Source organism: Pseudomonas sp. B14(2017), from assembly GCF_002113255.1.
GTDB lineage: Bacteria > Pseudomonadota > Gammaproteobacteria > Pseudomonadales > Pseudomonadaceae > Aquipseudomonas > Aquipseudomonas putida_Z.
The window spans coordinates 1-57671 of the sequence record NZ_NEJY01000003.1; the positions used below are offsets into that span (position 1 = coordinate 1).

Annotated in this window: 48 protein-coding genes (1 of these 48 running past the window's edge); 34 read left to right on the forward strand and 14 right to left on the reverse strand. The window is 63.7% G+C overall.

Annotation, left to right across the window (positions count from 1 at the left end):
* The 3 genes from CAG34_RS03430 to CAG34_RS03440 form a co-directional block, all read right to left on the reverse strand.
* Positions 1 to 402, reverse strand: a 402-nt coding sequence (locus tag CAG34_RS03430) for an aldehyde dehydrogenase family protein (RefSeq protein WP_143516390.1), incomplete at its 3' end; no start/stop codon positions are given.
* Between the two features lie 31 nt (positions 403 to 433).
* A complete protein-coding gene (locus CAG34_RS03435; protein ID WP_085587988.1) occupies positions 434 to 1762 on the reverse strand; it encodes an MFS transporter in 1329 nt (442 codons plus the stop codon).
* Positions 1763 to 2062: 300 nt separating this feature from the next.
* Positions 2063 to 3295 (reverse strand): SRPBCC family protein, encoded by a 1233-nt coding sequence (locus CAG34_RS03440; protein WP_085587991.1) that lies wholly within the window; start codon positions 3293 to 3295, stop codon positions 2063 to 2065.
* 812 nt (positions 3296 to 4107) lie between these two features.
* Between CAG34_RS03440 and CAG34_RS03450 the strand changes: the two genes are divergently transcribed.
* From CAG34_RS03450 to bcsC, 9 genes are read left to right on the forward strand one after another with little or no spacing between them, the layout of a single operon-like run.
* Positions 4108 to 5598 carry a BcsE family c-di-GMP-binding protein gene (locus tag CAG34_RS03450; protein WP_085587995.1) on the forward strand — a complete coding sequence of 497 codons (1491 nt, stop codon included), beginning with the start codon at positions 4108 to 4110 and terminating at the stop codon, positions 5596 to 5598.
* Positions 5595 to 5780, forward strand: coding sequence for a cellulose biosynthesis protein BcsF (bcsF, locus tag CAG34_RS03455; protein ID WP_085587997.1), 186 nt, complete (start codon positions 5595 to 5597; stop codon positions 5778 to 5780). The genes CAG34_RS03450 and bcsF overlap by 4 nt, the downstream gene beginning before the upstream one ends.
* A complete protein-coding gene (gene bcsG / locus CAG34_RS03460; protein ID WP_085587999.1) occupies positions 5773 to 7392 on the forward strand; it encodes a cellulose biosynthesis protein BcsG in 1620 nt (539 codons plus the stop codon). Before bcsF ends, bcsG begins: the two co-directional genes overlap by 8 nt.
* A complete protein-coding gene (gene bcsR, locus CAG34_RS03465) occupies positions 7389 to 7607 on the forward strand; it encodes a cellulose biosynthesis protein BcsR (RefSeq protein WP_085588001.1) in 219 nt (72 codons plus the stop codon). The genes bcsG and bcsR overlap by 4 nt, the downstream gene beginning before the upstream one ends.
* On the forward strand, positions 7604 to 8311 hold the full coding sequence (gene bcsQ, locus CAG34_RS03470; RefSeq protein WP_085588003.1) for a cellulose biosynthesis protein BcsQ: 708 nt from the start codon (positions 7604 to 7606) through the stop codon (positions 8309 to 8311). The genes bcsR and bcsQ overlap by 4 nt, the downstream gene beginning before the upstream one ends.
* Complete coding sequence (gene bcsA / locus CAG34_RS03475; RefSeq protein WP_085588005.1) at positions 8308 to 10917, forward strand: UDP-forming cellulose synthase catalytic subunit; 2610 nt, start codon at positions 8308 to 8310, stop codon at positions 10915 to 10917. Before bcsQ ends, bcsA begins: the two co-directional genes overlap by 4 nt.
* Entirely contained in the window at positions 10917 to 13196 is a 2280-nt protein-coding gene (bcsB, locus tag CAG34_RS03480; protein ID WP_371858032.1) for a cellulose biosynthesis cyclic di-GMP-binding regulatory protein BcsB, read from the forward strand. Before bcsA ends, bcsB begins: the two co-directional genes overlap by 1 nt.
* Positions 13196 to 14311, forward strand: coding sequence for a cellulose synthase complex periplasmic endoglucanase BcsZ (gene bcsZ / locus CAG34_RS03485; RefSeq protein WP_085588009.1), 1116 nt, complete (start codon positions 13196 to 13198; stop codon positions 14309 to 14311). Before bcsB ends, bcsZ begins: the two co-directional genes overlap by 1 nt.
* The gene (gene bcsC / locus CAG34_RS03490; RefSeq protein ID WP_085588010.1) at positions 14299 to 17817 is read left to right on the forward strand and encodes a cellulose synthase complex outer membrane protein BcsC; all 3519 of its coding nucleotides are present in this window, start codon (positions 14299 to 14301) and stop codon (positions 17815 to 17817) included. Before bcsZ ends, bcsC begins: the two co-directional genes overlap by 13 nt.
* Positions 17818 to 17877: 60 nt before the next feature.
* Here the strand turns inward: bcsC and CAG34_RS03495 are convergent, their stop codons facing one another.
* Positions 17878 to 18795 (reverse strand): LysR family transcriptional regulator, encoded by a 918-nt coding sequence (locus tag CAG34_RS03495; RefSeq protein ID WP_085588012.1) that lies wholly within the window; start codon positions 18793 to 18795, stop codon positions 17878 to 17880.
* A 120-nt stretch (positions 18796 to 18915) separates the two neighbouring features.
* On the opposite strand from CAG34_RS03495, the gene CAG34_RS03500 reads away from it, so the two are divergent.
* From CAG34_RS03500 to dapA, 11 genes are all read left to right on the forward strand, one after another.
* The gene (locus tag CAG34_RS03500) at positions 18916 to 19674 is read left to right on the forward strand and encodes a 5-oxoprolinase subunit PxpA (RefSeq protein WP_085588015.1); all 759 of its coding nucleotides are present in this window, start codon (positions 18916 to 18918) and stop codon (positions 19672 to 19674) included.
* A gap of 90 nt (positions 19675 to 19764) precedes the next feature.
* On the forward strand, positions 19765 to 20652 hold the full coding sequence (locus CAG34_RS03505) for an allophanate hydrolase subunit 1 (RefSeq protein WP_084785213.1): 888 nt from the start codon (positions 19765 to 19767) through the stop codon (positions 20650 to 20652).
* Positions 20649 to 21620 carry a biotin-dependent carboxyltransferase family protein gene (locus CAG34_RS03510; RefSeq protein WP_075045569.1) on the forward strand — a complete coding sequence of 324 codons (972 nt, stop codon included), beginning with the start codon at positions 20649 to 20651 and terminating at the stop codon, positions 21618 to 21620. Before CAG34_RS03505 ends, CAG34_RS03510 begins: the two co-directional genes overlap by 4 nt.
* Positions 21621 to 21852: 232 nt before the next feature.
* Positions 21853 to 22725 (forward strand): type IVB secretion system protein IcmH/DotU, encoded by an 873-nt coding sequence (icmH, locus tag CAG34_RS03515; RefSeq protein ID WP_085588017.1) that lies wholly within the window; start codon positions 21853 to 21855, stop codon positions 22723 to 22725.
* 13 nt (positions 22726 to 22738) lie between these two features.
* Positions 22739 to 24817 (forward strand): type VI secretion system Vgr family protein, encoded by a 2079-nt coding sequence (locus CAG34_RS03520; RefSeq protein WP_085588019.1) that lies wholly within the window; start codon positions 22739 to 22741, stop codon positions 24815 to 24817.
* Positions 24817 to 25740 (forward strand): hypothetical protein, encoded by a 924-nt coding sequence (locus CAG34_RS03525; RefSeq protein ID WP_085588021.1) that lies wholly within the window; start codon positions 24817 to 24819, stop codon positions 25738 to 25740. The genes CAG34_RS03520 and CAG34_RS03525 overlap by 1 nt, the downstream gene beginning before the upstream one ends.
* Positions 25737 to 28955, forward strand: a complete 3219-nt coding sequence (locus tag CAG34_RS03530; protein ID WP_085588023.1) for a T6SS effector BTH_I2691 family protein — start codon at positions 25737 to 25739, stop codon at positions 28953 to 28955. Before CAG34_RS03525 ends, CAG34_RS03530 begins: the two co-directional genes overlap by 4 nt.
* Positions 28952 to 29764, forward strand: coding sequence for a DUF6708 domain-containing protein (locus CAG34_RS29370; protein ID WP_371858033.1), 813 nt, complete (start codon positions 28952 to 28954; stop codon positions 29762 to 29764). Before CAG34_RS03530 ends, CAG34_RS29370 begins: the two co-directional genes overlap by 4 nt.
* A complete protein-coding gene (locus CAG34_RS03540) occupies positions 29761 to 30018 on the forward strand; it encodes a PAAR domain-containing protein (protein WP_025339593.1) in 258 nt (85 codons plus the stop codon). Before CAG34_RS29370 ends, CAG34_RS03540 begins: the two co-directional genes overlap by 4 nt.
* Positions 30019 to 30121: 103 nt before the next feature.
* Entirely contained in the window at positions 30122 to 30274 is a 153-nt protein-coding gene (locus CAG34_RS28835; protein ID WP_158091089.1) for a hypothetical protein, read from the forward strand.
* Positions 30275 to 30395: 121 nt separating this feature from the next.
* Positions 30396 to 31262 carry a 4-hydroxy-tetrahydrodipicolinate synthase gene (gene dapA / locus CAG34_RS03545; RefSeq protein ID WP_085588025.1) on the forward strand — a complete coding sequence of 289 codons (867 nt, stop codon included), beginning with the start codon at positions 30396 to 30398 and terminating at the stop codon, positions 31260 to 31262.
* Positions 31263 to 31366: 104 nt separating this feature from the next.
* Here the strand turns inward: dapA and CAG34_RS03550 are convergent, their stop codons facing one another.
* Entirely contained in the window at positions 31367 to 33067 is a 1701-nt protein-coding gene (locus CAG34_RS03550) for an NAD(P)H dependent flavin oxidoreductase family protein (protein WP_143516392.1), read from the reverse strand.
* A gap of 78 nt (positions 33068 to 33145) precedes the next feature.
* Here CAG34_RS03550 and CAG34_RS03555 point away from each other — a divergent pair, with 78 nt between their 5' ends.
* Positions 33146 to 34693: a PLP-dependent aminotransferase family protein gene (locus CAG34_RS03555; protein WP_085588030.1), complete on the forward strand. Its 1548-nt coding sequence runs from the start codon at positions 33146 to 33148 to the stop codon at positions 34691 to 34693.
* Positions 34694 to 35015: 322 nt separating this feature from the next.
* Here the strand turns inward: CAG34_RS03555 and CAG34_RS03560 are convergent, their stop codons facing one another.
* Both CAG34_RS03560 and CAG34_RS03565 read right to left on the reverse strand, forming a co-directional pair.
* A complete protein-coding gene (locus CAG34_RS03560; RefSeq protein WP_085588032.1) occupies positions 35016 to 36260 on the reverse strand; it encodes a DUF1835 domain-containing protein in 1245 nt (414 codons plus the stop codon).
* Positions 36261 to 36448: 188 nt separating this feature from the next.
* Positions 36449 to 36847: a tetratricopeptide repeat protein gene (locus CAG34_RS03565; RefSeq protein WP_085588034.1), complete on the reverse strand. Its 399-nt coding sequence runs from the start codon at positions 36845 to 36847 to the stop codon at positions 36449 to 36451.
* A 253-nt stretch (positions 36848 to 37100) separates the two neighbouring features.
* On the opposite strand from CAG34_RS03565, the gene CAG34_RS03570 reads away from it, so the two are divergent.
* Positions 37101 to 38726 (forward strand): methyl-accepting chemotaxis protein, encoded by a 1626-nt coding sequence (locus CAG34_RS03570; RefSeq protein ID WP_085588036.1) that lies wholly within the window; start codon positions 37101 to 37103, stop codon positions 38724 to 38726.
* Between the two features lie 344 nt (positions 38727 to 39070).
* On the opposite strand, the gene CAG34_RS03580 is transcribed toward CAG34_RS03570, so the two are convergent.
* The 6 genes from CAG34_RS03580 to CAG34_RS03610 form a co-directional block, all read right to left on the reverse strand.
* On the reverse strand, positions 39071 to 39391 hold the full coding sequence (locus CAG34_RS03580; RefSeq protein ID WP_085588038.1) for a hypothetical protein: 321 nt from the start codon (positions 39389 to 39391) through the stop codon (positions 39071 to 39073).
* A gap of 136 nt (positions 39392 to 39527) precedes the next feature.
* Entirely contained in the window at positions 39528 to 39983 is a 456-nt protein-coding gene (locus CAG34_RS29115) for a hypothetical protein (RefSeq protein ID WP_256573525.1), read from the reverse strand.
* Between the two features lie 105 nt (positions 39984 to 40088).
* The gene (locus CAG34_RS03595; RefSeq protein ID WP_256573526.1) at positions 40089 to 41930 is read right to left on the reverse strand and encodes a potassium transporter Kup; all 1842 of its coding nucleotides are present in this window, start codon (positions 41928 to 41930) and stop codon (positions 40089 to 40091) included.
* Positions 41931 to 42234: 304 nt separating this feature from the next.
* Positions 42235 to 43461, reverse strand: coding sequence for an MFS transporter (locus CAG34_RS03600; protein WP_075045557.1), 1227 nt, complete (start codon positions 43459 to 43461; stop codon positions 42235 to 42237).
* Positions 43462 to 43801: 340 nt separating this feature from the next.
* Positions 43802 to 44677 (reverse strand): universal stress protein, encoded by an 876-nt coding sequence (locus CAG34_RS03605; protein WP_085588047.1) that lies wholly within the window; start codon positions 44675 to 44677, stop codon positions 43802 to 43804.
* 201 nt (positions 44678 to 44878) lie between these two features.
* Entirely contained in the window at positions 44879 to 45817 is a 939-nt protein-coding gene (locus CAG34_RS03610; RefSeq protein WP_085588050.1) for a LysR family transcriptional regulator, read from the reverse strand.
* A gap of 143 nt (positions 45818 to 45960) precedes the next feature.
* Here CAG34_RS03610 and CAG34_RS03615 point away from each other — a divergent pair, with 143 nt between their 5' ends.
* From CAG34_RS03615 to CAG34_RS03630, 4 genes are all read left to right on the forward strand, one after another.
* Entirely contained in the window at positions 45961 to 47103 is a 1143-nt protein-coding gene (locus tag CAG34_RS03615) for an iron-containing alcohol dehydrogenase (protein ID WP_085588052.1), read from the forward strand.
* 45 nt (positions 47104 to 47148) lie between these two features.
* On the forward strand, positions 47149 to 48492 hold the full coding sequence (locus CAG34_RS03620) for an MFS transporter (RefSeq protein WP_085588054.1): 1344 nt from the start codon (positions 47149 to 47151) through the stop codon (positions 48490 to 48492).
* Between the two features lie 306 nt (positions 48493 to 48798).
* On the forward strand, positions 48799 to 49584 hold the full coding sequence (locus tag CAG34_RS03625; RefSeq protein ID WP_085588056.1) for a 2-keto-4-pentenoate hydratase: 786 nt from the start codon (positions 48799 to 48801) through the stop codon (positions 49582 to 49584).
* 108 nt (positions 49585 to 49692) lie between these two features.
* Positions 49693 to 49926, forward strand: coding sequence for a hypothetical protein (locus tag CAG34_RS03630; protein WP_085588058.1), 234 nt, complete (start codon positions 49693 to 49695; stop codon positions 49924 to 49926).
* A gap of 289 nt (positions 49927 to 50215) precedes the next feature.
* Here CAG34_RS03630 and CAG34_RS03640 read toward each other — a convergent pair whose 3' ends face one another.
* Positions 50216 to 50593, reverse strand: coding sequence for a termination factor Rho (locus CAG34_RS03640; protein ID WP_085588063.1), 378 nt, complete (start codon positions 50591 to 50593; stop codon positions 50216 to 50218).
* Positions 50594 to 50882: 289 nt separating this feature from the next.
* Between CAG34_RS03640 and pstS the strand changes: the two genes are divergently transcribed.
* The 8 genes from pstS to CAG34_RS03680 all read left to right on the forward strand — a co-directional run.
* Positions 50883 to 51914 carry a phosphate ABC transporter substrate-binding protein PstS gene (pstS, locus tag CAG34_RS03645; RefSeq protein ID WP_085588065.1) on the forward strand — a complete coding sequence of 344 codons (1032 nt, stop codon included), beginning with the start codon at positions 50883 to 50885 and terminating at the stop codon, positions 51912 to 51914.
* A gap of 72 nt (positions 51915 to 51986) precedes the next feature.
* Complete coding sequence (pstC, locus tag CAG34_RS03650; protein WP_023661148.1) at positions 51987 to 52952, forward strand: phosphate ABC transporter permease subunit PstC; 966 nt, start codon at positions 51987 to 51989, stop codon at positions 52950 to 52952.
* On the forward strand, positions 52952 to 53845 hold the full coding sequence (gene pstA / locus CAG34_RS03655) for a phosphate ABC transporter permease PstA (RefSeq protein ID WP_024086822.1): 894 nt from the start codon (positions 52952 to 52954) through the stop codon (positions 53843 to 53845). Before pstC ends, pstA begins: the two co-directional genes overlap by 1 nt.
* Positions 53846 to 53920: 75 nt before the next feature.
* Positions 53921 to 54682 (forward strand): phosphate ABC transporter ATP-binding protein PstB, encoded by a 762-nt coding sequence (pstB, locus tag CAG34_RS03660; RefSeq protein ID WP_218191899.1) that lies wholly within the window; start codon positions 53921 to 53923, stop codon positions 54680 to 54682.
* A 93-nt stretch (positions 54683 to 54775) separates the two neighbouring features.
* Positions 54776 to 55474: a hypothetical protein gene (locus tag CAG34_RS03665; RefSeq protein ID WP_085588069.1), complete on the forward strand. Its 699-nt coding sequence runs from the start codon at positions 54776 to 54778 to the stop codon at positions 55472 to 55474.
* Positions 55474 to 56073, forward strand: coding sequence for a hypothetical protein (locus tag CAG34_RS03670; protein ID WP_025339573.1), 600 nt, complete (start codon positions 55474 to 55476; stop codon positions 56071 to 56073). The genes CAG34_RS03665 and CAG34_RS03670 overlap by 1 nt, the downstream gene beginning before the upstream one ends.
* Before the next feature lie 157 nt (positions 56074 to 56230).
* Positions 56231 to 56785: a helix-turn-helix domain-containing protein gene (locus tag CAG34_RS03675; protein WP_013972148.1), complete on the forward strand. Its 555-nt coding sequence runs from the start codon at positions 56231 to 56233 to the stop codon at positions 56783 to 56785.
* A gap of 27 nt (positions 56786 to 56812) precedes the next feature.
* Positions 56813 to 57671: the 5' portion of a glutamine synthetase family protein gene (locus tag CAG34_RS03680; RefSeq protein WP_061550788.1), read on the forward strand. The gene runs 488 nt beyond the window's last position; only the first 859 of its 1347 coding nucleotides appear in the window; its start codon is at positions 56813 to 56815; its stop codon lies beyond the right edge, outside the window.

Below are 57671 nucleotides of genomic sequence, written 5' to 3' on the forward strand. Positions count from 1 at the left end.
CTCGGCGTGCCAGCGGATGGTGTGGATGGTTTCCGGCACGTCGACGTTCTGGCACTCGCTGACCGGCTTGCCGCTGTCCAGCGCTTCCAGCACGGCCAGTTCGTGGGCGTTGTCTTCCAGCAGCTGGGCGAACTTCAGCAGCACGTGCTTGCGGTCGTTCGGCTGCATCTTCGACCAGGTGCCCTGCTCGAACACGCGCTTGGCGGCGGCCACGGCCACGTTCACGTCGTTGACGTCGCAGGCGGCGACTTCGGCCAGCTGCTTGCCGGTGGCCGGGTTGGTGGTGACGAAGGTGTTGCCCGAGATGGCATCGCGGAACTCACCGTCGATGAACGCTTGGGTACGCAGTTGCAGTTCGGCGGCGAGGGCCGCGTATTGTTGCTTGCTCAGCAAATCAGCCATTGTGTGTTCCCTTTGACAGTGTTGTTTCAGATCAGCCCAGCGATGCCGCCTGCTGCAAGTTCAGCGAGCGTGTTTCCGGTGCCAGGGCCCAGGACATGAACAGGCCGACGAACGAGACCAGTGCGGCGATGTACATGGTTTGCGCGATCCCCAGCGAATCCAGCGACAGGGGCACCAGGTAGGTGCCGACTGCCGCACCGATGCGTGACACGGAGGTACCGACGCCCACGGCGAAAGTACGGATTTCGGTCGGGAAGATTTCGTTGGGGTAGACCAGCACCAGTACCTGGGCGCCGCCGATGAACAGCGCGTAGGCGGCAAACAGCATGAGAATGACCAGGCCTGGGCTCGCATGGAAAATGCCCAGGCACAGCAGGGCCAGGCCTGAGAGCAGGAAGCTGCAGTTGAGCATGGTGCGACGGTCGATCAGGTTGATGATGCGCGTGGCTATCATGCAGCCGAAGACGAAGAACAGGGTGATCAGTGCCGAGCCCAGGGAGGCGATATCACCTTTCAGGTTGAGTGCGCCGAGTACCTTGGGGGCGAACGAGTACACCGCAAAGACCGGAATGATGGAGCATGTCCAGAAGCTGACGATGAACAGCATCCGCTTGCCGTAGCCCGAGTGCAGCAGGTTGGCGAAGGTCAGGCTGCGGGTGTTTTGCTCCTCGGGCAGGTTGTGCAGGCCGAAATCGCTGCCATACACCGCCTTGATCACGGCCTCGGCTTCGGCATCGCGGCCTTTGCTCAGCAGCCAGCGGGGTGATTCCGGGGTGCCCAGGCGCACCACGAACAGGAACACCCCCACCAGCGCGGAGCTGGCCAGCACCAACGGCCAGGCGTCGGTACCCAGGGTGCGCAGCAGCAATTCCCCGAACAGGTAGGCCGACGCAGCCCCGGCGAACCATAACAGGGTCAGCATGGCCAGGCGTGAGCCGCGGTACTTGCGCGGCATGAATTCGACGAGCATGGACGTGGCCACCGGGTACTCGATGCCTACGCCAATGCCGATCAGCAACCGTAGCAGGAACATGCCCATTGCCGTATCGACCCACAAGTGGGCGAGCGAGGCACCGATGAACAGCAGCGGACCGATGAAATACACCTTGCGCCGGCCCAGGTGGTTGGTAAGCCAGCCACCGAGAAACCCACCGAAGAACACGCCAATCAGGGACGCAGCGGCGATCAGGCCTTCCCAGAACGTACTCAACTGCAACGTCGCCGATATATGCGCCAGGGCGACGCCAATCACGCACAGCACATAACCGTCGGCAAAACCGCCACCGCCTGAACGGACAGTCAGCGACTTGTGAAACTTGTTGAGGGGTACATCTTCAACCGTGAGTACAGGACTTATCATTCTTGTCTCCTTTGAAATTCATGGCAGTTGCAATGTTCGGGGTGCCCGGGTTGCACGCGACAGATGTTGTGGTCTTGTTTCTGTCTTGCCCGGGGAAAAGGCTTGGCTCCCATACAGCGGGTCAAGTTGAAAAGTGGGGGCGAAGTGTGGGCAACGGCCGTTGCGCCATTACGGCGTCAAATTTCGTAGCCAACTTCTGAAATGGTTGGCGGCCAGTGCCGAGGGGATGCGCCAGGAAGCTACCGTCGATCCGGTAGACCGGCTGGGGCCGGCGGAGGGCAGCACCCTCCGCCGTGGGCGTCAGAGGATCCTGTTCGACGCCGCTTCGGTCAGCCGCCTGGTCATCAGGTCGCAGTACCAGTCGACGAACTGGCACACGCCACTTTCGATGATCGAAGAGAACGGGCCGGGGATGTAGGCGGGGGAGGTCACGCCCACCTGGGTACCTTCGACCAACCGCCGGTCCTGGTCGTTGGTCGCCATCCAGACCTTGGTCAACCGGTCAATGTCGTAGTCGACACCTTCCTGTGCGTCCTTCGGCACCAGCCATTTGGTGGTGACGACGGTTTCACCTGGGCCTACCGGCAGCACGCGGAAACTCAAGGCGTGGTCGCCGAGGAAGTGGTTCCAGGTAGAGGGGTAGTTGAAGTAGAGCAGGGCGCCAATATTCTCCACGCCACTGCGGTCCAGGCGCCGGGCCACGGCCGGCTTGCCGTCCATGGTGTAGCTGCTGGCACCTGGGTTGAGCGGGATGCGGGTCATGCGGAACTGGCCATTGGGGTCCATGACCAGGCGGCTGGCGAGGCCGGCTGCCTCGAGCGTATTGCAGTACTCGGCAAATACCGGGTCTTCTGCATTGCCGTCGCCGCGTACGGAGGCCAGCTCCGTATAGCTGCACAGCAGTTCGGGGTGGGTGCCGTCGCAGTGATAACACTCGCGGTTGTTTTCGAAGACCAGCTTCCAGTTGCCCTTTTCCACCAGGTGGGATTCGAACGCGACCTTGCAGTCTTCAAGGTAGTGAGGGCCAATGAACGGTGAAACGGCACTGCGGAACTTCTCGAAGTCTGGTGCCTGCCTGGCGACGCAAACATAGATGTAACTGTGCACGATCTCGCAGTGCACAGGAGCAAGCTCATGCTCGGACGGGTCGAAGTCGGTACCCATGTTGCCGGCATACAGCAACTTGCCGTCCAGTTCGAATGTCCATTTATGGTACGGGCATACCAGCTTGGCCACTTTGCCCTTGGCTTCGGTACAGACTTTGGAGCCCCGGTGGCGGCAGGCGTTATGGAAGGCACGTATTACACCGTCCTTGCCGCGCACTACGACAACCGGGTATTCACCGATTTGCAGCGTCAGGTATTCGCCCGGCTTTTCCATTTCGAAAGTGTGGCCGGCGAAGATCCATTCCTTGTACCAGATGTGCTCGAGGTCCTGCTGATAGAGCACCGGGTCCATATAGGCGGCGCCCGGCAAACCGTGTTGCGGCTTGCGTTGTTTGATCAAGTCTAATCCAGCGGTGTGATTGTGCATTTTTATATGTACTCCTTAAACAACAACGCTTTGCAACAAGCCTTATCCACGACGCGCACGAGCACGCCAGCGAATGAACTACCGGGGCGGTTGAACATGCGCTGAAAACGTTGAGTTTTATCGTTGCCTTTATTCAGTCTAGAGAGCAGGTCATGACAGCGAAATCAATTTTTAGTGGGGCGCTTTGATAACCAAATCTCATGGTGCCTGTGAGATCGAGCACCGCGTCGCCTGCTTCGCGGGCATGCCCGCTCCCACAGGTACGGCGCAGGCTTCGGGCTCGCGCTGTACCTGTAGGAGCGGCCGTGGCCGCGAACATCGGCGCAGCCGGTGCCATCCACCGCGTCGCCTGCTTCGCGGGTGAACCCGCTCCCACAGGTCCGGCGCAGGCTTCGGGCTCGCGCTGTACCTGTGGGAGCGGCCGTGGCCGCGAACACCGGCGCAGCCGGTGCCATCCACCGCGTCGCCTGCTTCGCGGGCATGCCCGCTCCCACAGGTACTCCGCAGGCTTCAGGCTCACGTTGTACCTGAGGCAGCCTTGTGATGCGAAGCGCCGCGCGGGCGGCGCTCGATCTCACAGGCACCAAACATTTCCAGACCTGCACCTGCTGCTAACAATTTTTTGCAATTCATTACATTTCTGCTTGATTTCATTTTGCCTCCCTGCTGTAGAATTGACGGGTTCGGTTGTTTGTCAGTAATTTTGTTGTTTTTTTGACGCTATTCATCGAGCCTCAGCGGCGCATGTGCCCGCAGCCATCTCTCATAGCCGTTTCAATCTACTTTTCAGAGCCAGTGTTTTGACGAATGGAATGCCGTGGTTGGCTATTTCCGGCTTAGGCGCCGAAAGCAGCCAGCTTCATGTACAAGGACTGTATTGGTTGGCCTGTGACAACGCAGAAGACGCCACCTTGCTATGCCGCCAGGTGGTCGGGGGGCTGCCCGAGCGCGTTCGCGCAGCCCTGGTCGCCGATGCGCAAGCCATCGGTGATGTGCTGGGGGCGCTCGATGCCGCGCAGGGCCCCGGCGAACTGGCGCTGTACGAAGCCGACCTGCAAGCCGCCCGGCACCTGGTCGATGACCTGCCGCGTATCGACGCCGCCGGGCGTGTGCTGGTGCTGCTGGCACCCGCCGACGTCTGGGGCGCCGGCAACGTCGAAAGCTGGTGCAACGCGCTGCGCCCGGTCCTGTTGGCCGAGGCCACGCTATTGCTGGTCATCAGCAGCGGCCAGAGTGCCGGGCTGGTAGAGCGCCTACGTGCGTTCAACCAGGGCGTCGATGGCCTGGCCCAGGTGTACCGCGGCAAAGGCGGGGTGCGCTACCTGCAGCATTTCTGGAGCAACCCGCTCGGCAAGACCGGTACGCGCGATGTGGAACTGGCGCGGCTTGAAGCAGGCTTCGCCGCCGCCGGGGCGCCGCAGGCCCCCAGCGACACCGGTGGCGACGAGCTGTTGTGCCTGGCTCAGCGCCCGGTACTGGAAGGTGCGCCAGCCTTCTCCGAGCACTGGCAGGTCTGCGAGAGCCTCGAGGAACTGGGTGCCAAAGCTGGCAGGGCGGTTTCCGCCACGGTCATCTTTGCCATGGACGGCGGGCAGCGCCTGGATAGCCTGGCGCGCCAGTTGCACCGCTTGCGCCAGTTGCGTGGCAGTGCCCTGAAGCTGGTGGTGCGCGAGATGGCACCAACCCTGCGCTACCAGGATGAACAACTGCTGCTGGCCTGCGGGGCCAGCCAGATCGTGCCGTTCGGTGCCAGCCTGTCGCGCTTCCTGACCATGGTCGAGAGCATCCAGGGTTACCTCTGGCGCCGGCGCTTGCCAAGCGATTTCGATGCCTTGCTCGCACGCCTGCGGCCGCTGGCCATCTGCGGGCTGGTGGCGCCGCGCGCGTTCGCCGAAGCGGTGCAGACCATGTGGCACGGGGTGCGCAACGGCGAAATCGCCCACCAGTTGCTGGTGTTGCGCCCGGCCCCTGGCCTGACCCCGCTGCAAGCCTGTTCGCGCACGGTGTTCCGCCGCGACGGCGACATCGCCTGCGTGGTGGGCGATGTGCTGTTCCTGTTCCTGTTCGCCTGCCGCTCCGAAGGCGTCGAGCAAGCCCTTGACCACATCTTCCAGTTGTCGTGGAAAGAGTTGTTCATCAGCCAGGAGGTGCTTGCCGGTGTCGACAGCCTGGCCACCCCGGCCTTCCTCGACGACAGCGTGCCACAGCCACCCCGGCTCGACGCGGCGGCGCAGCTGCCCGCCCAGGCAAGGCCGGCCCTGGCGCCGCGCCGGGTGGCCCTGGGCAAGCGGGGTACGGCATGAACTTCGTGCAACTGCTGCAAGTGGTTGGCATCACGGCGCTGGTCACCTTGGCGCTGGCCCTGCTGCTGTTGCGCCTGCGCGCCACGCTCCGCGGCTGGTTGCGCCGCCGCCTTCCACCTCGTTACCTGAAACCGCTGGGCATACGCCACCGCGCTGCACGCCAGGAACCCCGTAATGACTAATACATCCGCCACCCTCCCGGTACCGGCCCGCTGGCCTGGACTGGGAGGGTGGAACCTTTATTTCCTGGCCAAGTTCCTGCTGGTCGCCCTTGGCATGCTCGACTTCCAGGCGCTGCCGAACCTGCTGTTCGCTGCGTTTCTGCTGCTGCCGTTGCCAGGCAGGTGGCTGCGAATCGCGCGGCAGCTGGTGGCCGTACCGGTCGGCATCGCGTTGTTCTACCAGGACACCTGGCTGCCGCCCTTCAGCCGCCTGCTGGCGCAGCCGGGGGTGTTCGATTTCTCGTGGGACTACATGCTCGAACTGCTCGGACGCTTCATCAACTGGAACCTGCTGGGCGCGCTGGCGCTATTGCTGGTGGGTTACCTGTACCTGCGCCATTGGCTGCGGCTGAGTACCTTGAGCCTGCTGGGGCTGGCGTGGCTGGCGGTCGGCGGCCTGCCAGCGCTGGGGTTCAATGCGGGCCAGGCGCCTGGCGCCGCGGCTGCCAGCCCCACCGAGCAGGCGCAGGCCACCGCGGTTGCCGACAATGCCACGCTCGACAGCTGGCTCGAGCGGTTCTTCGCCAGTGAGCGTGAACGGGTGACAGCATTCCCGGCCATGAAGGCCGATGAGCAGCCGTTCGACCTGCTGGTGATCAACATCTGCTCGCTGGCCTGGGATGACCTTTCCGCTGTCGGGCTGCGTGACAACCCGCTGTTCTCGCGCCTGGACGTGATCTTCGACCAGTTCAACTCGGCCACGTCCTACAGCGGGCCGGCCGCCATCCGCGTGCTGCGTGCCAGCTGCGGGCAGTCGTCCCACGCCGGGCTGTATCAGTCGGCCCCGGAGCAGTGCCTGTTGTTCCAGAACCTGGCCAGGCTCGGCTTCCAGAGCAACACCTTGCTCAACCACAGCGGCCGCTTCGACAACTTCATCGGCGATATCACCCAGCAGCACATGCCTCAACCCGGCCTGCGCAACACCGACTTCCCGCGGGCACTGGTCGGCTTCGACGGCTCGCCGATCGCCAGCGACCTGGAGGTGTTGCGCCGCTGGTGGGGGCAGCGCAAAGGCGCGCCGGCCGAGCATGTGTCGCTGTTCTACAACAGCATCAGCCTGCATGACGGCAACCGTATCGTCACCGCCGACGGCGGTACCCGTGTGGCCGATTACGCCACCCGCGCCACCCGGCTGTTCGGTGAGCTTGGCAGCTTCCTCGATGAACTGGAGCGCAGCGGCCGCCGCGTGGTCGTGGCCATTGTCCCGGAACATGGCGCCGCGCTGCATGGCGACCGCATGCAGCTGTCGGGCATGCGTGAAATTCCCACTCCTTCGATTACCCATGTGCCGGTGGGCCTGAAGTTCATCGGCATGGGCCAGCCTGCCCGCAGCGAGCCGCTGCACGTCTCGGCACCCACCAGCTACCTGGCGCTGTCCGAGCTGATCTCGCGCGTGTATGCGGGCCTGGGCCAGCAGCAGGTGCTGGATGTGCCCAGCCTGCTGAGCGACCTGCCGACCACCGAACAGGTCGCGGAAACCGCAGGTGCACAAGTACTGAACTACCAGGGGCGCGCCTACATGCGCCTGCAAGGCCAGCCCGACTGGCAGCCTGTCCCGAAGGAGCGCCCATGATCACTGGCAAGGCAGACCCTGCCGACCGCAGCGACGATATCGCCCAGTTGCGCCAGCACCTGGACATGCCGAACCTGAACTACCAGGACATCTCGTTGCTGGTGGGTGTCCAGCAGGCCTTGCAGCGCTGGCCACTGCTGGGTGAAAGCTGCCGGAGCAGCGCCCAGGGCACCTTGTACACGGCGGCGCCGCGGCGCCAGGTGCTGTCGCCATGACCAGCCTGGCGTTGCACGGCGTTCGCGGTGGCCTGGGGCGCAGTGCCTTGCTGGCCGCGCTGGGGCATGCGTTGCAGGGCGTAGGTGAGCGGGTGCTGCTGGTCGACCTGTGCCCAAGCAACCTGCTCGGCCTGCACTTCAACCTGCCCCTCGACACGCGCGAGGGCTGGGCGCTTGCCGAGCGGGAAGGGCGGCCATACAGCGATGCCATGTACGAGGTGCTCGATGGCCTGTGCCTGATGCCGTTCGGCAATCTGCCTACCAGCACGCGGCCGCCGTTGCCCGATGCTGAAGCCTGGCGCGCGCGCCAGGCCGAGCTTGCCGAACACTTCGACTGGTTGCTGTTCGATCTGCCGCAACTGCCGGCCGATGCCGCTGGCCAAAGCGTCGAGACTGACGTGCGGGTATTGGTGGCCGAGGCCGAAATGGCCAGCCACCTGCTGCTCGGGCGCCGGCAGGTCGAGCACTACGACCTGTTGCTGGTCAACCGCTACGACCCCGCCAGCCGCTTGCAGAGCGACCTGCTGATGGTGTGGCGCGACCTGTTCCGTGATCGCCTGCCGATCCAGGTGGTGCACCGCGACGAGGCTTTCCTCGAGGCCCTGGCGTGCAAGGCACCGCTTGGCCACTACGCGCCGCAGAGCCTGGCTTGCCGGGACGTGCAGAGCTTGGCGGTGCGCTGCCTGACGAGGCGCCAGTCGTGACCCTGACCCCTCTGTCGGCCTACGCCTGGTTCCGCACACGTGGCGCGCGGCAGCCGGTCGCCTGGCTGTTTACCCTTGGCGTGTGGCTGGCCTTCCTGTTCCTGCGCCTGGAGTCACCTGCCTGGCAAGCCCTGTTGGCCGAGCGGCAGCGGCTGTACCCGCAACTGGCGGGCAAGCGCCCAAGCCTGGGCGACCCGCTGCGCCTGCTGATCCAGAGCCTGTGGCTGCTGGTCCGGCGCCAACCGCTGCCTCGCGAACCGGGGTTTGCCCGGCGTGCCTGGGGGGCACTGCGTGCGCAGCTGCGCGGTATGCGCCAGGTGCTGCGCCGTTACCATGGCCTGCTGATCGACCGCCTGCAGCAGCTGCCTGCGCGCTACCGCGCCAGCGCTTTCAAGCAGCAAGCCTCGGCACGCCTGCGCGGCTTGAGCGTGTTCGCCCGGTGGGTTTTCTACAGCGTGCTGACCCTGGGCGCCATCGGCCTGGCCGTGCTGTGCGTGACCGAACCGTTCGGCTACCTGGCGCAGCTGGTGTTCATCTGCCTGCTGCTGGGCATTGCCCTGCTGGTGCGGCACATGCCGGGCCGCTTCCCGACCCTGATGCTGATCGTGCTGTCGACGCTCATCTCCTGCCGCTACCTGTGGTGGCGCTACACCTCGACCCTGAACTGGAACGACACCACCGGCCTGGTGTGCGGGGTGATCCTGCTGGCGGCAGAAACCTATTCGTGGTTCGTGCTGATCCTGGGCTACATCCAGACCAGCTGGCCGTTGCAGCGCAAGCCGGCGAACCTGCCGGCAAACCCGGCGCACTGGCCGACCGTCGACCTGATGATCCCCACCTACAACGAAGACTTGTCGGTGGTGCGCACCACGGTGCTGGCCGCCCTGGGCCTGGACTGGCCGCGCGAGTGCCTGCGCATCTATATCCTCGACGACGGCCGGCGCGAGGCGTTCCGTGCGTTCGCCGACGAAGTGGGGGTGGGCTACATCGTGCGGCCGGACAACAAGCACGCCAAGGCCGGCAACCTCAACCATGCGCTGGGCGTGACCGACAGCGAGCTGATCGCCATTTTCGACTGCGACCACGTGCCGGTGCGCTCCTTCCTGCAAATGACAGTGGGCTGGTTCCTCAAGGACCCGAAGCTGGCGCTGGTGCAGACGCCACACCATTTCTTCTCGCCCGACCCGTTCGAGCGCAACCTGGGCTCGTTCCGCCGTCGCCCCAATGAAGGCGAGCTGTTCTACGGCCTGATCCAGGATGGCAATGACATGTGGAACGCGGCGTTCTTCTGCGGCTCGTGTGCCGTGCTGCGCCGTACCGCGCTGGAGAGCATCGGCGGTTTCGCCGTCGAAACCGTGACCGAAGATGCCCATACCGCCTTGCGCATGCACCGCCAGGGTTGGTCATCGGCCTACCTGAGCATTCCGCAGGCGGCCGGCCTGGCCACCGAGAGCCTGTCGGCGCACATCGGCCAGCGCATTCGCTGGGCCAGGGGCATGGTGCAGATTTTCCGTACCGACAACCCGCTGTTCGGCCGTGGGCTGAGCCTGTTCCAGCGGGTGTGCTATGCCAACGCCATGCTGCACTTCCTGGCCGGCCTGCCACGGCTGGTGTTCCTGACCGCGCCGCTGGCGTTCCTGTTGCTGCATGCCTACATCATCTACGCACCGGCGCTGATGATCCTGCTGTACGTGCTGCCGCACATGATCCACGCCAGCCTGACCAACTCGCGCATGCAGGGCAAGTACCGGCAGACCTTCTGGGGCGAGGTCTACGAGACCGTGCTGGCCTGGTACATCGCCCGCCCGACCACGGTCGCGCTGTTCGCGCCGAAGAAGGGCAAGTTCAACGTCACCGCCAAGGGCGGCCTGATGGAGCAGGAGCAGTTCGACTGGCGCATCGCCCAACCCTACCTGTGGCTGGCGGCGCTCAACGTGGCCGGCCTGGGCTTCGCCGTGTGGCGCCTGTTCACCGGCCCGGCGGCGGAAATCGGCACGGTGATCGTCAGCTCGCTGTGGGTGATCTACAACCTGCTGATCATCGGCGCCGCCGTCGCAGTGGCTGCCGAAGTGCGCCAGGTGCGCCGCGCCCACCGGGTGCAGATGCGCTTGCCGGCGGGGCTGGTGCTGGCCAGCGGTCACGCCTACCCCTGTACCCTGGTCGACTATTCCGACGGCGGTGTCGGCCTGCAATTGCACCGGGGCCTCGAGTTGCAAGCGGGGGAGCGGGTGCGCCTGCTGCTCAACCGCGGCCAGCGCGAGTTCGCCTTCCAGGCCTGTGTCACCCGTACCGTCGGGCAACACGTGGGCCTGGTGTTCCATGACCTCGGCCAGCAACAGCGTATCGACCTGGTCCACTGCACCTTTGCCCGCGCCGATGCCTGGCTTGGCTGGAGCGAGCAGCACGAGGTCGATCGCCCGCTGCGCAGCCTGGTCGATGTGCTGAAGCTGGGCGGTGTCGGTTACCTGCGGCTGGTCGAACACTTGCCGCCATGGGTGCGGGCGTGGCTGCGCCCACTGCACACGCTGGCGAACTGGCTGGCCAGCTACAGGCCCCGCACACCGCAGCCTGTCCCTTCCTTGAACCCTGTTGATCGAGACGCATGATGACTGGTTATCCCGCGCGTACCTGGGGCCTGGCGATGGCGCTGCTTGCTGCCTTGTCGCAAAGCGCCGCTGCCGCCTCTGTCGCCCCGCTTGCCGAGCCAGCCGTACCCACGGTACCGAACTGGGCGGTTGCGAAAACCTTCGAGCAGCTCGGGCATGCCTCCGACAGCCTGCTGCTGGGGGTGCGCAACAGCGAGCATATCGAATTCGGCCTGCGGCGCGACCGCCTGGCCACCGACGCCAGCCTGCAGCTGGACTACACGCCATCGCCCGCACTGTTGCCGAACCTGTCGCACCTGCGCGTGTATCTGAATGACGAACTGATGGGCGTGGTGCCGGTGGAAAAGGACCAGCTTGGCCAGCGCGTGCGCCGTCAGCTGCCGCTGGACCCGAAGCTGCTCAGCGATTTCAACCGGGTACGCCTGGAGTTCGTCGGGCATTACACCGACATCTGCGAAGACCCTGCGCACAGCGGCCTGTGGCTGAACCTGAACCGCAAGAGCCAGGTGCAGCTGCACGAACAGGCCCTGGCCCTGGACAACGACCTGGCGTACTTCCCGCTGCCGTTCTTTGATGTGCGCGACACCGGCAAGGTAACGCTGCCGGTGGTGTTCAGCGGCGTGCCGAGCCTGGGCGAGCAGCGTGCGGCGGCGATCCTGGCGTCCTACTTCGGCAGCCAGGCCGGTTGGCGCAAGGCGACTTTCCCGGTGCTGTACGACAGCCTGCCGGCCCGTGGCGACAAACCCACGCCGAGTATCGTGTTTGCCAGCAACGACCGTCGCCCGGCCTTCCTTGCCGACCTGCAGCAATTCCCGCCGGTCGACGGCCCGGTACTGCAGATGATCGACCACCCGGACGACCGCTTCAGCAAGGTGCTGCTGGTACTGGGCCGCAACGACGATGACCTGGTCAAGGCCGCCTCGGCGCTGGCGGTTGGCAACAACCTGTTCCGCGGTGCCCGGGTGAAGGTCGAGCAGATGACGGCACTGCAGCCGCGCCAGCCTTACGATGCGCCGAACTGGACACGCACCGACCGCCCGGTACGCTTCGCCGAGCTGCTCGATTACCCCGAGCAGCTGCAGGTCAGTGGCCTGCAACCGCGGCCGGTGACGCTTGAGCTGAACCTGCCGCCGGACTTGTTCGTCTGGCGCAACCAGGGCATTCCGCTGCGTACGCTGTACCGCTACACGGCCCCGGCAGTGAGCGACGAATCGCGCCTGAGCATCAGCGTCAACGACCAGTACATCACCAGCATGCCGCTGGTGGGCAATGACCGACGCGGCGGTACGCTCGAGGAAATGCGCCTGGCGGTGCTGTCCGGTGACAACAGCGCATTGACCGAGAAGTCGCTGGTACCGGCGTTGAAGATCGGCGACCGCAACCGCCTGCGCTTCGATTTCAGCTTTGCCAGCACCCTGGGCAGCGCCCAGCGCGACCGCTGCCAGACCTCGTTGCCGGTGGATGTGCGCGCGGCGATCGACGACAACTCGACCATCGACCTGTCCGGTTACCACCACTACATCGCCATGCCCGACCTGCGTGCATTCGCCCGCAGCGGCTTCCCGTTCAGCCGCATGGCCGACCTTTCCGAAACGCTGGTCGTCATGCCGGCCAAGCCCACGGCGATGCAGGTGGGCACCTTGCTCGATGCGGTCGGCGGGTTGGCCGGGCAGATCGGCTACCCGGCGCTTGGCCTGCGGCTGGTCGATGACTGGAAGCAGGCCGCAGCGGCCGATGCCGACTTGCTGCTGCTCGGCAGCCTGCCTGAGGCCCTGGTGGATGCGCCCAACCTTGGCCTGCTGCTCAGTGCTCAGCGGGACTGGCTGCTGCAGGGCCGTAGCACAGGGCTGCCGGGCAGCCAGCGCTTCGATACCGCACCGGTGGCCGCGAGCAGCCGAGTGGCAGTCAGCGCGCAGGCGCCGATTGCGGCCATCACCGGGCTGAAGTCGCCATTCCACGAGCAGCGCAGTGTCGTCGCCCTGCTGGCCAACAGCGATAGCGACCAAGCGTTGCTGCGCGACGTGCTCGGCGATGTGGGCAAGCTCGATGCGGTGGCCGGCTCGGTGACGCTGGTGCGCAGCAGCGGCGTCACCAGCCAGTTCGTCGGCGAGCACTACTTTGTTGGCGCGCTGCCGTGGTGGCTGCTGCTGTGGTTCCACCTGTCCGAACACCCGGTGCTGCTGGCGGCGATCGCGGCCATTTGCGTGGTGCTGTTTGCCTTCCTGTTGTGGCGGGCACTGCGCTGGGCAGGCAAGCGCCGCCTGGGTGAGGCGGGGTGATGATGCGTCAGTTGCTGGTGGGGCTGGTCGCCTTGGGCCTGCCCGTCGTCACGAGTGCCGCACCGGCTTGCAAATGGCCGGCCTGGGACCGCTTCAAGGCCGAACTGGTGAGTGTCGACGGTCGGGTCATCGACCCGAGCGACGAGCGCCTGATCACCACCTCGGAAGGGCAGAGCTATGCGCTGTTCTTCGCCCTGGTGGGCAATGACCGGCAAGCCTTCGCGCAGTTGCTGCGCTGGACCGGCAACAACCTGGCGGAGGGCGACCTGGCCCGGCATCTGCCCGCCTGGCTGTGGGGCCGTAACGGCCAGCAGCAGTGGCAGGTGCTGGATGCCAACAACGCCAGCGATGCCGACCTGTGGATTGCCTACAGCCTGCTGGAAGCCGGGCGGCTGTGGGACGAGCCGGCCTATACGCAGTTGGGCCAGCGCCTGCTGTGGCGTATCGCCGCGCAGACCGTGCGCAAGCTGCCGGGCCTGGGGGTGATGCTGCTGCCGGGGGACTACGGCTTCGAGGATGCTCGTGGCGCCCGCTTGAACCCCAGCTATTTGCCGCTGCAGTTGTTCGATCGCTTCAGCCTGGTCGACCCGTTGTGGGGCGAGCTGGCGGCCAACACGCGGCGTTTGTGGCTGGCTTCGTCGCCAAAGGGCTTTGCCCCGGACTGGCTGCTGTGGACGCCAGCCGGTGAACTGGCAGCGGACCCGCAACATGGCAGTGAGGGTGACTACGATGCCATCCGCGTCTACCTGTGGGTTGGCATGCTGGCCAAGGACGCGGCAGGGCGTGCCGAGCTGGTGGCCCACTACGCCCCGATGGCGGCATTGACCGCGCGCCAGGGGCTGCCGCCAGAGCATGTGGATGCGCACAGCGGTGTTGCCAGTGGCCATGGCCCGGCGGGTTTCTCTGCGGCGCTGCTGCCGTTGCTGGCAGCATCGCCGGAGCACGTCGCGGGCCTGGCGGCCCAGCGTCAGCGCCTGCGCGAACAGCCAGTCGAAGCCAAGGCCTATTACAGCCAGGTGCTGGCGCTGTTTGGCCAGGGCTGGGACCAGGGCCGTTACCGTTTTGACCCGCACGGCCGCCTGTTGCCGGCCTGGAGCGCGCCATGCAGCGAATGATCGGCGTGCTGATGCTGGCGGCAGTGACCTGCCAGGCCACGGCACAACCCAAGGATGCCGGCGAACAGCGCCAATGGCTGCTGGACCAGGTGCGTCGCGGCGAGGCGCTGCATCGTGACGACCTGGTGCGCGATGCACTGGGGCGGCTGCAATTGCTCGAGCCGCGCAACCCGGATGTGTTGCTGGCGGCCCTGAGCCTGGCATTGCGCGAAAAGAACAGCACCGAGGCCGAGCAGTTGAGTGCGCGGATCAGTGCCATCGCGCCTGGCAGCTTGCAGGCACGCCAGGCCAGGCGCCTGCTCGAGCTGCAGCAGCCGGAGCGCGTGCGGCAATTGCAGCAGGCCCGCCTGCTGGCGGTCACCGGGCGCAATGAAGAGGCGCTGGCGGCCTATGAACAGTTGTTCGCTGGTGAACCGCCAAGCCTGGAATTGGCCCTGGACTACTGGCGCGTGCGCGGCAACCTCCCGGGCCAGCGCCCTGAAGCGATCAGGCAGCTGCAGCAGCTGGACCAGCAGTACCCGGGCAGTGCCGGGCTGCGCCAGACCTTGGCCGGTTGGCTGTTCGCCGAAAATCGCGACCGCGAAGCCTTGGCCTTGCTCGACCAGCTGTCGCGCGACCCTGGCGCACGGGATGCCGCTGCCCAGCGTGAGTTCGACTACCTGTCCGGGCAAGCGGTGAGCGCCGCCAGCGCGGCGGCCTGGCAAGCGTTTCTCCAGCGTTACCCGGCCTCACCGTTGCTGGCGCAGGCCAGCGAGACCCTGCAACACCAGCGCAAACTGCTGGCCGACCCGTCCTGGCAGGCTGGCCAGCGGGGCTTGGCATTGCTCGACAAGGGCCGCAACGCTGAAGCCGAAGCACAACTGCGCCGGGCGCTGCGCCAGTATCCGGATGATGCCAGCCTGCAGGGCGCACTGGGCTATGCACTGATGCGCCAGAGCCGCTACGAAGACGCCAATGCGGCGTTCCGGGCGGCAAGTGCCAAGGAGCAGGACACCTACTGGATCAGCCAGTGGAAGGACCTGGAGTCGTCCAGCCAGTATTGGGCCCTGCTCAGCAAAGGCGAGCGGGCACTGCAGGCGAAAGACCTGCGCGCTGCCCGCGCCTTCTACCAGCAGGCACGCCAGCAGCGCCCGAAGGAGGAATACGCCTTGCTGGGCCTGGCGGATGTCTCGCTGGCCGAGGGCGATACAGCCGCCGCCGAGCGGCAATTCCTGCAGGTTCGGCGCATGGCACCGGATAACGAAAGTGCCGTGCGCGGTCTGGTGCGTGTGTACCAGGCGCAATCGCCCGACAAGGCGCGGGCGTACCTCGACAGCCTGTCGCCTCGGCAGCAAGCGCAGTTCGCCAGCCTGCGCCGCAGCCTGGAACTCGCACGCCTGCGCCAGCAAGGTGACCAGGCCATGCAGCGTGAGGACTGGGCGGCGGCCAGCCAGGCGCTGGGCCAGGCCACGGCCTTGGCCCCCGATGAGCCCTGGCTGGTCTACCAGCTGGCCAGCAGCCTGCGCCACCTGGGGCGCACCGCCGAAGCCGACGCGGCATTCGCCAGCATCGTGCAGCGCCAGCCGGGCGACCCATCTACCCGCTATGCCCATGGTCTGTTCCTGGAGTCCAGCGACCGCGATGCGCTGGCCCTGGACAGCCTGGGCGCGGTGCCGCAGGGGGCCTGGAGCGCGGACATGCATGCACTGGAGCAGCGTATCCGCCGCCGCATGACCCTGGCCTCGGCGCAGCAGCTGCAGGCGCAAGGCCGTACGGCTGAAGCGACCCGCCTGCTCGAGGCCAGCCTGGCGCGTGGCGAAGGCAGCACCGACGACCTGATGCTGCTGGCTGACTGGGCGGCGGCCAATGGTGAGCCTGGCAAGGCGCGCGGTTATTACCAGCGCGTGCTTGCCGTGCAGCCTGGGCAACCCCAGGCGCGCCTTGGCGTGATCGAAAGCGCGGTGGCCGAAGGCAACCTGGCACAGGCCCGGCACATGCTGGCTGTGCAGGTACCGCAACTGGCTGCCGATGACAGCAACGCCCAGCGGCGCCTGGCGGCTGTCTGGGTCGCCTTGGGCGAACACGACCAGGCGGCCGCAATGCTCGACCAGATCGCAGCGCAGCAGGCTCGCCCCGACCCCTTGTTGCGGCGCGACGCTGCCCGCCTGGTGGCGCAGGATGACCCGCAACGGGCGCTGGACCTTTACGCTGCAGCGATGGCCGATGCGCAGTTGCTCGAGCGTGCTGCCGTGTCGCCACGGGATGACCGCGCACTGACGCTGGCCAGCCGTGAGCAGGATGACGACGACTGGCTGGCACGCAGCCTGCGCAGCGACGTCGATGCGCTGTATCGCCAGCGCAATACCCATGTGACGTTGATGCACGACTACGGTTGGCGCGAGGACGACGGTACGCCGGGCACGTCCGAACTGAGTACCCAGTCGACCTTGCTGCATGTCGATACCCCCTGGCAGGACGGCACCGCCTTTGCGCGGGTGGAGCGCATCGGCATGGATGCGGGGTCGTTCGAGCAGAACGACCAGGGGCGCTATACCCCGGATTTCGGCACCTGTCAGTTTGTTGGCAGCACCGCTGACGGGAGGTCGCTCCCCGCATGCAAGGGCGGTTCGCAAACGGCGGACGGTAGCGTGCTGGCGCTGGGCTGGCAGGGCAGCCGCTGGGCCTTCGACCTGGGCACTACCCAGGGCTACGCGATCAACAACTGGTTGGGTGGCGCTACGGTCAACGGTGACCTCGGCCAGCTTGGCTGGTCGCTGACCGCTTCGCGGCGGCCGATGAGCAACTCGCTGTTATCGTTTGCCGGGGCACGTGACCCGCGGACGGGCGTGCGCTGGGGTGGGGTCACGGCCAATGGCGCCACGCTCGGCCTGAGCTGGGACCAGGGCGGTGACAACGGCGTCTGGGCCAGCCTCGGGCACCACTGGCTGTATGGCGAAAACGTCGCCGACAACCAGCGCACCCGGGCCATGGCCGGCTGGTACCACCGCGTGGTGGAAAAAGCCGATGAGCGTGTGCGCGTGGGCCTTACGCTGATGCACTGGCGTCACGACAAGGACCTGGGCGGCTACAGCCTGGGGCAGGGCGGCTACTACAGCCCGCAGCGCTACACATCGGTTGGCGTACCGGTCAGTTATGCCTGGCGCAACTACGACTGGTCGGTGCTGCTGGAAGGCTCTGTAAGCTGGTCCCAGGCCCACAGCGGTCGCAGCCGCCTGTACCCGGACGCGCACGTCAACCGCAAGGTGCTGGCACAGTATGACGTTGGCTCCAACATAGACGCCATGAACGACGCCAGCGACAGCAGCGGGCTGGGCTACCGCCTGCGCGGGCTGTTCGAGCGGCGCCTGAGCGACCAGTGGGTGTTGGGCGGCGGCTTCGACTGGCAGCACAGCGATGACTATGCGCCTAGCCATGGCATGCTCTACCTGCGCTACCTGTTCGAGCCGTGGCGAGGCAACCTGGCGCTGCCGGTGACGCCGCTGGAGCCCTATAGCGAGTGGCGTTGACTCCGAATGCAGACGCTGTGTGCGGATTTACCCGTGAAGATTCCGGCCTGCAGGGAACGGTCAGCGCCGTGCCGACAACTGCTGCGGCGCCAGGAATGCATCATGGAAGTAATTGCGCACAGCCTGCATCGCCGGGCTGAACGCCCGTTCCCGGTGCCAGGCCAACCCGACGCTCATCGGTGTCACCGGGTCGCTGATGGTCACCGTCTCGATTCGCTTGCCCTCCAGCGACCAGGGCCGGTGCACCAGGTCCGACAGGATCGCCACACCGCTGCCATTGGCGACCATGCTGCGCACGGCCTCCACCGAACTGGTCCGCACCCGCACTTGCGGACGCTGCCTGGCCTGTTCCCAATAGCGCATGGCGCTTTGCTCGGCCTCATCCACGGTCAGCAGGATGAACGGCTCGGAGGCCACATCGGCCAGGCTTACCGCCGAGCGCTCGCACAGCGGATGATGGCCGGGCAGCCACAGGCGGCGCTCGGAGTTGAACAGGGTTTCCGAGACGATGTCCGGGTGGGTGAGGTTGGCGGTGAGTACCACTGCCATGTCGAAACGCCCCTCCAGCAAGCCTTGCTCGATGGCGCTGCGCTCCTGTTCGTACAGCTCCAGGGTCACGTCCGGGTGCCAGTGCTCCAGCCGCTGCAGGTGATGCGGCAGGAAGTAGCCGATCACCGTATAACTTGCCGCCAGGCGCAGCAGGCCGCTGGCGCGCACGTCCGGCAGCGGGCTGTTCAGCGCATCGTCCACGCTGCGCAGGATCACGTAGGCGCGGTTCAGGAAGTGCCGGCCGGCCTCGGTCAGGCTCATGCCCTGCGCCGAGCGCTGGAACAGCAGCACGCCGAGCATCGCCTCCAGCTCCTTGATCGCCGTGGTGACTGCAGACTGGGAAATGTTCAGGTGGATTGCCGCCTGGGAAATCTGGCCGATCTCGGCGGTGGCGACGAAGTAGCGGACCTGGCGCAGGGTCAGTGACACGGTAAGCTCCCGCAGTATCTGATTTTCAGAAGACACCCTATCTGTTTATAGATCTTCCCAAGGGGGTGCGGAGAATCTAACGTGGCTTGCATGCAGTCACAAGCGCCAGGAGAGACAGTCATGCAGGTGGTGGATTTCAACTCGGACATGGGTGAGGGCTTTGGCCCGTGGACCATTGGCGACGGCGTCGACAACGAGCTGATGGGCTACATCAGCACGGCCAACATCGCCACCGGCTTCCATGCCGGTGACCCCGGCACCATGCGCCGTACCGTCGAGCGGGCCAAGGCCCTGGGCGTCGCAGTGGGGGCGCACCCTGGGTTCCGCGACCTGGTCGGCTTCGGCCGCCGACACATCAATGCCCCGGCTCAGGAACTGGTCGACGACATGCTCTACCAGCTCGGCGCCTTGCGTGAAATTGCCCGCGCCCAGGGCGTGCGCCTGCAGCACATCAAGCCGCACGGTGCCCTGTACATGCATCTGGCACGTGACGAAGAAGCTGCACGGCTGCTGGTGGAAAACCTGCGGGTGATCGAGCCGGAGCTGCTGCTGTACTGCATGCCCGGTTCAGTGATCTGCCGCATTGCCCAGGAGCTTGGCCAGCCGGTAATTCGCGAGTTCTACGCCGACCGCGAGTACGACCTGAGCGGGTCGATCGTGTTCACCCGCAACGTGCGGGGCCATGAGCCCGGGGCGGTCGCCGAACGGGTGTTGCGGGCTTGTCAGCAAGGCGTGGTGCGCACGGTCGAGGGGCAGGACCTGGCCATCGAATTCGATTCCATCTGCTTGCACAGTGACACCCCGGGTGCGCTCGACCTGGTCGAGGCCACGCGCCAGGCGCTGGACGCTGCCGGGATCGTGGTGCGTGCGCCACGCTGAATCCTTGGGGCATCTGGCGGGTATACGCCGGAGCCCGTGCAATTTGCTTTCGCCTGCCTTTCTATAAAGATTCCAAGAAAAGGAACAGTCATGGCCGAACCGCTTGCTACAACCCCGATCCGCTACAGCTTTGGCGCTGACGAGCACCTGTTTGCCGAAGTCAGCGAGAGCATGTCGCTGGAGGCTTTTTTCAAGGGCATGGCCGTCACCCGTGCGGTGGAGCGGCTGGCCTTGGATGGCGTGCTGGATGTGTGCCTGGCCAACGCCTCGTTCCAGATCCGCTTCGACCCGGACCGTATCGCGCCGCAGGCACTGCTGGAGGCGGTGCGCGGCGCCGAAGCGCAGGCGGTGGCCGAGCGCTCGTTGCAGACGCGGATCATCGAGATTCCAGTGCTGTACAACGACCCTTGGACCCATGAAACGCTGATGCGTTTTCGTGACCGCCACCAGGACCCGGGCAGCACCGACCTGGAGTACGCCGCTCGGATCAACGGCCTGGCCGATGTCGAGGCGTTCATTGCCGCGCACAGCGGCGCGCCGTGGTTCGTGTCGATGGTCGGGTTCGTTGCCGGCCTGCCGTTCATGTTCCAGATGGTCGAGCGCGAGCGGCAACTTCAGGTGCCCAAGTACCTGCGCCCGCGTACGGACACCCCCAAGCTCACCCTTGGCCATGGCGGCTGCTTCGGCTGCATCTATTCGGTGCGCGGGGCAGGCGGCTACCAGATGTTCGGTGTCACCCCGGCGCCGATCTATGACCCGCAGCAGACACTGAACTACCTGAAGGAGCACATGGTGTTCTTCCGCCCGGGAGACATCGTGCAGTTCAAGCCCATCGACCGCCGCACCTACGACCAGGCGGTGGCGGATGTCGAAGAAGGCCGCTTCGACCTGCGCATTCGCCCGGTGGAGTTCTCCCTGGACGCGTTCCTCGCCGACCCGGTCGGCTATCCACGGACCCTGCAGGAGGTGCTGGCATGATCAAGGTACTCAAGCCCGGGCTGGCTACCTCGGTGCAGGACCTGGGCCGCGAAGGCTACTACCACCTGGGCATCCCGCCGTCCGGCGCCCTCGATCAGTACGCCCTGAGGGCGGCCAACCACCTGGTGGGCAACCCGGCCGGCGCCGCGGGCCTCGAGTGTGCGCTGGTGGGGCCGGAGCTGGAGTTCCAGCAGGATGCGCTGGTGGCGGTTTGTGGTGCGCAGATGCCGGCCTTGCTCGATGGCCGCGAGCAACGCCCGGACACGGCGTTTGCCGTACGTGCCGGGCAGGTGTTGCGTTTCGGCTTCCCTACCGCAGGCGCCCGGGCCTACCTGGCGGTGGCCGGCGGTATCGATGTACCCGAGGTGCTCGGCAGCCGCTCCACCTATGCGTTGGGTGCATTGGGTGGCTTCCATGGGCGCAAGCTGATGGCGGGTGACCTGTTGCCGGTCGGCGTACCCAGCGGCAAGACCCGCGCCGGTGCGAGCCTGCCAATGGCCTTGCGCCAGGCCTTGGGTGGCGAAGTGGTGCTTCGGGTGGTGCCGGGGCTCTATTTTCATCGCCTGACCAAGGCTGCGGCGCAAAGCTTTTTCACCGAAGCCTGGACGGTAGGCTCCGAGGCAGACCGTATCGGCTACCGCTACAAGGGCGGCAGTGCCTTGAGCTTCCAGCCACGGGAGCAGCCGTTCGGGGCCGGCTCGGATCCATCGAACATCGTTGACAGCTGCTACCCGATCGGTTCGATCCAGGTACCTGCGGGGCTGGAGCCGATCATCCTGCACCGTGATGCGGTGTCGGGCGGCGGCTACGCCATGATCGGCACGGTGATCAGCGCCGACCTGGACCTGATCGGGCAGATGCAGCCCAACCAGCAGGCGCGGTTCCTGGAAGTCAGCCTGGAGGACGCACTGGAGGCTCGGCGCTCGTACAAGAAGAAGCTGGGTTGCCTGGCCAGGTTGTTTGGCTGATTGATCGGTTGCGGCGCTGCGCCGCCCACACAAGGGCTGGCGCAGTCGTTGCAGGAGCGGCCTTGTGTCGCAAAGGGGCCGCAGAGCGGCCCCGGAATTCCGGCATTGCAGCGTCCAGACAAGCCAAAAGGCGAAAATTCCTACAGCGTTTTGGGAAGCCCTACGCTCCTCGAAGAATTGATTCCCCGATAGTGTTCATGTCTTCAGCCTACTGGAAGACAAGGACCTCTTCATGCCCGGCCCATCTGCTGTTCGTCCTGGAAAATCCCAGGCCGCCAACGCTGCCCATGACGTAACCGAAAGCAGCCTGCATGCCATGCTCGATGTCCCGGGGGGCACCGATTCACCCTATCCACCCGGTCAGGGCAGGCGCGCAGATCATCAGGGTTATCCGGCCGACCCGGACTTCCGGCTACGCGGCGGCTTCGCCAACCTGATGCTCGACGCGGCCAACCCGCTGTTCGGCCTGGTCATACGCCTGCGCACGCTGGATGACCTGCCCAACATCGAACAGGTGCACAAGGCCCTGCAGACCCAGGTCAGCGCCATCCGCGAGGAAATACAGCAGCACGGTTATTCCGCCGTGCACCTCGAAGTCTATTCCTATGCCTTGTGCCTTTACCTGGACGAGGCCGTGATGAGCCGCCCCTGGGGGAACAATTCGTGCTGGAGCCACGAACCGCTGCTCAGCATCTTCCATGACGAAACCCAGGGTGGCGAGAAGATCTTCGTGTTGCTGGAGCGGTTGATGCAGTCGCCCGAGGAGTTCCAGGATGTGCTGGAGTTCCTGTACTTCTGCTTTTGCCTGGGCCTGAAGGGCAAGTACGCCCTGGACCCGAAGTGCGATGAAATCATCAATGCCCTGATTTCGCGGATGCACAAGGTCATTCGTGAACTGCGCGGTCCCACGCCGGAATTCGTGGGCGACCCCTATACCAACGTGGTCCATCGCCCCCACCGCATGCTGCGCCGGGAATGGCCCTGGTGGAGCCCGTTGGTGATCTCCGCCATCGCCATGGTCTGCGCCTACTGCTACTACAGCTACCGCCTGAGCCTGATCACCGCCGAGGTGCTGGAATCGCTCAACGGCATTTTGCAGCAGTAGCAGGGGAATCCGCATGCCTAGCCAATCCGACTTGCGTTTCACCTTCCAGCCGCTGGCTGGCCAGATTGACTTCGAAGTGGTTTCGTTCGAACTCGACGAAATGATCAGCTCACCGTTCCAGCTGAAACTGGAACTGATCAGTTTTGAAGACGAGGTCGACTTCGGCCAGTTGCTCGACAAACCAGTGCTGTTCACGATCTGGCGCGGTGAGCGCCCCCTGCGCTATGTGCACGGCCTGGTCAGCAGTTTCAGCCAGGGTGAGACGGGGTTCTATCGCACCCGTTACCGCGCCCTGGTCGAGCCCGTGCTGGCCCGTGCCGGCTTGCGTTCGAACTGGCGCATCTTCCAGCAGAAGACCGTGCCGCAGATTCTCGAATTGATGCTCAAGCGCCAGGGTATTGCCCGTTTCGAAATCAAGAGCATGGGCGAGCATCAGGTGCGCGAGTTCTGCGTACAGGCCGGTGAAACGGACCTCGACTTCATCGCCCGCCTGGCGGGTGAAGAGGGTTTCGTCTATCGCTTCGAGCACACGCCGAAACACCACCTGTTGGTCATCACCGACCGACTGCTGGCGTTGGGGCAGATCAGCCGAAGCGCGCTCAAGGCCGACGACGAGGATGAGGACTTCTTCGACGAAGACGACATCGGTCCCGACCAGGTGCTGTACCGCGCCAACAGCGGTGGCGACCAGGCCAGGCCTTGCCTGCGCCGCCTGCGTTACAGCGAACAGGTGCGCACCGCCCGCCAGGTGCAGCGGGACTACACCTTCACCAACCCGCAGTACCGGCAGGAACACCGCGCAGGTGACAGTAGCATCACCCATCAGTCCCGGGACTATGAGCGCTTCGATTACCCCGGCCGCTACAAGCGTGATGCGGTCGGAGTGCCCTTCACCGCCACGCGACTCACGGCCCTGCGCCATGACGCCCGTATTGCCGAAGTCGAGGGTGACGATGTACGCCTGCAACCGGGGCTGAGCTTCACCCTCGTCGAGCACCCGCGCAAAGACCTCAACGCCCATTGGCGTGTGATGCGTGTACATCACGAGGGCAGCCAGTTCACCAGCCTGCAAGAAGAAGCTGCCGGGGCCGAACAAGGGACACGCTACTCGCAGGAAGCCGTGCTGGTGCCCGGCCGGATCGAATGGCGTCCGGCGCCATTGCCCAAGCCACGCATCGACGGCCCGCACATGGCCACGGTCGTCGGGCCGCCCGGGGAAGAGATCTACTGCGACGAGTGGGGCCGGGTCAAGGTGAGCTTCCCCTGGGACCGGGAGAGCGAGAACAACGAGTTCAGCTCCTGCTGGGTGCGCGTGTCACAAGGCTGGGCAGGTGGCAGTTGGGGCTCGATGGCCATCCCGCGCATCGGCCAGGACGTGATCATCCAGTACGTCAACGCCGACCCCGACCAGCCGATGATCACCGGGCGTACCTATTGCGGCGACCAGCTGCCGCCGTACGACCTGCCCGAGCACAAGACGCGCATGACCATCAAGAGCCAGACCCACAAGGGCGATGGTTTCAACGAGCTGCGCTTCGAGGACGAACTCGGCAAGGAAGAAGTGTTCATCCATGCCCAGCGGGACCAGAACAATGTAGTCGGCAATGACGAGACCACGCGTGTGGGGCGTAATCGTGTCGAGCAGGTCGGCAATGATGAGCACTTGAATATCGGCCATGACTTCCACCAGGAAACCGGGGGCGACCATACCCAGCTCATTGGGCAAAACTGCCGTGTAGATATCAAGCATGACCTGATCGAGAAAGTAGGCAACGACCGTAGCGAATCAACAGGGGCCAATCACCAGGCCTTTGTCGGAAAGGACGCCGAGCTTGTCGTCAAAGGTGCGCAAAAGGTCACCGTCGGGCAGGGCATGGAGCAACATGCGACGATCTATCAGCTGCGCGCCAGTGAGCGCATCGAGTTCAGAACCGCGGGCGGCAGCATTGTGCTGGACGGGCAGGGCATCACCATCAACGGGCTGAAACTCGACCTGCTGGGGCAAACCAGTGCGGCTGCGTCAGGGGCTGGAAACAGCCAGCCACTCTCGCTTACGCCTGACGCCAGCAAAAAGTGCGAGGCCAAGGCCTGATGCGCACCGATAACCTGGCCAGGCTCATCGAAAGCCATCATGGGGCGCACTTGTACTGCCATGTGCTGATAGATCCGCTTGCGACTGCTCACGATGGCGACCACGCCGTGCTTGCCCCGCTGCGCAATGCCCTGGGTGAGCAGGCATTGACCCGTGTGCACCGGGCCGACCTGGCCCATGTCCCCCAACTGCATCCCGTACTGGTCTGCCTGGCTTCGCCCGGCACGGTCCCCAGTCGGCGTCTGCTGGAACTGACCGCCCGGGCAGCGCAGAGGGCGTTGTTTCAGCAACGGCGTTACCTGTGTGGCTGGCTGTTCAGTGAGGCGCCTTCGGCCGCTGTCGCGTCCCATCTCACGGCCTTGTGTCGGTTGCCCGATTCCAATCGGGAATTCGGCTGCTACCCGGTCTATGAACCCGTCCGTCTGGAGTTGCTTGCGGCGACGTTCGAGCGGCTTGAACAAGGCCCATGGTGGCCGATCAGTGATTGGTTGTTCCTGAGTAGCGGTGGGAGGTTGGCAAGCCTGAAAGGGCAGAGCGGGCAGCGACACCCTTTGCCGACCCCTGCGCGGCGAATTCAGGATGACGTGGGGCTGATCGAACGTGTGCTGGCTACCTGGAGAGTGTTGCGAGCGGGTTCGCAGCACATCAATCAGTGCCAGATTCCACCGTTTGCTGCGGTGCGTGCTTCGAACCATGTCGATGATGCACGCAGGTTGGGCCTGAGCGAGATGGAGGACATCGTGGCCTTCGCTCTCCATCACCTGTGCATTCACCCCAGGCTGCATACCGTACCTGCGGTGGGCGAAATGATCGACGCAGCGGCCAGAGGTCAGGCGCCTCTTGCCGCATTGCTCGCCCGCTACTCCGAGGCGCAATGGCGCCAACTGATCGAATGCCTGCCGAAATCCGAGAGTCGCTCATGACCATCAGCCAACGTATCGCCCTCGCGATCGCCGAAGCCGGGCTGCCGCACGACCAGTGCATGTTCTGCGAGCGCCAGGGTCTGCCGATCCTGCCGCTGCGCCGCGCCCTGGTGCCCGATACCCGCCCCGATTGTGTCTCCACCGTGGCGGATAACCGGCATATCTCGACAAAGATCGGCTTGCGCACCTTGCGCAGGGGCTTCCTGTATGTGCTGCTCGAGCAGCAGGTCTGGCATGCCTATGCCGTCAGCGAGCAGGGTCACCTGCGTCGTTTCAATCCCTACGAGCCGCCAGACGGCCCGCCTTCGCCGCTGCCCGAAAAATGCGTGAACGAAGACCACGATATTCCTTCGGCCTTTCTCAACCTCGATACCAGCAGGTACGCCAGCGCCTGGCTGGCCTTCTCCAGCGATCCTTGGCCGGTGAGCGTGCTGAACGCCTACAAGAGCGGCGCGTCGCCTGCGCATCGCTTCGAGGGCCTGGACCTGATCCAGGCCCGCAGCAATCCCGAGCTGCTGGGCATCGCCATGACGCCCGATAAGCTTGGGGTCGACCAGCAGGTATTCGAGTATGCCCAGCATGGCTGCGCGCCCTTCGACAGTGCGCATGGCTTCCACAGCCGCTGGTTGCGCCGGTTCGCCCTGCGAGGGTATCTGGTCAATGCGATCAACCGGCACCAGCTGGAAAACGGCGTGCTGGCAGTGGAGCTCGACGACACTGTCGGGCTGATTCGGGAGTACAACCATCAGCGCCTGAACTGGGTACTGAAGCGTCAGGCCTGGCGTGAAGAACCGATGCGCGCCTATCAGCTGCAGACCTCGCAGATCCTGCAGATCATTCGCGCCACGCACAGGGAATGGGCGGCGCAGAAGGTGCCGTCGCTGGAACCGATGACGGGCGATGGGCCGCCGGTGTTCACCGACCCGGCAGTCGAGCGGCAGCTATTGGTCGAGCGTGCGCAGCAGGAGAGTGACGAGCGGCTTGAAGAGCGCTACCACGAACCGCAGCGGGCCGCGTTCCAGGCTGAATACGAGCAACAGGAGCGCGAGTTTCAGCGTTACATCGACAAGGACACAAGGGCGTACGTTGCCTTGTTCGATACGCCCATGTTCAAGGTGGCCGAGGCGTACGACTACGACGGCAACGATCGCGAGTCCGGGGTGGCCTACGCCAAGACCATGGCCCTGTGCCTGGGTGGCGGCGTTACGGAAGCTGTCGTCCCCCGCCTTGAACCGCATGTTCCCGCTTCCGGCACCAGCGAACTGCTCTGGTTGAAATGGCTGCAGGACCCGGACAGCCCGCCCTACCGCGCCTTGTTGATGCGGGATCGCTCTCTGCTGGCCGGGCTGCTGCCCAGTTTCTCCGCCCCAGAAACGATCAACTGGAACGACAGCGACAAGCTCTACGGCATGCTGAGCAAGATCATCGCCAGCGATGACGCCGGCTTGCGCATGCGCAATACCCTCAAGCAGGCCATTGCTGAAACACAGGGCGCACTCAATGCGGCCAGTCAGCGGCTGGCGCCATGTCTGTCACCTGGCATTCAGAAGGCCGTGCGGCATCTGAACAGCGCCACGCAGTTTCTCTACAACGGCGTGCACCTGATCGAGCTGGAAGTGAAGATGAAGCTGGGCGAGTACTACGCCTTGCAGAGCGCCCACCTCCGGGAGTTGCAGCACAAGGCCAACGCGTCGATCGCCGAGGCACGGGACCGGATGCGCCGCAATATCGATGACTTCGAGTTTGGCTCGATGAAGGCCATGCGCAAGGTGCGGCCGATCATCCAGCACGGGCTGATGAGCCTGGCCGTGCTTGACCCGCGGTTCACCAATTCGATGATCAGCGTGACGGTGTGGGTCGAGGGCAAGGCTGAAGAGGTGCATGGGCGGTTGTTCCAGGAAGCCAGCATGGGCGTAACCCAGGCGAGCAGCGCGGCACAGCTTGCCCTAGTGGATATCTCGGTGGCAGCGGGGACGTTGGAAACCGATGCGCGCAGGTTGTTGCAGGGGATGAAGATCACGACGCAGCAGGCGGCCCGATTGGTTAGAACCGGTTTTTCTGGATTGCGCGGGATTGCTGGTAGCTGGGAAGTCCTGCTGGCGATAGGCGGTTTGTATTTGCAGCAGGACAGCCTGGGCAGGAATCAGGAAAAGGCGGAAGCGGAGATTGGGCCCAAGGCGTTTGAGGCCAAGTTGGCGTTGCAAGGATCTCAATTGGGCGTGTTGGGAGGGCAAATCGAGTTGGTTGGGCTCATTTTGAGATCAAGCGCTGGTCCACTGAATTTGGCACGGGCAAAGGGTGTAGCAGCCACAGGGGAGGCCTTGATAAGGCTTGGTGCTTTGGTAAGTGTGGTTGCAGGGGTCTTTGATACGGCTCAAGCAATCAATGCCATGAGGCGCACCGCCGCTGCGGGTGATGAAGTAGCGTACTACCAACATCTAACTTCAGCCGTTTTTTATGCTGCTGGAACTATCGCGTTCGGAGTCGCAGTACTCAACCCGTTATTTTTCGGCCCGCTGGGATTGGCGATAGCCCTCACGCTTGCTGCTTATCAACTAAGCAAACGGGCTGAGAAAAATGAATCAACTGATTTGGAACGCTGGGTAAGGCGGTGCTGCTTTGGAAAGGCAGACGAAAAGCCGAGCATTCATTGGAATTCTCCAGAACATGCGGATATCGCTTTTGCCGAACTCAATGCTGCCACGTTAGGGGTGCAGGCGAAGTTGCACTTTGAGTCGCACTTGGCAACTGATCCAGGTCTTCCGAAAATCGGTGGCTTGATTAGTGTCGAAATAATGAGGGAGCTAAAATTCTTGATCGCTTTGCCTATGTACGACGAGCGTTCTTCGGGATATCACTGGAAATTGATCGTGCATCGTCACGGTGATGGCCATCACCCTGATTACGTTGGCGGGGAAACTATTGCTTCGGGCAATTTCTTTGCAAACTCTGAAGAGCCTCTCTCACCGTCCTCTTCATTTTCCAGCTTTACATCGCCGCGAATACCCGACCACGACCGCAATTATTCAATCAGCGAGAAGCGAAAACCTTACCCTGCGGGGCTCAGTCAGTTAGAAATTTCTGGCTCGATATCGCTCATGGCAACTATAGGAAACCACACGATACTGGCAGCTACGCTGTTGGTGATGTACTGGCCGGATCGGAGCTTGCCAGGTGGGTATATTGAGATTTGTGCCAGGGAGATTAACGAGTGAAGCGTGATGGTAAAGTTCTGTGGGAGCGCGCTTTAGGCTGGAGTCATGACCTTCCCAAGGTAGATGACGTGCCAAAGTGGCGGGAAGTGTGGGCAAGTGTCAAACCGTCGCCCAACTACCTCGATGATGTTTATCTCGAGTTACCTCGGAGTAGCATTATCCTCCGAGGTGTCATATTTTTAGTTGGGATTCCGGGGTTGATTTTTATTCTGGGATTGACGCTTTGCCTCTACTGGGGTCTTTTGCATGACGGTTGGCAGCGCGATTGGCTAATAAACATATCAATAATTTTTCCTCCGGCAATACTATGGGCTTTGATTCCCTATGTCAGACTTGATCTGGTTACGCCTAGAGATGAGCCAATTCGCTTCAATCGACTCCGCCAAAAGATATACATTTATGAGTTTCGATATGACCGCATCTTCATCTTCAGCCGCAAACACTGGGGCGTCAAACCGGTCGCCTACAACTGGGACGATGTAACCGCCGAAGTCTACCGAGTCTACGCCCCTGGCCACGGTGGGCTGATCGAAAACGTCATGCTGTCCGTCCGCAACCCGGAAACCAACGAAGTCATCGACCGCGTCTTCTTCACCCACGACCTGTATCACGGCGAAGCCTACTGGGCGATCGCCCGGCTATTCATGCAGCAAGGCCCCGAAGCCCTGCCGAAGTTCGTGCACCCACCCCGTGACTGGAACGATGACGATGGCCTCAGCCACATGCATTGCCTGGCACCCAAGGTTCATTGGCCGGAGGACATGGACCGTGAATCTCGTACCGGGCCATCAGAAGGAGAAGCCCAATGAACCCTGTCGTACTGGTAGGCCATCGACATGTCTGCCCGCTGCATGGCATCAACCAGGTAGAAAGCGGCAGTGCCACGTACACCTTCAATGGCAGGGCGGTTGCCAGGGTGGGGGATCGGACCACGTGCGGCGCCGTGATCGAGAGCGGGGCTGAGCATTTCCTGGTCGAGGGCGCGGCCGTGGCGCGTAAAGGTGACCGGACGGATCACGGTGGTGTGCTGGAGGAGGGTGATGCTGGGTGGATGCTGGATTGATCAAATACCTCTTGTACAAGATCGGGCCCACAGATCTCTGTGCGGCTTTGGCAGTGAACACCAGCGCAGCCGGATGGGTTTGCTATCTCGGTGTTGACACCGAGTGCGCCGCGCCACCATTATCCAGCCATATCCACGCAACGGGCTTGCCGGCATGTCCACTTCCAACCACGCCATTTTCGCTTCGGGCTTCATCGCCCAGGCAGGCGCGTGCGTTGCCGTTGCCAAGAAATCCAAGAAACAGCCGCTCATCTGACCGAGGCGCGCTGTCTCGTCAGGTGGGCTGACGAGACAGAAGGCGCCAGGTATCCCTGCCAGACCACTTCGACTCTTCGCCCTGCTGACGCTGACTTTCGGTCAACATCAGGAGTTTTTGCATGTCGAATTTCCGTGGTATCTGGATCGCCCTCGTCACGCCAATGCGCGCCAATGAAATCGACTTCGCCGCCCTGGAAAAACTGGTGAAGAAGCTGCTCGAAGAGGGTGTGGCCGGTTTTGTGGTATGCGGTACCACGGGCGAGGCAGCGGCGCTGTCCAAGGCCGAGCAACTGGCCGTACTGGACGCTGTGCTGGCCTGGGTGGAGCCGGGCAGGGTGGTGATGGGCCTGTCGGGCTACAACCTGCGCGAGCTGTTGGCCTTCCAGGCTGAAATCCAGCGGCGTGACATTGGCGGGCTGCTGGTCCCTGCACCGTGCTACATCCGGCCTTCGCAGGCCGGCATCGAGGCGTTCTTCAGCACCGTGGCGGATGCCGCCAGCGTGCCGGTGATCGTCTACGACATCCCCTACCGCACCGGGGTACGCATCGAGCGTGAAACCCTGCGCCGCATCGTGCGCCACCCGCGCATCGCGGCGGTGAAGGACTGCAGCGGCGACAGCGAGACCACCATGGCCCTGATCCAGGACGGCCACGCCCAGGTGCTGGCCGGTGAGGATGTGCAGATCTTCAACAACCTGTGCCTGGGTGGCGCAGGGGCCATTTCGGCTTCGGCGCATGTACGCGCCGACCTGTACGTGCGCATGCTGCAGCAGGTCGACCATGGCGACTGGGTAGCCGCGCGCGGCACGTTCTACCAGTTGCTGCCATGGATGAAGATGGCCTTTGCCGAGCCCAACCCGGCTGTGCTCAAGGCGGCCTTGCAGCTACAGGGGTTGATGAGCGATGAACTGCGAGAGCCCATGCAGCCGTGCACCGAGATGACCCGGGGCAAGCTGCAAGGCGTGCTGTATTCGCTCGGTGCTTGAGGGTGTACCTGCCGGGCTGGTGTTCTGTAGGAGCGGCCTTGTGTCGCGATAGGGCCGCAACGCGGCCCCAGGGTTTCAGCGTTGCGGCAAAGATCGCGGGGCTGCTATGCAGCCCTATCGCGGCGAAGGTTGGCGAACGGCCTGGCTTCGCCAATCAGGATGTCTTCGAAAAACGCCCCGACCGGCTCGGTAGGGTGGCACAACTGGATCTCCAGCACCCACACCACTTCGCTCGGGACGATTTCCACCTCGGCCAGTTTGTCCTGCCCATACAGCACATGCGGGAAGTCGGCGATGCGATGCCCGGCCAGATTGCGCTCCAGCTGCCAGCCTTTTGCCTGGGCACTGCGCTCGGCGAAGTCGTACAGTTCTCGCCCGGTCAGGCCACGGCCCCAGGTCTGGCGGGTTTCGTCGAACACTTCATGCAGTGCCTTGACGCAGGCGTGGTGCAGCTCGTGCTGGCCGAACACGAAGGTGTCGCCATAGTCGCCCTCATAGCCATCCCATACCGGGCCGACATCGACCACGACGATATCCGTGTTACGTAATACACGTTGCAGATCAATGCCTTGGCGCGGCGTGCGCACGGTGTCGTCGCCAAAGCGGATGTAGGTCGGGTGCCAGGTGTGCGATGCGCCCATCGCCTGCAAGGTTTGCCCGGCCATCTCCAGCGCCTGGGCGGTGGTCATGCCGACTTTCAGCTGGCTGGCGATCGCTGTCACGGCCCGTACCGACTGCTCGCGGGCAGCGAGCATGCCGTCCAGCGAGTAGCGCGGGCCGACTTTTTCCAGTTCCGGGTGCAATGGGTTGGCTGTTGAAGCCGCGGGCGCCAGTGCGCCGCTGGCAACGAAAGCCTCCGCGACAAAACGATGGGGCTGCAGGCCTGCTGCGAGGCACTGCTCGCGAACCTGGCTGATCATCGTGGCATTGCCGCAGGCATAGACCTGGGTGTCGGCCCAGCGATGGGCCTGGGCCAGCGCCACCTGCTGCACGCGCGCCTGGTCCGACAGCACCGGGTGCCAGCGAAAGTGAGCGTGTGCACGGCTGGCCTGGTCGAGAAACTCACGGTCATAGAAGTCGGCGTCCGATCTGCCGCCCCAGTACAACGTGACCTCGGCATCACCTGCCAGGGCGGTCAGCAGCAATGGCTTGATGCCGGCGTAACCTGTGCCAGTGGCGAACAGCACCAGGGGCCGCTGGTCCTCGTGCTGCCAGGTGCAGGCACCCACCGGCCCTTCAAGTTTCAAGCTGTCACCTGCTTGCAGGGTTGGCAGCAGGCGTTCGGTAAACAGGCCGCCGCTTACCTTGCGGATGTGAAACACCAGTTGCCCCTGGTCCTGGGCGGGCAGGTTGGCGATGGAAAAACAGCGGCTGTCACCGTTGTCGAGCCGAAAGCGTACGTACTGGCCAGCCCGTACCGCCAACGGCTGTGCAGGCTGCAGCACCAGTTCGATGATATCGGCGCTCAGTTCGCGTTTGCCATGAACCTGCGCGTGGATTTCCAGCGCCTGGGTTTCCAGGGACCAGCCGGGGATTTCCAGGCGCATGTCGCTGCAGGCGTGGCTCTGGCACAGCAACATTTCGTCGGCGGCGAGGGGGTAGCAGGGCGCGGGCATGTCTGCCGTCCGCTGCTTGTCCCGATACTGCCCCGACACCACCTTGACCTTGCACGAGCCGCAGGCGCCGCGGCGGCATGAGAAGGGCACCGGCAGGCCGCTGGCGAGCATGGCATCGAGCAGCAGCTCCTGGCTGGCGTCGAAGGTTTTGCCCGAGGGCGACAATTCAATGACGTGGCGGTTCTGCATGGGCACCTCGAGGCAAGTGGAGGTTCGATTGTTGCTATAGTCCAGGACCAGTAGAACCTCCAGTTTCGGTTAATTCACATGGTCCAGCTTCGCAAATGGCAGCCGCTGCTCAAGCTCGACGGGGCGCAGCCGCAGGCTTCGTACAGGCAGATCGTCGAGGGCCTGGTAGCCGCGATCTCCGAGGGCCGCCTGCGCCCCGGCACGCCGTTGCCTGGCACGCGGGAAATGGCGCAACTGCTGAACGTCAATCGCAAGACGGTGATCCTCGCCTACGAGGAAGCCGAGACCAAAGGCTGGCTGGAAAGCGTGCAGCGCCGCGGCACCTTCGTCAGTCGGCAGCTAGCGGCTGGTACGCTGGCCGAGCCCGATGCAGCGCAGCCCTTTGCCCTGGTGCTACAGGAGGAGCCTGCCGTTGCCTACTTCGCGGCCAACGAACAGGCTGCCGCGCAGCAGGATCGGCCGGGTGCGCTTTTCTTCGACAACGGCGCCTGTGACCACCGCCTGCTGCCGCAGACCGTTCTGCACCGTTATTACCGTAATGCCTTGCGCAACAGCTTTGCCGCCAACACCGTGCGCCATGGCAGTGCGTGCAGCAGCCACTCCCTGCGCAGCGCCTTGGCCGATATGCTGCGGCACAATCGCAGCCTGAACGTTGGCGCCGAGCATATCTGCCTGACCCAGGGCGTGCAGATGTCGCTGTACCTGGTGGCCAGCGTGCTGCTCAAGCCCGGTGACGTTGTGCTGGTCGAGCGCCTGAGCTATCCGCCTGCGTGGGAGATCTTCCGCCAGCTGGGCGCCCGGCTGGTCACCGTGGACCTGGATGACGAGGGCTGCCGGGTCGAGCAGATCGATGCACTGTGCCGGCTGCACCAGGTGCGCATGCTGTACATCACTCCCCATCACCAGTTCCCGACCACGGTCAGCCTGCCTGCCGGGCGCCGACAGCAGCTGCTGGAGCTGGCGCGGCAGCATGACTTTTGCGTGGTCGAGGAAGACTACGACCATGAGTACCACTTCGCCGGGCGGCCTTACCTGCCGCTGGCCAGCGACCGTCAGCAGCGGCACGTGATCTACATTGGCTCATTGTCCAAGTCCCTGGGCAGTACGTTCCGTTGCAGTTTCATCGTGGCGCCGGCGGAGGTGGCCGTGGCGCTCGAACGCAGGGCGACGCTGACACTGGGGCAGGGCGATGCGGTGATGCAGCAGATGCTGGCGGACTTGATCAATGATGGCGAGCTGAAAAAGCACTTGCGTAGGGTTGCCCGGGAGTATCGCCGGCGTCGAGAGACCCTGTTGGCTTGCTTGCACGATGCCTTTGGCGAGCAGGTAACCGTGCGCGAGCCGGAAGGTGGGCTGGCACTGTGGGTGAGGTTTGCTGACGGGATCGATGTGGATCAGTTGGTTGGCAAGGCGTTGGAGTTGGACCTGGTGGTACGCAGTGGCCGGCAGTTTTCGCCGTTTGGTCATGCGGAAAATGCCCTGCGCCTCGGTTTCGCCTCGCTGGACATGGATGAAATCCGGCTGGCTACACAACGTTTGGCGCAAGCGGCGAAGGCGATTGCAACATCGGTCCAGCGCAATCCCTGCGGGCGATCACCCAGCCCTTTGGGCTGCGCTGTCGAGTAGAGAACTGAATTCGCAAGCGGTCCGCGTACCCTGTGTGGCTTTAGCCGCGAAGAATCCAACGCGGTGCATGGCACCGGCTGCGCCGGTGTTCGCGGCTAAAGCCGCTCCCACAGGGTCCCTGCTGATGCAATGAGTTAGGGGTAGTTCCATGAGCGCTGACTTGCCGGTGCCATAGATCGCGTCGCCTGCTTCGCGGGCGCAGTCGCTTCCACAGGTATGGCGCTGTTTTCGGATATCCTCGGTTCCTGTGGGAGCGGGCATGCCCGCGAACACCGGCAACGCCGGTGCCATCCACCGCGTTACTTGATCAGGCTTGAGCGGGCTATTTGCGCTGCCACACTTCGCCTTGTTCGCTGACCACCCAGGGCCTGTCCGCGGCATTGATAAGCACTCCACCCACCCAGCGCTGCGCAGGGTTGTGGTCAAGCCAATGCGCCTGCCCCGCGAGCACCTGCTCGGCAAGTGCGGTCAGCCGCAACGGCCGTTGCGCCCAAGACTCGCCCGGGCCTTCCAGCAGCAGCGGGTGCGGTGCATGGATCAGGGGCTGCAGCAAAACATGGAACATCATGTCGCCCAGGTAAGGCAGCGGTTCATCCTGCATCATCAACTGGGCAAACACACGTCCGGCCGGCAGTTCGCCGCGTGACGCCAGAACGCGCAACAACAGGCGCTCGGTGAGGCTCAAGCCGTCGTTCGCCCCCGGTAGTTCCTGAAGTTGCCGCGCAAGGGCCCGGCTCAGCAACGGCAAGGCCGCATGCTGGATGCCCGCCAGGACAGCCCAGGCCCTTGGGTCAGGCGCGGTATAGGCTGCCCATGCATGGCGGGCCAGAGCCAGCACGTCCTCACCCAACGCGCGACGTTGTGGCCATAGCCAGGCGAGCAGGTCCGGGGCCAGCTGGCCGATACCGATGAAGCGCTCGACGCCAGGTACCTGGGTGATTTCGATCAGCTCCAGGCGGCGCGGCAGGCTGGGCAGGCTGGCGAGTACGCGGATCAGGAACAGCTGGTCGTAAGCGTCACCCTCGCACCACAGCACGATCTTGCTGTCGCTGTTCAACCCGGCCAGGGCGGTGCGCTGTGCCGCTTGTCGTTGCTCAACGTCCTGAATGCTCAGGTTGAACGCCTGCTGTATGTAAGCGGCCCGAGCCTGCCAATACTGCTCCTCGGGCAGTGCGCAGACGGGCCCCATGACCATGGGGTCCTCGAACATCTGGAAGGCACCGGCAAAACCGGCCGTGCGCAAGCTGTGGGCGATGTCGTTGCCGCAGCGCCAATGCTGCACGGCTGCCTCGTCATCGGCGGTGAAGCCAGGGTGGCGTGCCGCGAAAGCGACAGCATCGGCATGGGCCTTGAGCTTGGGCCAGCTGGCAAAGCCGGCCTCGCGGGCCACCAGCCATTGGGTATCGGCAAGCCGGTAGTCAGGGCCAGGCAGGCCGAGCGCGCGTAGCTGCTCGCGAGTGTCGCCGGCCTCGTGGTTTTTCAGGGCGGTGAGCAAGCGTTTGGCGCGTTTGCGCAAGGCGGGCAGGTCGAGCAGGCCGTGGTGGCGGGATGCATTGATGGCGGGCATGCCAACTCCTTTGGGGCTCGGTCCGCCGACAAGCCGGGAGCTGGTATGGGAATGTGATGACGCATGGCTCGGGAAACCCCTTGGCGCGGACCGCAGGCGCAGCCAGCGCCCTGGCGCCGACTTTACCGGGTAATGCGCGTGGGTGCAAAGCGGTCGATGGTGGCCTGACGCGCAGCGTCTGATCGCCGTCAGTGTGCAGCCGTCGGCAGCATGCCCGAGCCCTGGGCTTTGTGCGCGGCTTCTATCAGCTGCAGGTTGCGGCTGCGCAGTGCGTGATTGTTGCCAACACGCAGGTTGGAGCGAAGCGCCAGGGTTTCGGCCTGTTCATACTGCCCTTGCTGAAGGCGCAAAACGCCAAGGTAGTGCAGCGTTGCCGGGTTGTTCGGCTGAATGTGCAGCGCACGCTCCAGGGTGGCCGCCGCCTGGTCCAGTTGGCCGTCGGCATACTGTTGCGAGGCGGTTTCGATCAGCACCGTCGAGGCATTGTTGCTGCGTGCGGGCGCGTAGCGTTCGCCGGCCAGTGCGCCCTGTGCCGTGATTGCGCTGAACAACAGGAGCAGGGCTGACAGAACAGGTGTACTGGACATCGGCGGTAGACTCGGCAGGGCTTGGGCAGGCCCGGTTGGAGGGCGAGGGGATGCTATCGACCGAATTGGAGCGCTGAAGTTCCCGCCTGGGCGATTTGTTGCCTGTTGCCCGGTCTTTGTCTCGACAACATCTGTTCGGTTACCGCCCATAACCGCACTCCGGCGCCTCAAGCCTGGGGCAGTACCTCCGATAGCAGCACACCCACCGTCGAATCATCGACCAGAAGTGGTGCCAACAAGGAGTACTGCCCGCATGCTTGCCAACCTGAAGATCCGCACCGGAATGTTCTGGGTGCTGTCGCTGTTCAGCGTGACCCTGCTGTTTTCCACCGTCAGTGCATGGCGGGCGGCGGTGGGCAGTGACCAGCAGATCACCGAACTGGACCAGACTGCGCACCAGTCGGACCGGTTGAACAATGCGTTGCTGATGGCGATTCGCGCCAGTGCCAATGTGTCCTCGGGCTTCATCGAGCAGCTGGGTGGCCATGAGGAAAGCGCCAGCAAGCGCATGGCGCTGTCGGTCGAGCTGAACGACAAGAGCCAGAAGCTGGTGGACGAGTTTGTCGAAAACGCCCGCGAGCCTGCGCTGCACGCACTGGCAACCGCGCTGCAGGCCACCTATGGCGAGTATGCCAAGGCGGTCGCCGGGCAGCGTGAGGCAACCCGTCAACGTTCGCTCGAGCAGTATTTCAAGGTCAACACCGACGCCGGCAACGCCATGGGCCGGCTGCAGGCGCTGCGCCAGCAACTGGTCGGCGCATTGAGTGAGCGCGGTCAGCAGATCATGCTGGAATCCGACCGGCGCCTGGCGCGCGCGCAATTGCTGAGCCTGGGGCTGCTGGGCGTGACGCTGTTGTTGGCGGCGCTGTGCTGGGCCTTTGTTGCCCAGCGCGTGCTGCACCCGCTACGCGAAGCTGGTCGGCACTTCCAGCGCATTGCCGGTGGCGACCTGAGCGTGCCGGTGCAGGGGCAGGGCGGTAACGAGATCGGCCAGCTGTTCCATGAACTTGAACGCATGCAGCAGAGCCAGCGCGACACCCTGGGGCAGATCAGCAGCTGTGCCAGGCAACTGGACGCAGCCGCCACGGCGCTGAATACCGTCACCGAGGAAAGTGCCAACAACCTGCGCCAGCAGGGCCAGGAGCTGGAGCAGGCCGCCACCGCCGTCACCGAAATGACCACGGCCGTGGAGGAGGTTGCGCGCAATGCCATCACTACCTCGCAGACCACCAGCGAATCCAACCAGCTGGCAGCGCAAAGCCGCCGGCAAGTCAGCGACAACATCGACGGCACCGAGGCCATGACTCGGGAGATCCAGGCCAGCAGCGCGCATCTGCAGCAACTGGTCGGGCTGGTACGGGACATCGGCAAGGTGCTGGAAGTGATTCGCTCGGTGTCCGAGCAAACCAACCTGCTGGCGCTCAATGCCGCCATCGAGGCCGCCCGTGCGGGCGAGGCCGGGCGCGGCTTTGCGGTGGTCGCGGATGAGGTGCGTACGCTGGCGTACCGCACGCAACAGTCGACCCAGGAAATCGAGCAGATGATCGGGCGCGTGCAGGCGGGAACCGAAGCGGCCGTGGCCTCGATGCAGGCCAGTACCAGCCGCGCCCAGTCGACGCTGGACGTGACCCTGGCTTCAGGGCAGGTGCTGGAGGGTATCTACAGTGCGATCGGCGAGATCAACGAGCGTAACCTGGTGATTGCCAGCGCAGCCGAAGAGCAGGCCCAGGTGGCGCGAGAGGTGGACCGCAACCTGCTGAACATTCGCGAGTTGTCGACATCCTCGGCAGCGGGGGCGCAGCAGACCAGTGAGGCGAGCAAGGCGTTGTCAGGGTTGGTGGGGGAGATGACGGCGTTGGTGAGGCGGTTCAGGGTTTGAGGTCTGGCGGGCACCAGATTGTGGCAGTGGGCGCGCCCGCGAACACCGGCGTAGCCGGTGCCATCCACCGCGTCGCCTGCTTCGCGGGCATGCCCGCTCCCACAGGGATCCCACCAGCTGAAGAAATGTGCTGTACCTGTGGGAGCGGGCGCGCCCGCGAACACCGGCGTAGCCGGTGCCATCCACCGCGTCGCCTGCTTCGCGGGCATGCCCGCTCCCACAGGGATCCCACCAGCTGAAGAAATGTGCTGTACCTGTGGGAGCGGGTTTACCCGCGAACACCGGCGTAGCCGGTGCCATCAACCGCACCGCCCGGTTCGAGGGCACGCCATGTGCGCTTTCAGTTATCGATCATGCTTCGAAGAGGAGCGCCCGGCCTGGTTGTGTTCCTTGGAATGGGCAATGCCGGACCGGGTAGTGCCACGGCCGTTGTCATCATTGCGCAGGCTTCCATAGTGATTGCCGCTCTCGCCATGGTTGCGGGTGGCCTTGCCTGCATGATCACTCTCGTAGCCGGCGCCATTACCGTTGAACCCACCTTTGCCGCCGCCATTGCCATTACCTTTGGCATATGCGGAACCAATCGGCGAGACATCGGCAGGCAACAATGCAGTTGCGCCGAGCGCCAGGGCACAGGTAAAGACGGCTACCAGGTTTTTTTTCATGTTTGTTCGCCTCCAAAAGGCGCAGGGGGGGGAATTTGAGTGCGGATACGACATAAGGTTGCCTTTTAAGTTCCGCAGTGCGCAGCCTTTCGACGAAGCGGCTGCCAGGCCCTTTCAGTACCTGGCAGCTTTAAGCTCATCGATCATTCTTGGAGGAGTTTTGTACCGCGCCGCTCAGCCCCTTGGCATTATGATCACCGGGCGTAGTCCCCGAGATAGCGGTAGATTTCGTCAAGCCGCGAGTATCCTTGGACTGGGCAATGCCTGAGGTGGTGGTCCCATGGCCGTTGTCCTGGTTACGTGAGCTTCCATAATGATTGCCGCTCACACCATGATCGCGCGTAGCCTTGCCGGCATGATCACCCGCGAGACCCGCACCATTGCCAGTGCCATTGTGCCCACCCATGCCGGCGCCACGTCCACCGCCATTGCCGCCGCCGTGGCCACCACCACCACCGTGGCCGCCACCGCCACCGCCGCCACCACCGCCTTTGGCATACGCGGAACCCATCGGCGAGATATCGGCAGGTAACAATGCCGTTGCGCCGAATGCCAGAGCACAAGCAAAGACGGCCACCAGGGTTTTTCTCATGTTGTTTCGCCTCCAACGGCGCAGGTAGAGCTCAGGTGCTGATAAGACATGCAGCGGCTTTGCAAGTTCTGTCGTGCTGACAGAAGGATCGTGGTCCATGACTGCTCAGATCTCGACCTGGGTGCCAAGCTCGATCACCCGGTTCAGCGGCAGCTTGAAGTACTTCAGGTTGCTGTTGGCATTCTTCAGCAGGAAGGCAAAAAGGTGCTCCCGCCAGCGAGCCATGCCCATCTGTCTGCCTGCAATGACCGTCTCCCGGCTGAGGAAATAAGTGGTGCGCATGGGGCCGAACTCAAGGTCCGCACGTTGGCAGCGGCTTAGCGCCAACGGTACGTCGGGTTCCTCCATGAAGCCGAAATGCAGGCTCACGCGGAAGAAACCATCACCAAACGCCTCGACCTCAAAGCGCTTGCCGGCGCTGACCCGTGGCTCGTCCTCGAACACGACGGTCAACAGCACCACCTGTTCATGCAGTACCTGGTTATGCAGCAGGTTGTGCAGCAAGGCGTGAGGCACCGCCTCGGGCCTGGCGGACAGGAATACGGCAGTACCGCCCACGCGGTGAGGCGGCTGGGCCTTGAGGCTGGTAATGAACAGGTCCAGCGGCAGCGAGCTTTCGTCCAGCCGCTCGACGATCAACCGTCGCCCGCGCTTCCAGGTAGTCATCAGGGTGAACAGTGCCAGGCCGGCAATCACCGGAAATGCACCGCCCTGGAGGATCTTCGGCGCATTGGCGGCGAAATACAGGCTGTCGACCAGCAGGAACGCCAGCAGCATCGGCACCGCCAGCCAGCGTGGTGCCTTCCACAGCAACAGCACCACTGCCGAAGCCAGCAGCGTGGTGATCAGCATGGTCCCGGTCACGGCTACGCCGTAGGCTGCCGCAAGCGCCCCGGACGACTCGAAACCGACCACCAGCAGCACCACGCCAACCATCAGTGCCCAGTTCACCATGCCGATGTAGATCTGCCCCTGTTCCGCGCTGGAGGTGTGCTGGATGAACATGCGCGGTACGTAACCCAGCTGGATGGCCTGGCGCGTCAACGAGAACGCACCGGAGATCACGGCCTGGGAGGCGATGATGGTGGCCAGCGTGGCAAGCCCGACCATGGGCAGCAGGGCCCATTCGGGCGCCAGCAGATAAAACGGGTTGCGCACTGCCTGCGGGTCGCCGAGGATCAGCGCGCCCTGGCCGAAGTAGTTCAGCACCAGGCCGGGCAGCACCAGCAGGAACCAGGCCCGGGCAATGGGTTTGCGGCCGAAGTGCCCCATGTCGGCGTAGAGTGCTTCGGCGCCGGTCAGCGCCAGCACCACCGCGCCCAGAATCGCCACCCCCATGCCCGGGTGCAGCACGAAGAACTTCACCGCCCAGAGCGGGTTGAGTGCCTGCAGCACCTCCGGGCGCTGGACGATGCCGTGCAAGCCCAGTGCACCCAGTACGACGAACCACAGCACCATGATCGGCCCGAAGAGGATGCCGATGCGCGCGGTGCCGTGCTTCTGGATCAGGAACAGCGCCACCAGCACCACCACCGACAGCGGCACGACCCAATGTTCGATACCGTCGAAGGCCAGTTGCAGGCCCTCGACGGCCGATAGCACGGAGATCGCCGGGGTGATCATGCTGTCGCCGTAGAACAGCGCGGCGCCGAACAGGCCGAGCAGTACCAGTATCCTGCCCAGGCGCTGGTAGGGCGCCGCCGCCCGGTGCGCCAAGGCGGTCAGGGCCATGATGCCACCTTCGCCCTGGTTGTCGGCACGCAGGATGAACAGTACGTACTTGAGCGACACCACCCAGAGCAACGACCAGAACACCAGTGACAGCACACCCAGTACGCCGGCGGTGTTGGCCTGCACGCCGTAGTGCCCGGCGAACACTTCCTTGAGGGTGTACAGCGGGCTGGTGCCGATGTCGCCATACACCACGCCGACAGCGGCGACGAGCATGCCGATGGGGTTGGACTTGCCGGGAACGGATTGATTTGCGATGGCGGTGGACTGGCTCACGAAGGGCTTCTCTGGACTGGCGGGTAGAAATGCATGCCATCCCTGAGCATCGCGCGCCCAGTATTCCTTGTGTCTGTCGGCTCAGCCGTAAAAAGAGCGTAAAAAAAATCAGCCAGCGCCCCACTGCCTGTCAGTCAGGCAATTCGGGGCTGCTTTGCGGCCCATCGCCGGCAAGCCAGCTCCCACAGGTACAGCGCAGACTTCAAGAGTTACGCGGTCCCTGTAGGAGGCCGGCGATGGCTGCTCAGCCAGGTTGCGCCGCCAGGCTGTTGCTGACGTTACGCCCCAGCACCAGCACCGTAGCGAAACCGCAGCCCACCAGGGCCGTGGCCAGGCTCAGCAGCACCGAGCTGCCCAGCTGGTCGACGATCCGACCGCCGAAGAACGAGCCCAGCGCAATGATCACCTGGAACATGGCGACGAACAGCGGCATGCCGCGTTCGACATCCTTGGGCGCGACGACGAACATCCAGATACTGGCGCAGGCCGGGAACGCGCCGAAGGCGAAGCCCCACAACCCGATCAGCATCGCTGCACCGGTCATGCCGGTGGCGAAGTGAGGGAACAGGGCAGTGCTGGTGCCGATCATCAACGCTACCAGCAGCAGGGTGTGACGTACGCTGCGGTTGGCGGCGAAACCGGCGAAGATATTGCCGAATACCCCAGCCACGCCATAAAGCAGCAGCAACGAGCCAATGGTCGGCCCATCGAAGCCGGAGCTTTGTTTGAAGAAGGGCGCGACATAGGTGTACGCGGCAAAGTGCGCCAGGCCGATCAGCAACACGGCAATCAGGCCAACCCGCGCCTGTGGGTTGATGAACAGGGCCGGCAGGTCGCTGATGCGGATGGCCTTGTCCGGGTTGAGCCGCGGGAGCAACAGGATCTGCGCCAGCAGCACCGGTACGCCCAGTAGCGCGGTTACCAGAAAGGTCATGCGCCAGCCCATCAGGCCGCTCAACCAGGTGCCTACCGGCACGCCCAGCACGGTGGCCAGGGTTACACCGACCATGATGATCGAGGTGGCCTGGGCTACGCCCACGCCCTTGGGCGCCAGGCGACCGCTGAGGGCAATGGCCGTCGCCCAGAAGCCGCCGATACTCACGCCCAGCAGCACGCGGCCGAACAGCAGCAGGTTGAAGTCACTGGCGTAGGCCACCACCGCGTTGGCGATGATCATGATCAGCGTCAGGCCGATCAGCAGGTAGCGACGGTCCAGGGCGCCAATGCCCACCGACAGTAGCGGGGCGGCGAGGGCGGCCATGATGCCGGGCAGGGTAACCATCAGGCCGGCGTGGCCTGCACTGATGCCGAGGTCGCTGGCGACATCGTTGAGTACACCCACCGGCAGGAATTCGCTGGTCACCAGGGCGAAGGCGCCGACGGCGACCGAAAGGATTGCCAGCCACTGCTGGCTGACGCTTTGTTGATCATGTTCGGGGAGGCCGCTAGGGGCCTGGCTGGCACTTGGCATGGTATTGGATTCCAAGAGAGGGATGTCGCCTGAAGCAGGCGCAAGGAGCGGGGGAAATTTGCTGGCGATTATAGGGGGCGCTTTTGCCAGGCCAACATGCGGGTCGCTCGATAGTAATCATCAGCGCAATCGATGAAACGCCTTGCGCAGAGCGCCCGCTGTCGGAGGGGAGAATGCTGTGGTGCTTGAAACCAGAAAAAACTGAGGGCGCTACGGTCGTGCCCACAACCTGAAGGCCAGCGTGATCCATGTGGGAGCGGGCGAGCCCGCGAAGCAGGCGCTGCGGTAGATGGCACAGGCTTCGGTGGAGGACACGTGCGTCCTCCACATCACTTGCATTCTATGGCGACACCAGCACATCGCACTGGGATTCGTTCAGCACATGCTTGGTTACACTGCCTATGAGCAGCTCTTCAAGCGTGCTTTCCCCTTGCTTGCCAACCACGATCAGGTCGCATTCCAGCTCTTGTTCCTGCTCGGCAATCCGCCAGCCAGGGTCGCCATGCACCACGATCTGCCGAGCATCTGCCACTCCGGCGGTTTCGCTCAAGGCCGCGAGCTGCTTCACCGCATCCTTGCGGATGACATTGCGGTAGTGTGCAAGCGTGTCATGGTCGATGTGGGCGAAGCGCATGCTGCCTTCGAACGGCGCTTCGTACACATGCAACAGAATGATCTCGGCCTGCGGGGCAATGGCTTTTGCCAGTTCGATGGAACGCAGTGATGAAGGCGAAAAATCAACTGCAACCAGCAAGGTCCGGTAGGCATCGCGTGGCGCCTGCTTGACCACCAGCAAAGGGCAGGGCATGCGGTTCAGCATCTTCTGCACAGTGGAGCCCAGCAGCAGGCGCCGCGCCACGCTCTGGCCCTTCGCTCCGCACACCAGCAGGTCGCTGCGTTTATCCTGCACCACACGGGTGATCTCCGTGCTCACCGAGCCGTGCGCGACCTGCACGCCAGCGGCGATGTCATGGCGCTGGAACAGCATTGCAGCCAGTGCGCGAATTTTTTCGCCTGCGGTATCCAGCACGCGTTTCAGCAGGTCGTCACCCGGTGCCACCAGCTGTTTCAGGCGCTCGAAGGGGGCCGGGTTGGCAACGTACAGCAGGTCCAGGGATGCCTGTTGCTCCTGGCTCAGGTACGCAGCGCGTTCTGCCGCGTTGCGGGCAGAAGTGGACAGGTCGGTGGCTACCAGTATGTGGTTCAGCGGGCTCATGTGGGGCTCCTTGTCCAAAGCCGCGCACAGTGATCGATGGCGATGGCCTTGAGCACAATGCGCATGGCGGTTTTCGATTCGTTCCTTGCTGACAGCCATCGTCTCGCGAACCGGGGCCGGCGGCTTGATATGCGTCAATGGAGTGAAGGACCGAGCCCGAGCTGACCACTTATGCGCACCACCTCAATGCCGGCGAGCTGCCTAGGTAGTAGTCCGGGCGGCTCCCGGCAGCAGCAGTTCGGCGAGCTTGTCCATGGCCGGTGTCGCCTGGCTGCCTTTGCGGGTGACCAGCTCGTACGGGTCGCTGACCGAGCCCATGGTCAGGGGCAGAATGCGCACCTGTTGGTTCATCGCGCATTGCCGGGCCACATCGATCGATACCAGTGCCACGAAGTCGGGGCGGTTCTGCAGCAGCGACAAGGTCGCCAGGATCGAGGTGGTTTCCACCAGGTGCAACGGGAAGCGCAGGCCGGCATCGTGGAATTCGCGCTCCAGCTGTACCCGCATCGGCATGTTGGCCCGGTACACGATCCAGCGGCTCTCGGCCAGGTCTGCAAGGTTCAGGTTTTGCGCGTGCTTGAGCGGGTGGTCGATATTGGCGATGACCGCCAGCGTCTCGTCCTGGACAAACCTGCTGGCAAACAGTTGAGGGCTATTGCTCACGCTGGTGCGGCACAAGGCGACGTCCAGGCGACCGCTCTCGATCTGTGCCAGCAGCGACTGGCTGGTGTCTTCGATGATCTCGAACGACATCTGCGGCTGGATGCTCGCCAGCTGCGACACCGCCCTCATCAGCAATGGCACCGCGCCCATGATTGCCCCCACCGCCAGCCGGCCGCCGACCCCGCGCAGGATGGCATCCAGGTCATGCCGCAGGTTTGAAATGTCCGTTTGCACCACGCGCGCGTAGCGGATGGCGCAGTGCCCGGCAGCCGTGGGCTCCAGCCCGCGATTGGTGCGGTTGAACAGCACCGTGCCGAAGGTGGTTTCGATTTCCTGCAACGCCTTGCTCGCTCCGGGCTGGGTAAGCCCGACGCTGCTTGCCGCGCCGAGCAGCGAGCGGTGCTCGTCCAGTTCGATGAGCAGGCGCAGGTGGCGGGCGTGGAGCCTGGACATGATCGAGTTGAGTGAAGGGGTCATCTGGTATGCGTCCGGGTTATACCGATATGGATTGTTCTCAATACCATGGCCAGGCGCGCATTCCTATACTGGCGCTGCACGGTGTCGCATCCAGTGCGGCGGAACCGCCCATAACAATAGCGCCAGGAGGCTGTGAAGGCCCTATGTCCCTGATCAACTACATCACCCAGATCCAGTTCGATATCGGCGCCATTGCGCGCCTGCCTGCCGAGTGCGAGCGCATTGGTATAACCAGGCCTTTGATCGTGACGGACCGTGGCGTGCGTGCTGCCGGTATCGTCGATGTGGCCTTGAGCACCTTCAGTGACAGCAGCGCGCAATTGCCGATCTATGACAGCACGCCGCCCAACCCGAACGAGAACGCCGTGCGTGAAGCAGTTGCCATGTTCCAGGAGTGTGGCTGTGACGGGATCATTGCCATTGGCGGGGGCTCGGCGATCGACCTGGCCAAAGGTGTGGCCGTGTGTGCCAGGCACGACGGCCCATTGAAAAGCTTTGCGGTGATCGAAGGCGGCTTGGCCCGCATTACGGCGGCAACCGCACCGGTAATCGCCGTGCCGACCACGGCGGGCACCGGCAGCGAGGTAGGGCGGGGCGCCATCCTGATTCTCGATGACGGGCGCAAGGTGGGCGTGATCTCGCCCCACGTGGTGCCCAAGGCTGCCATCTGCGACCCGGCGCTGACCCTTGGCCTGCCGGCGCAACTCACCGCCGCCACCGGCATGGACGCCATTGCCCACTGCCTGGAAACCTTCATGGCGCCTGCATTCAACCCGCCCGCCGACGGCATTGCCCTGGACGGGCTGTGGCGTGCCTGGCGCTTCATCGAAGCCGCCACCCGCGAGCCCGGCAACCTGGATAGCCGCGTCAACATGATGAGCGCCTCGCTGCAAGGCGCCCTGGCATTCCAGAAGGGCCTGGGCTGCGTGCACAGCCTCAGCCACGCACTGGGCGGCATCAACCCACGGCTGCACCACGGCACCCTCAACGCGATCTTCCTGCCCGCCGTCATCACCTTCAACCGCAAGGCCGAGACGGTGCTGAACGAGCACAAGATGCAACGCATCGCCCAGGCGATGGGGCTGGCCGACGAAGGCCAGATCGAAGACGCGATCCGCCACATGACTCGTGCGCTGGGCCTGCCGACCGGGCTGCGCGAGCTGGGCGTCAGCGAGGAGCTGTTCCCGCGCATCATCCAGGGTGCGCTGGCCGATCACAGCCACCGCACCAACCCGCGTGAAGCGTCTGCCGAGGACTACCAGTGGCTGCTTGAAGCATCCATGTAGCTCACTGATCCGCTGTTCAACCAATAACAACAAAAGTGAACGCCCATGACTACCAAATATGCGCAAGCCGAGCTTGGTCGCGAGCCTGAAGCGATCGCGAGCTCGAACCCGTTCAGGAAGTACCAGGTCATCACCGTCAGCCTGCTGCTGGTGATTGGCATCATCAACTACGTCGACCGCAGCGCGCTGTCGATCGCCAACACCTCGATCCAGCGGGACATGATGATCACGCCGTCACAGATGGGCATTCTGTTGTCGGCATTTTCCCTGGCATATGCCTTTTCCCAGTTGCCGCTGGGCATGATCATCGACCGCCTGGGCAGCAAGATTTCGCTGGGGGCTGCACTGCTGGGCTGGTCGGTGGCGCAGACGGCCTCTGGCCTGATCAACAGTTTTTCCGCGTTCATCGGGCTGAGGGTGGTGCTGGGGATCGGCGAGGCGCCGATGTTCCCGTCGGCGGCCAAGGCGCTGGCGGAGTGGTTCGAAGCCGAGAAACGCGGCACGCCGACCGGCATCGTGCTGTCATCGACCTGCATCGGGCCGTGCATTGCGCCGCCGTTGCTGACGCTGCTGATGGTCAACTGGGGCTGGCGAGGCATGTTCATAGTCACCGGGGTGTTCGGCATCCTGGTCGCCGCTTGCTGGTTCGCCTTCTATAAAAGCAAGGAACGTTACTTGGCCGAGTTGCCTGCCGAGGAGCGTGAACGCCTGCTGGCGGCCCAGGCGCAGAAGCAGACAGTGGCAACGGCCAGGCCGAGCATGAAGGCACAACTGGCGGCATGGGCCGAGTTGTTCCGGCACAAGAGCACCTGGGGCGCTGTGCTGGGCTTCATGGGGGTGATCTACATGCTGTGGCTGCACCTGACCTGGTTGCCGGGCTACTTCGAGCGTGAGCACGGGCTGAGCTTGTACAAGACAGCCTGGGTGGTGTCACTGGCCTACGTTTTCGGCGCCCTGGGCACCATTGTGGCGGGCCGTGTGTGCGACCGCCTGGTGAAGAACGGCGCCAGCGTGCTGGGTAGCCGCAAGCGGGTAGTGGTGAGCGCGCTGTTCGCGGCGGCGGCCTTCACCGTGCCGCTATCGTTCGGCAGCGGCTTCATGCTCAGCGTGGCCCTGCTGTGCTGCGCGTTGTTCAGCGTGAACATGGCCAGCTCCACCGCCTGGATGATTGCCAACACCGTCGTGGATAGCCGACGCGTGGCCTCGTTTGGCTCCATCCAGAACTTCGGCGGTTACCTTGCGGGTTCGGTGGCACCGATCGTGACGGGGTTCAGCATTCAGCAGACCGGGTCGTTTGCCTCGGCGTTCCTGATCAGTGCGGCGGTCGCGGCGGTGGCGGCGATGGCCTACGTATTGCTGCTGAAGCAGCCGGTGAGTACCGGTCAGTAATCGCAAGGATACGCAACACCTGTGGGAGCGGCCTTGTGTCGCGAAAGGGGGGCGAAGCGCCCCCAGGATCTTCGCATCATTGCGAAATCGCCGGGGCCGCTCTGCGGCCCTTTCGCGACACAAGGCCGCTCCCACATCGACCGCGTTGGCTATCAGTCATGCGTAGTACCTGGGGGCGCTGGCTTGTCGGAGACAAGGGAGTCATAACGGTTTGTGATGCCAGGCATCATGACAATATATTTATCCTTATCAATGCCACGCTCTAGCATCTGTTGCCCGCCATCGCCCATCAATCACGAGGTCTTGATGAACAATTCGCTCTTCATTCCCCAGCGTACCGCGGCATTGTTGCTGCAGCACTGGCTTAGCGGTGAGCTGCTGGCGGAACTGCCCGCCAGCCTCAAACCCGAGACGTTGAAACAGGGCTATGACAGCCAGGACGAGTTGTTTGCGGCCGCCGCAGGCCAGCGTGCCGGGTGGAAGCTGGGTGTCGGCAGCCCCGCGGCCATGCGGGCGGCCAATTTGTCCCGGCCCTTGATTGGCCAGTTGGAGGCGGGGCGCTGTCATGCTGGTGGTGTGCATATCCGGTTGCCGGCCGTTACGCCGGTAACCGTCGAATGCGAGGTCGCCTTCGTGCTGGATCGCGATATTCCACCCCAGGTTGGGCGGGTGCCGGCCAGCGAAGATATTCGCGCTACCTGCGTCACCTTCGAAGTGGTGCGCTCGCGCTTCGTCGATCGCAAGATTGTTGGGTGGCCAAGCTTCGTGGCGGACAACGTTGGGTTTGAAGCGCTGGTGATTGGCAACAGCCTGGCAGCAGGCATCGATGTGCCGTTGCTGGCTGACCTGGCCGAAACCACCGAGGTATACGTAGACGGCCAGTTGCGGGCGCGGGGCTTGTCTGGCGATGCGGCGACCGACCCGTTGGCATCGCTGGCCCACCTATATGCGCATGCCGCCGAACGTGGCCAGACCCTGAAGGCAGGCGATGTGGTGACTACAGGGGCCATGTGCCAGCCATTCGACCTGAACGAAACAGGGCATCAGGTTAGCGCCAGGTATCTTGGCCAGGAGCTGTTGTTTACGCTGTAGCGATGCCCCAGCCTTTTCGCGGGTAACCACGGCGTTGCGATTGTTTGTATGAGTCACCTTGATGCTTTCCCTTAGTGGTACTAATACTAAGAGACTGCCGGGAGGGGGATGAACATGCAGACGCGCTTTGTTGTGGTTCCCGCTGTGCCGCTCAAGAAAGAGATTTACCCGCGTAGTCTTGGCTTTCCCGCGACGTTAGGGGAGGGTTATGACCTTTATGACACACAAGAAAAGCTGCGCCTGACCTTCAACTACCCGACACGCGCCGAGGCGGAATTCGTATGCGCGTCCCGCAACAGTTGCCGGGATGCCGACGCGGCGGATATCGCCGGGATTGGTTGATGCAGTTGAAGCTTCGCGGACCATGAGTGCGATGCGGTCCCTGTGGGAGCGGGCGTGCCCGCGAACACCGGCGTAGCCGGTGCCATGCACCGCGTTGCATTCTTCGCGGGCTCGCCCGCTCCCACAGGAATCGCGCCTGGCCCAGGGTTGGCGCCATTCCTGTAGAGGCCATGGCCTTACCCAAGGATATTGAAGCCTGCACGGGTCTATGTGGGAGCGGGTTCACCCGCGAACACCGGCGTAGCCGGTGCCATGCACCGCGTTATATTCGCCGGGCCGGGGGCTTGTGTCATGCGTGTTTGAGCGCTTCCACCAATTGCGCCTTGGTCATGGTGGAGCGCCCCTTGATGTCTTTGCTGCGCGCTTCCTTCATCAGGCTTTGCTTGCTCTGGGTTTCCAGGGAACTGCCCGATGTGCGGGAATGACCTTGGCGTGACTTCGCCGCCCGTTTGGCCGAGTCCGAGCGGGCAGTTTTCTTCTCGCTGGAAGAGGTGGTCTTGCCCGAGCCGCCTTTCTTCTCGCCACCACCGGACTGTTTGTTGACGGTGGCCCAGGCGCGCGCTTCGGCCTGGTCTTTCGGCACGCCTTTGTGCTCGTAGCTTTCCTCGATATGTTCGGCCTTGCGCTTCTGCTTGTCGGTGTACTTGTCCTTGTCGCCGCGTGGCATGGCATTCACTCCCGTCTGGTTTGCATGAGCGGTTGAATGCCGCGGCAACGCCCGAGTGCCCGGTAATCGACCAGCGGTGTCAGGAAACCGGTTGCCCACTCGAAACAGTCATTCAACCGACACATCGAGGCCTTAGGGTTGAGACAGGAACCCGTCCAGGGCTCTGCTCACTGATGTTGCCGTGATGGCGCCGCCAGGCGGCTCTACCGTGCGGCTTGCCATTCATTGGTCACAAAGCTGTAACATTGCTGCTGCAAAGTGTGCCGGCCATCACACGGAGCGCTTTTCGATGATACGCCTGATGAAGTCTGCTGCACTCGCCGTTGCCGTTTCTCTTTGCGCCACCTCGGCATCCTTTGCCGCAGAGAACGTCCGCCTGACCGGTTCCGGCGCCAGCTTCCCGGCACCGATCTACCTGACCTGGTTCAAGGCCTTCAGCAAGGAAACCGACGGTGTCACCGTTGACTACCAGTCCAAGGGGAGCGGGGCGGGTGTTCAGGACTTTCTGAACAAGACCGTCGACTTCGCCGCCAGCGACTCGGCAATGAAAGACGAAGAAATCGCCAAGGTCGGCGAGGGCGTGCAGTTGCTGCCAATGACCGCCGGTGAAATCGTCCTGGCTTACAACCTGCCAGGCAACCCTAAAGGGCTGAAGCTGCCACGCGATGTGTACTCCAACATCTTCCTCGGCAAGATCACCCAGTGGAACGACCCGCAGATCATCGCGGCCAACCCTGAGCTGAAACTGCCAGCCACCCCGATCACCGTGGTCGTGCGTGCCGACTCCAGCGGTACCACTGCGGTATTCACCAAGCACCTGTCGGCCATCAACGCTGACTTCAAGCAAGCGCTGGGTGAAGGCAACACCGTCAACTGGCCGGCCAGCGACAAGTTCATCAAGTCGCCGAAGAACGACGGCGTAACCGCCACCGTCCGCCAGACCCCAGGCGCCATCGGCTACATCGAATACGGCTTCGCCAAGCTGGCCAAGGTCGACTTCGCCCAGCTGCAGAACAAGGCCGGCCAATATGTCGTGCCGAACGCCGAGAGCGGTGCCGAGGCGCTGGCTGCGGTGAAGATGCCGGAGAACCTGGTGGCCTGGCTGCCTGACCCGGACGGTGCCAAGTCCTACCCGATCACCTCCTACACCTGGATGATCTTCCGCAAGGACAACGATAACCCGGCCAAGGCCAAGGCCATGCGCGAAATGGTCGAATACAGCCTGACCGAAGGCCAGAAGATCGCCGATTCGATGGGCTACATCCCGCTGCCAGCGTCGGTTGTCGATCAGGTACGCAAAGCGTCCGCCAACATCCAGTAACACGCCCAGGCGCTCCCGGTGTGGTCTGGCGGCCATGCCGGGTGTGTTTGCCCTCTGTCCCGGAACTTGCCAATGAACACTCCTTTTGCCATCCCGGCTAACCCCGACTCCGCGTGCCAGCCACCGTCTGCGAAAGACTTCCTGGTTGATCGCACCTTCCGTGCGCTTGCACGCATCGGTGTGGTGCTGGTGCTGGCGCTGGTCTTCGCGCTGGTCTACGAAGTGGGCCGCAAGGCACTGCCAGGCATCGAGAAGCACGGCTTTGACGTGCTGTTCGGCAGTGTCTGGGACGTCAACCAAGGCAAGTACGGTATTCTGCCAGCGATCTGGGGCACGCTTTACAGCGCCCTGATCGCCCTGTTGATCGCCGGTTTCTTCGGCGTCAGCATGGCCATTTTCCTGACCCAGGACTTCCTCCCGGCCCGGCTGGCGGCGGTGTTCCGCACCATCGTCGAGCTGCTCGCTGCCATCCCCAGCGTCGTCTACGGCCTGTGGGGGATCTATGTGGTCATCCCGGCCATTCGCCCGCTGACCACCTGGCTGAACAGCGAGCTGGGCTGGATTCCCTTTTTCGGTACTTCCCTGAGCGGCCCAGGGCTGCTGCCTGCCGCGCTGGTACTGGCGATCATGATTCTGCCGACCATCGCCGCCGTTTCGCAGGACGCCCTGACCAGCGTGCCGATGAAGACCAAGCAGGCCGCCTACGGCCTGGGCGCCACCCACTGGGAGGCCATCCTCAAGGTGATGGTGCCATCGGCAGCCACCGGCATCTTCGGTTCGCTGGTGCTCGGCCTGGGCCGTGCGCTGGGTGAAACCATGGCGCTGGCCATGCTGGTGGGTAACGCCAACAACATTTCCCTGTCCTTGTTCGCCCCGGCCAACACGCTGGCGGCCTTGCTGGCCCTGAACTTCCCGGAGGCCGGCCCGAACGAGATCGAGGTGCTGATGTACGCGGCACTGGTACTGATGTTCATCACCCTGGCGGTGAACGTACTCGGCTCGATGATCATGCTCTACGCCCAGCGGGGTAACAAATGATGACCAACCTCACCACCCCTGCAAACGCGTTGCCCAGCCTGCAGCGCAAGCTGGAAGGCCGTTCCCTGCGCAGCCTGGTATTGACCACGCTGGCATGGTTCGCGGCGCTGGTGGCCAGCGTGCCGCTGATTTCCGTGCTGTACATGCTGATCACCCGCGGCGGCGCACGCCTCAACCTGGAGGTGTTCACCGAGCTGCCGCCCACCGGCTTCGAGATGGGCGGGGGCTTTGGCAACGCCATGGCCGGTACTTTCGTCATGGTCGGCATTGCTGCAGCCATCGCCGTACCGGTCGGTATCCTGGCCGCGGTGTTCCTGGCCGAACTCGGCCCGGACAGCAAGCTGGCCAACGCCGCGCGCTTTGCCGCCAAGATGCTCACCGGCCTGCCGTCGATCCTGGCCGGCGTGTTCGCCTACGCCCTGGTGGTGATGACCACCGGCACCTACTCCGCCCCGGCAGGTGGTGTGGCCCTGGCGGTACTGATGCTGCCCATCGTCGTGCTGACCGCTGAAGAGTCGATGAAGATGGTGCCCAAGATCATGAAGGATGCCGCCTACGGCATGGGCTGCACCCGTGCCCAGGTGATCTGGAAAATCGTCCTGCCCACCGGCCTGCCGGCCATCCTGACCGGCGTCATGCTGGCCGTGGCCCGTGCCGCCGGCGAGACCGCGCCGCTGCTGTTCACCGCGCTGTTCAGCAACTACTGGATCCTGCATGACGGCGACCTGGCAGTCATGAACCCGACGGCCTCGCTGGCCGTACTGATCTACAACTTCTCCGGCATGCCATTCGACAACCAGCTCGAGCTCGCCTGGGCGGCCTCGCTGGTACTGGTGATGATCGTGCTGGTAATCAACATTCTGAGCCGAGTATTCGGCAAGCCCAAGTATTGAGAAAGGGAGCATCCGACCTTGAACGTATCCACTGCGCCAAAAGCCGCTCCCGTGGTCAGCGAAGCCCCCATCGTCATGGACTGCAAGCTGGACAAGATCTTCTACGGCAACTTCATGGCCGTTCGCGACAGCCATGTGCCGATCCGCAAGAACGAGATCACCGGTTTCATCGGGCCGTCCGGCTGCGGCAAGAGTACCGTGCTGCGTAGCCTCAACCGCATGAACGACCTGGTGAAGGGCTTCCGCTTCGAAGGCCATGTGCACTTCCTGGGCCAGGATGTCTACGGCAAGGGCGTCGACCCTGTGGTGGTGCGCCGCTACATCGGCATGGTGTTCCAGCAGCCCAACCCGTTCTCGATGAGCATCTTCGACAACGTCGCCTTCGGCCTGCGCCTGAACCGCTACAAGGGCGACATCGGCGACCGCGTCAAGCACGCACTGCAGGGTGCCGCGCTGTGGGACGAGGTGAAGGACAAGCTCAAGGTCAGCGGCCTGGCCCTGTCCGGCGGCCAGCAACAGCGTCTGTGCATCGCCCGCGCCATCGCCACCGAGCCGGAAGTGCTGCTGCTGGACGAACCCTGCTCGGCACTCGACCCGATTGCCACCCGCCGGGTGGAAGAGCTGATGGTCGAGTTGAAGAAGGACTACACCATCGCCCTGGTGACCCACAACATGCAGCAGGCGATTCGTGTGGCCGACACCACTGCGTTCTTCTCGGTCGATATCTCCAAGGGCACCCGTACCGGTTACCTGGTCGAAATGGCCCCGACCACACAGATTTTCCAGAACCCGCGTGAACAGCTGACCGCTGACTACATCAGCGGCAAGTTCAGCTGAGGCCGTACCTGCCAAGGTGGCCGGGTGTTGCAGTCAGGAAGGCTGCAACACCCGGCCGCATTACCTTCCGCCAAGTGTTACCAGGGATTTCCAATGCCAGCGACGCGTCGTCTTGATCTGCCAGCGGTAGAGCGCGCACTGCGTGAGGTGCAGGCCCGCTTTGCCGAACTCAGCCAGCATTTCACCGAACCGCGGGACCCATTCACCGACGAGGTGCTGCTGAATGTGGTTGAAGGCTATGCCCTGATTGACGACTATGTCGCCCGGGGTGTCGACCTTTTCGACCTTCAGCAGCTGAACCTGATGCTGGAGATCAATGCCACCGTGCTGTGCGGCAGCGACCCGGCACGCAGGCTGGAATTTGCCCCGCACCTGGCGGCGACCGAGGCGCACTTTTTCAATAATGTGGAGGGCGGCATCAAGGACCTCTACAACTGGTATTGCTCGTATGGCAGCGACTCGATCTGGAAGCGTGCGGCGGGTGTCTACGTTCGAATTCTGAGCAAGCCGCAGCTGTTCATCGAAGGCAACAACCGCACAGGGTCGCTCATTGTCAGCTATTTGCTGATGCGCGCGGGGCTTCCACCATTCGTGCTGTCGCTGGACAACGCCGAGGGTTACTTCAACCCGTCCTCGGTCATACGCAACTCCGCCAAGCATGGGGTCAAGGCTTTGTACGAACTGCCCAAGATCAAGAAAAAGTATGCAGCTTTCCTTGAAGCGCACGCGCCCGAGCCCGGCAAGTTCTTCCTGGGCGGCACATCCATGCCTGCGCGCGAGAGGTGCCGCTGATGCAAAGCCCTTCTTTGTTCCAGCGCGGGCGGCAAGCCATCGAGCGCACGTTCAATCGCCCGCAGGTACGCATTTCGTTCGATATCGACGACACGCTCGCCTGCCAGGCCGACCACGCCGCCGCCGAGCACAGCAAGCTGCCGGCGTTCGTCCACCGCTGGTTGGGTGAACCCCTGCGCAGTGGCACGCGCTCGCTGATCCGCGACCTGCGCCGCCAGGGTTGCAGCATCTGGATCTACACCTCGTCGGGGCGCACGCCGTCCTACATCCGCCGTTGGTTGATGCTCTACGGTATCCGCGTCGATGGCGTGGTCAACAGTGACCGGCACCAGCATATCCTGGCCGTGAACGGGCTTGAGAATGCGCCCTCGAAGTTGCCGTCGGCCTTCGATATCGACCTGCATGTCGATGATTCCGAGGGCGTGCGGCTGGAAGGCGTCGACCACGGGTTTCGCGTGGTGGTGGTGTGCCCCAAGGATGAGAACTGGGCGCAGAAAGTGATGGATGCGGCAGTCGATGTCCAGGCACAGCTGGCCTGGCAGCAACCGCACCGCTATGAAATGCCGGTACGGCAGCGTTCGCAGGCCCTCGCTTCCTGAGGGCTTCAAGGTACTTTTCTGGTTACGCCTCTTCGCTACTTGTTGCCCCCCACCTCCATTCGCGGCTTCCCATTTTCAGCTTCGGCTTGACTCGTGAAATTTTTCATGTAATTTTTCATGAAAAATAACTCTAAAAATTTCACGGCAGTCTCAAACGATGAAGATGCACGAAGAGGTTGAAGCCCTCGCGATCCTTATTCACGACCTGCGCAAATTCAAGAACCTGACCCTGGGCGAACTGGCCGAGCGCATCAACCGCTCGGTCGGCTTCCTGTCCCAGGTCGAGCGCGGTGTTTCGCGCCCTACCGTGGCCGACCTCACCGCCATCAGTGAAGCGCTCGGCGTATCCACCGCGTACTTCTACAACCTGAGCAAGCCGCGCAGCGTCAGCTGGGTCACGCGCCCCCACGAGCGGCGCACGCTGTACCTCGAGTCGGGCATCACCGATGTGCTGGCTTCGCCCACCATCGGCGGCGCGTTCTCCATGCTCGACAGCCATCTCGAGCCAGGCGCCAGCAGTGGCGAGCTGTACCTGACTGACCGTTCCGAGCAGGGCTGTTTCGTGCTCGAAGGCGAACTCACGGTCTGGCTGGACCACGGCGACGCCGTGACCCTGCAGGCCAACGACTGCTTCCAGCTGCACCCCCACGCGCAGTTCCGTTACGCCAACCTGACGGAAAAAACCACCCGCGTGCTCTGGGTCTTCAACTGAATTCGTTCACCTCACAAGGACAAGAAGATGAGTGTCGTCTTTCCGGATCTGCTGACTGAAGTGCGCTCGTTCCGAGCGCAGCACCCAGAAATACGTTATGTCGACCTGATTGCGCTGGATATTCCCGGGCACTTCTACGGCAAGCGCTACCCCATGGACATGCTGGAAAAAGTCGCAGCCGGCGCGCCGCTGAAGTTGCCGCAGAACTGCGTGCTGCTGGGCACCCAGGGTGGCCTCTACCCGATCGGTGACTACTGCTTCGCCGACGGCGACCCGGATGCCGCCCGCCGCCTGGTGCCGGGTACCCTCAAGCCGGTGCGCTGGGAAAAGGAACCGATCGCGCAGATGCTCATCACCTCCGACGGCACTGCCAAGCCCATCGAGTTCGAGCCCCGTGAAGTGCTGGCCCGGGTGATCCAACGCCTGGCCAGGCGCGGCATTCGCCCGGTGGTGGCCTTCGAGCTGGAGTTCTACCTGTTCGACCGCAAGCTCGATAACGGCCTGCCACAGTACCCACGCGACAAGGCGACCGACGACCACGACGACCAGCCGAACATGCACATCGAGCGGCTGTCGCGCTTCGCACCGGTGCTGCACGAGATGGTCGATGGCGCCAACGAGCAGGGCGTGCCGGCGAACGTCATCACCGCGGAGCTGGGCCCAGGCCAGTTCGAGATCAACTTCTCGCACAGCGACGATGCGATGAGCGCTGCGGACTGGTCGGCGCTGTTCTGCCGCAGCACCCGCGGGATCGCGATGAAGCACGGCTACCGAGCCAGCTTCATGAGCAAGCCGTACCTCGACGCGCCGGGCAGCGGCATGCATGTGCATGTCAGCCTGTACGACAACGCCGGCAACAACATCCTGGCCGGCGATGACCAGCGCA

Coding starts and splice junctions, on each gene's coding strand:
- CAG34_RS03435 (WP_085587988.1), bottom strand. CDS start 1,762: ATGATAAGTCCTGTACTCACGGTTGAAGATGTACCCCTCAACAAGTTT.
- CAG34_RS03440 (WP_085587991.1), bottom strand. CDS start 3,295: ATGCACAATCACACCGCTGGATTAGACTTGATCAAACAACGCAAGCCG.
- CAG34_RS03450 (WP_085587995.1), top strand. CDS start 4,108: ATGCCGTGGTTGGCTATTTCCGGCTTAGGCGCCGAAAGCAGCCAGCTT.
- bcsF (WP_085587997.1), top strand. CDS start 5,595: ATGAACTTCGTGCAACTGCTGCAAGTGGTTGGCATCACGGCGCTGGTC.
- bcsG (WP_085587999.1), top strand. CDS start 5,773: ATGACTAATACATCCGCCACCCTCCCGGTACCGGCCCGCTGGCCTGGA.
- bcsR (WP_085588001.1), top strand. CDS start 7,389: ATGATCACTGGCAAGGCAGACCCTGCCGACCGCAGCGACGATATCGCC.
- bcsQ (WP_085588003.1), top strand. CDS start 7,604: ATGACCAGCCTGGCGTTGCACGGCGTTCGCGGTGGCCTGGGGCGCAGT.
- bcsB (WP_371858032.1), top strand. CDS start 10,917: ATGACTGGTTATCCCGCGCGTACCTGGGGCCTGGCGATGGCGCTGCTT.
- bcsZ (WP_085588009.1), top strand. CDS start 13,196: ATGATGCGTCAGTTGCTGGTGGGGCTGGTCGCCTTGGGCCTGCCCGTC.
- bcsC (WP_085588010.1), top strand. CDS start 14,299: ATGCAGCGAATGATCGGCGTGCTGATGCTGGCGGCAGTGACCTGCCAG.
- CAG34_RS03500 (WP_085588015.1), top strand. CDS start 18,916: ATGCAGGTGGTGGATTTCAACTCGGACATGGGTGAGGGCTTTGGCCCG.
- CAG34_RS03505 (WP_084785213.1), top strand. CDS start 19,765: ATGGCCGAACCGCTTGCTACAACCCCGATCCGCTACAGCTTTGGCGCT.
- CAG34_RS03510 (WP_075045569.1), top strand. CDS start 20,649: ATGATCAAGGTACTCAAGCCCGGGCTGGCTACCTCGGTGCAGGACCTG.
- icmH (WP_085588017.1), top strand. CDS start 21,853: ATGCCCGGCCCATCTGCTGTTCGTCCTGGAAAATCCCAGGCCGCCAAC.
- CAG34_RS03520 (WP_085588019.1), top strand. CDS start 22,739: ATGCCTAGCCAATCCGACTTGCGTTTCACCTTCCAGCCGCTGGCTGGC.
- CAG34_RS03525 (WP_085588021.1), top strand. CDS start 24,817: ATGCGCACCGATAACCTGGCCAGGCTCATCGAAAGCCATCATGGGGCG.
- CAG34_RS03530 (WP_085588023.1), top strand. CDS start 25,737: ATGACCATCAGCCAACGTATCGCCCTCGCGATCGCCGAAGCCGGGCTG.
- CAG34_RS03540 (WP_025339593.1), top strand. CDS start 29,761: ATGAACCCTGTCGTACTGGTAGGCCATCGACATGTCTGCCCGCTGCAT.
- dapA (WP_085588025.1), top strand. CDS start 30,396: ATGTCGAATTTCCGTGGTATCTGGATCGCCCTCGTCACGCCAATGCGC.
- CAG34_RS03550 (WP_143516392.1), bottom strand. CDS start 33,067: ATGCAGAACCGCCACGTCATTGAATTGTCGCCCTCGGGCAAAACCTTC.
- CAG34_RS03555 (WP_085588030.1), top strand. CDS start 33,146: ATGGTCCAGCTTCGCAAATGGCAGCCGCTGCTCAAGCTCGACGGGGCG.
- CAG34_RS03560 (WP_085588032.1), bottom strand. CDS start 36,260: ATGCCCGCCATCAATGCATCCCGCCACCACGGCCTGCTCGACCTGCCC.
- CAG34_RS03565 (WP_085588034.1), bottom strand. CDS start 36,847: ATGTCCAGTACACCTGTTCTGTCAGCCCTGCTCCTGTTGTTCAGCGCA.
- CAG34_RS03570 (WP_085588036.1), top strand. CDS start 37,101: ATGCTTGCCAACCTGAAGATCCGCACCGGAATGTTCTGGGTGCTGTCG.
- CAG34_RS03580 (WP_085588038.1), bottom strand. CDS start 39,391: ATGAAAAAAAACCTGGTAGCCGTCTTTACCTGTGCCCTGGCGCTCGGC.
- CAG34_RS29115 (WP_256573525.1), bottom strand. CDS start 39,983: ATGAGAAAAACCCTGGTGGCCGTCTTTGCTTGTGCTCTGGCATTCGGC.
- CAG34_RS03595 (WP_256573526.1), bottom strand. CDS start 41,930: ATGCTCGTCGCCGCTGTCGGCGTGGTGTATGGCGACATCGGCACCAGC.
- CAG34_RS03600 (WP_075045557.1), bottom strand. CDS start 43,461: ATGCCAAGTGCCAGCCAGGCCCCTAGCGGCCTCCCCGAACATGATCAA.
- CAG34_RS03605 (WP_085588047.1), bottom strand. CDS start 44,677: ATGAGCCCGCTGAACCACATACTGGTAGCCACCGACCTGTCCACTTCT.
- CAG34_RS03610 (WP_085588050.1), bottom strand. CDS start 45,817: ATGACCCCTTCACTCAACTCGATCATGTCCAGGCTCCACGCCCGCCAC.
- CAG34_RS03615 (WP_085588052.1), top strand. CDS start 45,961: ATGTCCCTGATCAACTACATCACCCAGATCCAGTTCGATATCGGCGCC.
- CAG34_RS03620 (WP_085588054.1), top strand. CDS start 47,149: ATGACTACCAAATATGCGCAAGCCGAGCTTGGTCGCGAGCCTGAAGCG.
- CAG34_RS03625 (WP_085588056.1), top strand. CDS start 48,799: ATGAACAATTCGCTCTTCATTCCCCAGCGTACCGCGGCATTGTTGCTG.
- CAG34_RS03630 (WP_085588058.1), top strand. CDS start 49,693: ATGAACATGCAGACGCGCTTTGTTGTGGTTCCCGCTGTGCCGCTCAAG.
- CAG34_RS03640 (WP_085588063.1), bottom strand. CDS start 50,593: ATGCCACGCGGCGACAAGGACAAGTACACCGACAAGCAGAAGCGCAAG.
- pstS (WP_085588065.1), top strand. CDS start 50,883: ATGATACGCCTGATGAAGTCTGCTGCACTCGCCGTTGCCGTTTCTCTT.
- pstC (WP_023661148.1), top strand. CDS start 51,987: ATGAACACTCCTTTTGCCATCCCGGCTAACCCCGACTCCGCGTGCCAG.
- pstA (WP_024086822.1), top strand. CDS start 52,952: ATGACCAACCTCACCACCCCTGCAAACGCGTTGCCCAGCCTGCAGCGC.
- pstB (WP_218191899.1), top strand. CDS start 53,921: ATGGACTGCAAGCTGGACAAGATCTTCTACGGCAACTTCATGGCCGTT.
- CAG34_RS03665 (WP_085588069.1), top strand. CDS start 54,776: ATGCCAGCGACGCGTCGTCTTGATCTGCCAGCGGTAGAGCGCGCACTG.
- CAG34_RS03670 (WP_025339573.1), top strand. CDS start 55,474: ATGCAAAGCCCTTCTTTGTTCCAGCGCGGGCGGCAAGCCATCGAGCGC.
- CAG34_RS03675 (WP_013972148.1), top strand. CDS start 56,231: ATGAAGATGCACGAAGAGGTTGAAGCCCTCGCGATCCTTATTCACGAC.